Below are 57,671 nucleotides of genomic sequence, written 5' to 3' on the forward strand. Positions count from 1 at the left end.
ACCGGTGACAATGCCCAGAATTTCGATGTTTTCATTGGTGATGTAAATCGGTTCCATTTCCGAGTTGGCCGGTTGCAAGCGAATGCCGTTTTTCTCGATGTAGAACTTTTTCATGGTGACTTCTTCATTATTGATGCGAACCACCACGGATTCACCGTTTTCAGCCGTGGAGCGGCGTTCGATGATGACGATGTCGCCGTCTTCGATGTTCTCCTCAATCATGGAACTCCCTTTGACGCGTAGGGCAAAGGTTTCCTTGCGCACCATGGATTGCGGCACGGCCACGGTGTCGTAGTCCATTTCCATTTGAATGGGCTCACCGGCTGAGGTCCAACCGAGTAACGGCACTTGTACGAAATCGATGTCGACGAGTTCGACTGGGTCGGCTTCCGCCAGTTGCAGTTTTTGATTACGTTTTGGAATCAGATAGGCCACATTCGACATGATTGCATCTCGCTGTCAGTTTCGGATACGTCCAATATTAACGTGAAACGGCGACTTATGGAAGTACCTTTTTGAACGGTTTGACTTCGACTTTTTCATAGACACCGGCGGCCAGATAAGGGTCGGCATTCGCCCAGGCCTGGGCGTCTTCCAGTGAATCGAACTGAGCCACAATCAAGCTGCCGCTGAAACCGGCGTCGCCGGGTTCTTCGGAATCGATGGCCGGGTTCGGGCCTGCCAGAATCAGGCGGCCTTGTTCCGCCATTTCTTTCAAACGCGCGATGTGCCCCGGACGGGCCTCGGCGCGCAAGGGCAAACTGTTTTCAACATCATAGGCAAAGATGGAATAAAGCATGGAATCCTCCGGGCGGATAAAACGAATAATCTATTTACTGTCGTCGGACGACTTGTTGCGCGACTTGGCCGGTGAAACCGAATCCAGTTCCGCATCGGCCAGGGTTTCGATGGACGCATCCATCACACGTTGTTCGGTTTCATCGAACTGTTTACCGGTTTCTTTGATGTAGCGACTGATGTAAATGCCCTGTACGATGATGAACACCAGTGTCAAGCCCATCAAACCGAAAAGTTTGAAGTTCACCCAAGTGTCGGTGTCGTATTGGTAGGCCACGTAAATGTTGGCGATGCCGGAGAAAATGAAAAACACAATCCACATATAGCTTAAGTTCAGCCAGACACGATCCGGCAAACTGATGGCCTGATCCATCATACGGCGGATAATCGGCTTCTGGCCGATGAAGTGGCTGCCCAAGAAAATCAGGGCGAAGCCCCAGTTAACGACCGTTGGTTTCCATTTGATGAAGGCTTCGTCTTGGAAAATCAGCGTGGCGCCCCCAAGAATGATAATCAGTGCCAAAGTAATGATGTGCATTTTTTCGACGCGCTTGTTCTTGGCGTAGACATAAGCCACTTGCAATATGGAGGCGACGATGGCGACGGCAGTGGCGACGTAGATGCCGTAGAGTTTGAAGGCGATGAAAAAGAGAATGACGGGGAATAAATCGAATAATAGTTTCATTGCAATACTTTTGGCTGTGTTTGGTAGAATAAAAAGAGCCGTTTCTTTTTACTGTTACAAAACCATCTGGGGAACACCAATGGTTTTCGCTGAATGACTCTGGAACCGCAATTTTATATGGGATTCCGCTGTAAAGAAACCCGCAAGCGGTTTTTTTACCGTTTTCGTCAGGATTGACGCCATCTCGACATCTTCAAACCAACGCAATTAGGAAATATCATGAAAGCCGATTTTCACTGCCACACCTCCGCATCGGACGGTTCTTTGTCCCCCAAAGAATTGATTGACCGAGCCCTGGAAAAGGAGCTTTCCGCCTTGGCGATTACCGACCACGATACCACCGCCGGTTACGAACAAATCCAAGATTATGCCCAAGAAAACGGTTTGGATTTGATTCCGGCATCGGAGATTTCCTGTCAATGGCAGGGCCATACCATTCATGTGGTCGGGCTGAATATTGATGTCGATAACGAGCGCCTGCAAGCCGGGTTGAAAGCGAACCGTATCAAACGCTGGACACGTGCATTTGAAATTGACGCCAAGTTTCAGAGTCGTCGCTTTCATGGTTTGCTGGAAAAAATCCTGCCGGCGGTGGGCGAAGGCATGATCGGCCGTAACCACTTCGCCCAAGCGCTGATTGAAGAAGGACATATCAAGAACCATCAACAAGCCTTTGATAAATTTTTGAAAAAGGGCAAGCCGATGTATGCGCCGGTCGAGTGGCCGGAGTTGACGGAAGTTGTGGATTGGATTCTCGATGCCCGCGGCATAGCGGTCATTGCGCACCCGCATATCTATAAAATCAGCTCCAATAAACTCAACAAAATGATTGAAGACTTTAAAGCGGCCGGTGGTCAGGCGCTTGAAGTGGTGAATCAACCTCGTCCTTGTGCCGAACAAATCGGCATGGCGCAACGGGCCGAACGCTATGAGCTTTACGCATCGCTGGGATCCGATTTTCACCGTCCGGAGCAGAGCTGGCGGGATTTGGGGTGGCTTGCGCCCATGCCGAAGGCCTGCCAACCGGTTTGGCAATTGTTTGAAGAATGCTTTTCCGGCACGGCAATCGAGAAAGGCGCTCAGTCTTCTTAGAGAGCTAAGCACTCGGACCATTGAATTAAACGAATGTAATCATTGGATTCCTAGCGCTTTTTTAAGGGTTTTGCAGTATAATTTTCGCGTTGTAAATCCCGGCCTTTACCTTAAGCGATGGCCAGCGAACCAATCAAACGGAAATCATTGTGCGAAGAGAGTGCCAGTATCTGTCGGTACACCCCGACAATCCTCAAGAACGAATTTTAAAGCAAGCGGTGGATATTTTGAACGCGGGCGGGGTTATTGCCTACCCGACGGAATCGGGTTACGCCTTGGGCTGTCTGCTTGATAACAAAGAAGGTGCCGACCGTATTCGTACCATCCGTCGCTTGGACGACAAACACTATTTCACACTGGTCTGCCCGGATTTAAGCCATTTGTCGGCCTACGCCAAAGTCGGAAACGTGCAGTTCCGTTATTTGAAATCGCATTTACCGGGGCCTTATACCTTCATTCTGCCGGCCAGCCGGGAAGTGCCACGCCGTTTGCAAACGCCGAAGCGGAAATTTATCGGGCTGCGCGTCACCCCCAATACGGTCACCAACGCGTTGCTGTCGTATTTCGACAAACCGTTGATTTCGGTGTCGCTGATTTTACCGGGTGAAGAATTGCCGATGACCGATGGTTGGACCATTCAGGAAACACTGGGCCACGCATTGGATGCCGTTCTGGACGGTGGTTTCTGCGGTTTTGAACCCACCACTGTCATCGACTTTACCGAAGACGTGCCGGTTTTGATTCGCCAGGGACAAGGCGAATTTAATGAATAGTCGAACGCGTTCGACGGATGAGAGGAAATCATGATTGAACTTTCGATAATGCAGAAAATCGCCATCTGGACCATTCCGGTGTTGCTGGCCATTACCTTGCATGAAGCGGCTCACGGTTGGGTGGCTTCCAAGCTCGGCGATAAAACCGCGGAAATGCTTGGACGCGTGACTTTGAATCCGTTAAAACACATCGATTTGGTCGGCACCATTATCGTGCCGATTGCGTTATTGGTGTTGGGCGGGTTTGTTTTTGGCTGGGCCAAAGCGGTGCCGGTCAATGCGCGCAATTTCAAGAACCCGGCACGGGATATGGCGTGGGTTGCTGTGGCTGGCCCGTTATCGAATTTGGTGATGGCCATCGGCTGGGCGGTTGTCGCCAAAATTGGTTACGACCTGTCGGCGGGCGGCACGTCGCCGGATAATATCGGTCAGTTCCTGGCCTATTCGGGGATGGCGGGCATTGCCATCAACTTGGTGCTGTTGGTGTTGAACATGATTCCGATTCCACCGTTGGACGGCAGTCGAGTGGTTTCGGCTTTCCTACCGTCCGGCTTGTCTTACACTTACAATCGTTTGGAGCCTTATGGGCTGTTTATTTTACTGGGCATGATGTTCCTGGGCGTACTGGGACCGATTATTTCCGGACCGTATCAAGCGCTACAAGGCTATCTGCTGCAATTGGTGGGGTTACATTGATATGACGGGCACAAAACACAATAAAACGGCCGCAAATCCGCAGGGTGAAAAACTCCAGAAAATTCTGGCGCGTGGCGGCTTCGGTTCGCGTCGTGAAGTGGAAAAACTGATTGCCGAAGGCTTGGTGAAGGTCAACGGAAAGGTCGCCACCTTGGGCGATCGTGCGTTGACGACCGACACCATCAAAGTGCGCGACCAACAGGTGCGCGAAACGCGCCTGGAAACGCAACCGACGCAAGTGATTTTGTACAACAAACCGGAAGGGCAGGTTTGCAGCCGAAAAGACGAAAAAGGCCGCGAAACCATTTTCAGTCATTTGCCGCGCATCATCAACAGCCGTTGGGTCAGCGTCGGACGCTTGGACATCAATACCTCCGGTTTGTTAGTGTTGACCAATAACGGCGAATTGGCCAACCGCATGATGCATCCGTCTTATGAGATGGAACGGGAATATTCGGTGCGGGTATTCGGTGAGGTGTCGGATGACATCATCAAACAGCTTAAAAAAGGCGTCAAGCTGGAAGACGGCTGGGCCAAATTCGACCGAGTCGATAAGATTCCGCAGCAAGAAGAAGATTCCATTAACCAGTGGTATCGGGTCGTCATCAAGGAAGGCCGCAACCGTGAAGTGCGCCGTATTTGGGAATCGCAAGGCGTGCAAGTCAGCCGCTTGGTGCGCACGCGTTACGGCAACTTTGATTTGCCTCGCAGTCTGCGTCGCGGCAAGACGCAGGAATTGACCTGGAAACAGATCAATCAGTTGCTGAAATCGGTCGGTTTGCCGGAAGAAGCCCGTCCGGATATTCGCAACCGCCTTGGCGGGGCGAGCAAGTCGGCCGCCGGTGGTAAACGCCCTGCGAAAACGTTTGATAAAAGCTCGAGTCACTCGCCCTATAAAGGCAAGCGAAATGGCCGTCACTGACTAAATCGATAGGAAAATGTTTGGAATGAATAAAAGCTTTCTCACCAATGCCATCAGTTTATTGATTCTTGCCGCCGGTTTGCTGCTGCCGAACAACTGGTTATTGATGGTCGGTTTGTTTGCCTTGTCGGGTGCCCTGACCAACTGGCTGGCGATTTATATGTTGTTTGAAAAAGTACCAGGCCTGGTCGGTTCCGGGGTGATTCCGGCGCGCTTTGAAGAGTTCAAGGCCGCGATTCGCGATTTGATGATGGAACAGTTTTTCACGCAAGAAAACATCGACCGTTTCGTCAGTCAAACCGCCAAGCCAAGTCTGCATCTGGCACCGGTGATTGAAAAGGTCGATTTAACCCCGGCTTTCGACCGTTTGGCCGATGTCATCATGGCCTCCAGCTTTGGCAGCATGTTGGGTATGTTTGGTGGTAAGGATGCATTGAATCCGCTAAAAGAACCCTTTGTGAGCAATATGAAAGCCGCGTTGATCGAAATGACGGAAAAAGAACAGTTCGTGGAACTGCTGCAGAATGAAATCGATCAGCCGGATGTGATGGCGGAAATCCGTCATAAAGTGGAAGAGATTATCGAAGCCCGTTTGGCCGAACTCACTCCGAAAATGGTCAAAACCATGGTGCAACAAATGATTGAACAGCACCTCGGTTGGCTGGTTGTGTGGGGCGGTGTCTTCGGTGGTTTGATCGGGTTGGTTTCCAATGCGTTATTGCAACTTTAAAATAGCCGCAACAATAGCTTAAAGAGTTAAGCTTAGTAAACTTTATCGGATAAACGCCAGCCCAGCGAAGGTTTTTTTGAAGCGTTCATTCAACCCGAACTAATTTGATCTGAACCAGACCGTTTCCTTGTACTAAGGTGTTTTCGTCCACGATTTTCCAGGCATCTTCAGTATTGTCTTTTTTGAAAATCAAGTATTTTTGCCCATCAGAATTGCGAACGAAAATCTTATCAAACAGTTCTCGTTGGCCATCCGACTCAATATAATCGGGACCGATGACAATGGTTTGTGAACCTAACGAGTTTGTAAACTGGTTGAGAAAGGCGTTGGGTGAGTCGGCTTTTGTCTGGAATTTTCCTTCAAAATCATGGCCGCTGCAACCGGCTAAAATGAACATCAGTGTGGATAGGGCGGCTAGTTTAAACCATTTGATTCGATTCATCTTAACTTCCTTAATTGTTTGAATGATTTATTATTTATTGGATTATATTTGTTCATAACGCCCAATAAAGCGATGGGGGCTTCGGCACTAATGTGTTGGTTTGGCCACCTGTGCCTGGTTGTTTTCAATTTGAGTAACAATGACCTTTTCACCGTCTTGAAAATCACCGTCTTCTGCATTCGCTACTTCATAGGTGGTGCCTTTATACATGACCCGAAACACGCCATTATGTAAAGTCAGTTTTCCTTTATCACCCGTCATTAAGGTTTCCAGCGTGGATGAGCTGGTATTGGGGCCAAAGCGTTTTGTCAGGTGTGGCTTAAAAACAAATGCAAGCACAAAGCTTATTACGGCCATTAAAAGCAGTTGTTCGGTGGCGTTATCAAAGGTCCAGAAAAATTGCCCTATGGCCGCGGTGAGCACCAACCCAATGCCAATAAAAACAAGAATAAACGTCAACGTCAGCATTTCCATGACGATTAGCACTAAGCCGGCGGCTAATAAAATCCAATTTGAAATGGGGGTCAAGTCCATTTTGACGCTTTCCTTTTAGGGTTGTTTATTATTTGTGTCGCGTAAAATTTGAGCCAGCGCGGTGAGTGAACCGACCATTTCAGAGGTTTCCACCGGCACCACCACTTTGTTGGCACTGTCGGAGGCGGCAATGCCTGAAAAAGCTTCAATACGCTCTTTGGCCAATAAAAACTCAGCCGCCGTTTGGTTTTCGGCCATGGCGAGATTAATGAGTTTCATCGCTTTTTTATCGCCTTCGGCCAACTGTTCTTTTTCAAAGCGCTGTGCTTCAGCGGTTCGCTCAAGGGCTTCCGCTTCGCGATACGCCTTTTGCTTTTCGCCTTCTGCAATGGTAATGGTGGCGTTTTTCTGTCCGTTGGCTTCAATTTCCACCGCGCGTTTTTTACGTTCCGCTTCCAGTTGCAGTTCCATCGCTTTCTGAACGTTTTCCGGCACAATAATGTCAGAGACTTCCACACGAGTAACCTTGGCTCCCCAAGTACCGGAAGCCTGGTCCAGAGCGGCCAGCAGAGCGGCATTCAGGTCGGAGCGACTGGAAAGGGTTTCATCCAGTTCCATTCGCCCAATTTCGGCACGCAAGGTGGTTTGCGCCAATTGCGCGATGGCGATTTTCAGGTCGAGAATTTCATAGGTGGCTTGCTTGGCATTGTTGATGCGAATAAACACAACCGCATCGATTAAAATCGAAACATTATCACGGGTAATGACCGATTGTTGAGGCACATCGATTAATTGCTCTTGTGTTACAAATTTTGAACGACGTTGGTCAATAATGGGGATGATAAAGTTTATACCGCCTTCCAGGGTTTTGTGATAGCGTCCCAAACGTTCAATCACCCATTGCTCGGCTTGAGGCACAATTTTGACGGCCATAAACAAATAAACGACTATCAGGGCGAGTGCCGCCAAAACAAAAATATCAAATCCCATAATAACGATGACTCCTGACCTTAATTTTGAGCGATAAGAAACCCGATTATAAAGGACTTTCAGTATAAATGCTCATTATGTTGCTGCTATCACATGGTAAATGGACGCAGTGGTGTGGGCGAGCCATAACGATTGGCTGGAGAGGGCGCTGAAATAAACGCCATGCAGAGGATTAATGGGGTCAGACTCGATTGCTTTTCTTTTTAAAATCAGCAGAGCTATGATCGCCGCCTCTTTTTCTTGGAGTAACCGGTCGCTTTAATTGCGCCTGTATCTTTTCTTTAAAATAATCACTTCCCAGAACCCAAGCTTTATTCGTCGCCTCTCTAATTTGATCTAGTGTTTGAGGGTTCATTGCGTTATCGAACAGTGCTCGATAAGCCTGACGTCTGGCTTCCTCGTTATGATCTAGTTGCAAATACATAAGATGCGGTGTAATCAAGTCACACGTCTCGCCAAGCGCATTACAACGATAACTCGACCAAGGATATTCAGCGGGATGGCTGACCATATCGGCCCGGACAGGATTAAACTCAATATAGCGATAACAGCTCAACGCATAAGCCTCACTATCAATCAAAGTCGCCTTATAGCGTCCTTCCCACAAAGTTCCGGTGCGCTTGTAAGAATGGTTAAAATACTGAACATAATAACGTCCAATCATTTGCATCGTTTTCGAAATGCCGTTATCCGTATTGGGTGTAATCAAAAGATGAACATGATTTGTCATCAGAACATAAGCATGTAAATCGCAATTATGTTTCTCACAAGCTTGTTGGAGTTTTTCAAGATAGAAAAGGTAATCTGCATCCGAATAGAAAATCGGTTCACGATTATTACCACGCACAATTACATGCTGTGGTTGACCGGGAAGGGTGAAACGGGGAAGACGAGCCATAACGTCACCTCTTTTAAAGTGATTATGGCAATTTTACGCTTTAGAACTCAAAAAGCAATCGAGTCTGACCCCATTGGTTCCAGCCAACGTGCCCAGCCCCAGCCTTTGGTGTCTTTCCATTTTTCGGCATCCTTGAACATGAACTCAGCGTGAATGAATTCGCCTGGAACTGTGGCGGCTTTCCAGTGGTCGTCCTGACGGTCTTTCCAAACCAGTTTGCCCAGTGCGGCACCGTCCGGCCAAGGGTTGGTTTGTCCGGCTTCAATAGCTTTTACGGCGACATCGTTACCGATAATGGCGCGCACGCTTTTGTGATCTTCGCGGTGGGAAACCGCAACGATGTCCCAGTCCTGATAATTGACCGGGAAATCAATGCCGTTGGCCGTCGGCGGTGGGATTTTATAACGTGGCTGTTCAGCCGAGGTATCGCTCATGGCATAAGCCAATCCGCTGGTGAATAATGCAAATACGCTGGCGTAAGTGAGTAGCGCTTTCATGGTGGTTCTCCTTTGGTGAGGTTTGATTGCTTGCAGAAGCATTATTGAAAAATCCCGGCCGGGAATCCTCACAAAAGGTTCACAATTCGCTCACAAATTGAAATAAGGGTTTTGACTAATCCTGGCGGCAGAAAGACTATGTTTTGCCGTAAAGCTTGCGTAGCTCCTGTTTGACGTCTTCTAAAATAGCGGCTTGCGCCGGAGCTAGGTTTTTCCCAGCACGGTTGATATAGAAAACCAACATCGACATGGCCGATTGAAAGGGCGTTGTTTTGCGGTGACGGCTTGAGTCAGCCGACTTTTTAAGTGACTCGGCAATTCTTTTCGGGTCGTCCCAAATGAAAACACCTTCCTCTAAATTCAACGCATGACTGTGTTCGGTGACTTCTTGAGACCATTTCGAAGTGGTGGGGGACTTTTGTTTTTTTTGGATTCTTTGCCATAAAAGACGATTCCGAGCACGTGTGTTGATAAGGAGTTTGCTTTAATCGGAGACAAGAGCAGAACAAGCTGTTTTGGCGTATTAACAAGAATTTGTACTAAGAGAAAAGATCTTTACGAAAAGGATACCGTTGATAGAACATTTTCAAATACTTCAATATCGCGATTTAAGTCCTTTTCTAAGGAAGTGAGTGTAAAATACCAGATAGATTTAGTCTTAAAGTTAGGGATGATAACTTGTGTTTGAATAAGATTTTCATGTTGAGACGTTATTTTATACTGTTGCCAGCCTCCTTTTAAACCACTTAATGAATAAGGCTTTCTTATAACATTTCCTATAACACCTATTTCTGAAATGATTTTTTCGCTTTGATCGACAACGTGTTTTATTATCTCTGTTTCACTTTTATTTTGGACTAGCTCATTATTCATAAATTCATGTACGATGTTTATATTTGATCTTTTATCATCAATTTTTATAGTACCTATCACCTTAATATCAAAGATTGATTCAATTTTATAATTTTTTGGAAACCCAAAACTAATTCCATAGTCTTCTGAAATGAATGATAGGTAGTCCGTTGGCAAGTTTAAAACGGGGTATTTCTTTTGTTTACTAAGCTTTTGAAAAGATCTCTCCAGCATATAGAAAACACCAATAAACCCCGCCAATGCGCCCTCGAATTCACCAATTGGAAGTTTTAGATTAGCGGAATTTTCAAGCCAATTAAAAAGTATGATAGATGAGGTTAAACTCATTAGGAAAATGAGAAATACGATTAATATAGGGTTTTTATTCATGTTCGAACGATTCAATTAAACGACAATGTGAAATTATAAAACGTTACCGACCAGCACTTTATACTTACCTTATATAGTATATTCTGGAGCATCTTTAAATTTAATTGCTACAGGCTTCCATGTACTATTAATCAGTCTTATTAAAGATGAATGCCACATCTCAAGTTCATTTATTTCAAATAGTCTTACTTCCCTGAACTTCCATCCTGAACTCTTCGTTTTTTGCAAATAAAAATGATCAACTTCCCACCGGTTGTGTAGGCCAAGATTTCGGACTAGAGACATTTCATTTAAATAATCTTTGGTCTGGAGGTCAATGTCAATGTTTTCATTGATGACTTTGCTAAGGATTTTAATTTGATGAGTAATTTCTTTAAAACCAATTCTGAGAAGGTCTTTTTGTTTGTTACTGCTAAGTTCCTTATCAAAAACATATAGGTAATTATCATTTATAAACTTTCCAAGATGGGATATATACCAATCCCACTGGCTTCTCAGAGTAATCAAAACAGATTGTCGTGCACTTTTAGTAAAGATTTCTTGATATTTTTGAAGGTATTTCCAGCTTTCTTCCCAGGTGGATTTATCCATGCCTTCTTGAAGTAATTCTTGCTCTATTTCATCTATGGCATTACGCTGCCTAACACGTTGCCCTGATGCAGTATCAGAAAGTATTTGATGAAAGATTGATCCTTGCATAAACTCCATTGTTTGGAAGGCTATTTGAATTGGGAATTTGTGAGCTTTAGCTCTTGGAAGCGTTTCCATATTTGTAAGTTCAATTTTCACTATTATCGTTCCCTAAGCAATTACTTGTTAATTAACAAACACTTTATTTTTTTATAACATTCTTAACTAGCTGGTTGTTTCATTTGCCTAATAGTAACGTATATTTAGTGGTAAGGGTTGTGACACTTCAAAAATCCTAAAGCCAAGTCGTTTTATTGGTATTTCAGGCATGAACCTGTTTAAATGAGCTCACTTGATTCAATGCAGGATTAAACGATATGGCGGTGTTTTCGATTCATCTTTTCCCGGTTTGGGTGCTGATTTTTTCGGTGTATGCGTTTTTTTCGCCGACGTTTTTCGTGGACTTGAAAAGCGCGATTGTGCCGTTGTTGATGCTGGTGATGTTCGGCATGGGGATGACGTTACGTTGGCAGGATTTCCGCCAGGTGATGCAGAATAAGGCGGCGGTATTATTGGGCGTGAGCGTGCAGTTTATTGCGATGCCGCTGGCGGCCTTGGGTTTGGCGAAGCTGTTTCATTTGTCGCCGGAGCTGACGGTCGGTTTGATGCTCGTCGGTGCGACGGCGGGCGGTACGGCTTCGAATGTAATGGCGTATCTGGCGAAGGGCGATGTAGCCTTGTCGGTGAGCATGACATTGGTTTCGACCTTGTGCGCCATTGTCTTGTTGCCGTTTTTGACATGGTTTTATCTGAACGAAACCGTTTCCGTGCCGGTGTGGGACATGCTGGTGAGTTTGTTGCAGTTGATTCTGTTGCCGGTGTTGTTGGGTGTGGTGTTGAATCAGTTCTTTCCAAAACCGTTGGAGTTGATTCAACCGGTGTTGCCGGTTTTTTCGATGTTTGCGATTGTGATTATTGTGGCGATTGTCGTGGCGTTGAATACCTCGCAATTGCATTCCTTGGCGTGGAGTTTGGCTTTGGTGATTGTATTGCATAATGCGATTGGGCTGGTGTCGGGCTATGGTTTGTCGCGTTTATTCGGGTTCGACAAGCGGGTGGCGAAAACGGTGGCGATTGAAGTGGGGATGCAGAATTCTGGCTTGAGCGTGGCGCTGGCGTTGAAGTATTTCGGCGCGGTGAGTGCCTTGCCGGGCGCGTTGTTCAGTGTGTGGCACAATATTTCCGGGTCGATGCTGGCGGCGTATTGGCAGCGTAAAGAAGCCAAAGAAAACGTGACGTCGTCTTAGCCCGAATATTTCACAAATTTGCACTGACCTTGCTTGTCCCTTGATTCCACAAGAAATATTTTCTCAGTCGGTCGTAATCGTGGATACGACACTTCTTCGAAAATTTCCTTGTGAAAACAAGGTCCTGCGCAATTTCAGCACACATTCATGAAACATTCGGGTTAGAAACGCAAAAACCACCAGGCCTGATTAATGTAAGAAGTAGCCAGGCCTGGTGGTTTTTATGATTTGAGTTCGCGCTGGAATTAAAACCCGAAAGCGGATTTGGCTTTTTCCATGTCCACGGAATCTTTGGCTTTGCCTTTATCGACGGATTCGTAGGCTTTTTGATAATCCACGCCGTCTTTGGCTGACAGGGCTTCTTTGGCTTTTTCCTGATCCACCGATTCCACGGCTTTCTGTTTATCGACCGATTCGGCCAGTTTGCCGTAATCGACGGCGTAAACCTCGGCACTGGCAGTTAAGGTCAGTAGGGCGCTGAAGAGTAGTGATTTTGTTTTCATATTGTTTTCCTGTTTCAGTAGTGCGGTGGCGGGACTTCTTCGCTGGGTAATTTGATGTCGCTGCCGATTTCGTATTTAAGTTGTTTGATATAGTCGGACAATACTTTCACCTGCGTTTGCAGAAGCTGTATTTCCTGATGTTGTTTACCCAGTGTTTTATTGAGATGCTCGATGACATCTTCCTGGTAAGCCGAGCTGACTTCCAGGTGATGTATTTTATCGGTTAAATCAATCAGTTGTTGATTTATTTGCTCATCCATTCTAAGGCCTCGTCCGGTTTTTTCAACGCCGGTTCCAATAATACCCTGTCGCAGGGTGGTTCGTACAGATGTATGACGGTTTCATGCAGTTCGTCGCGGCGGAAATAGTGGCAGGGGATGTCGTCTCCGATGTCCTGGCGCGCCAGATAACTTTCCAGTGCCTGAACAGAGGCCATTTTAAAACCGCTTAGGGCGATGATTTCGTCACCGGCGGCCAAGCCGGCTTGCCCGGCGGATTGTTCGTTCCAGACATGGGTGAGTTTGACGGTTTGATGTTCGGTATTCGCCAGATTGGCGCCCAACTGTGGCGGGAAGCTTTTTTGCTCGGTTTTGCCGCCGGTGTCTTTGGCGTTGGTGGCCGGGCGCAAGGTGAAGTCGATGCCGAATTTGGCGAACAGGCTTTCAAACGGCAGGTCTTCGGTGCCGAACAGATACCGTTGGAAAAAGTCTTTTAAATCCAAGCCGGAAGCTCGCTCACAAACGGATTCGATTTCACCTTCCTGCAAGCCTTTTCCGGTGGCGCCATATTCGCGCCACAAGGTCAGCAACACGTCGTCCAGCGATTTGGCGTTTTGGGTTTCGGCGCGGATGGTCAAATCCAGCCCGAGCGCAATCAAACTGCCTTTGGTGTAATAACTGACAATCGCATTGGGGGCGTTTTCATCCTGCTGGTAGAACTTGGTCCAGGTCAAAAAGCTGGATTCCGCCACGGACTGTTTGAAACGGCCCGGCATGCGATACACGCGGGTCATCTCTTTGGCGAGCTGATTCAAGTAACTGTCGTGATCGAGAATGCCGGCGCGGTGCAGAATCTGGGCATCATAGAAAGAGGTGATGCCTTCAAACCACCAAAGTTGGTTGGTGTAAACCGGTTCTTTCAATGAGGCGGTTTGATAGATTTCCGGCTGAATGCGTTTGACGTTCCAGGTATGGAAATATTCGTGCGAGCAGAGTTCCAGAAACTGAATGTAACCGTCGCTGCGTTTTTCGTCGTTCAAGTACGGCAGGTCGCTGCGCGCACAGATGAGTGCGGTGGAATCGCGGTGTTCCAAGCCGCCGTAGTCTTTTTCGGTGACGGTGACCTGGAAAAGATAGCGTTCAATCGGGTAGGGTTGGCCGAACAGTTCCAGCTCGGTTTCGCAAATGCGGGTTAAATCGTTCAGCAGTTGTTTTTTGTCGATGCAATGGAATTCGATTTTGCCGGTGAAGGCGATTTGATGCGGAATGCCGCAGGCTTCGAATTCCAGCAAATGGAAACACCCCATTTCCACTGGATAATCGATCAGTGTTAAATAATCGTCGGCTCGGTACAACCCGAAACCATGTTCGTTAACGTTTTCCGGTGGCAAGGTGGTGGCGACACGCCAGTTTTCCGCTTCTGAATAAGGCGACGGAACGATTTCCACCGAGCAGGCCTGGTCACGTTGGCCATCCACCGCCAGAAACACAGAAGTGCCGTTGAAAAAAGCGTGGGTTTGGTCGAAATGTGCGCCACGGACGGATAAATCCCAGGCGTATACATCGTATTGCACTTTGATTGGCCCGTTATGCGGCGCGACTTGCCAGTGGGATTTCTCCACCGGCGTGATGGGCAAAGGTTCGCCGCTTGCCGTTTCAGCTTGCAGGTCGATCAGGTGTTTGGAAAAGTCTCGAATCAAATAACTGCCGGGAATCCAGTTCGGCAAGCTGAGAGATTGCCCGTTGGTATCCGGTTGGTCGATTTCCAGTTCGACGTGGAATAAATGGGCATTGGGGTTGGCGGGAGCGATTCGATAACGTATGTCCGGCATAGAGACGATTTTCCTTGGTTTGTTTTGAAGGGTGTTTTCAGATGACACCATTGTATTACAAAAACCATAAAGAAAAAGGGCTTGGGCCGAGTCTTGGCCGCTGAACGGGGTGTTAAAAGTAAAAAAGGGCTTTAAAAGAGCTTTAAAAGCCCTTTTAAAACGCTTTGTGCTGGATTGGTTACTGCGTTATGCAGAAGGCTTTACCATTGATGCGGGTTTGCCGCATGCCACTCCGGCAAAAGATTGGCGGGCACCGTGTCTTCGCTCAACAAACACCCTTTTTCCAACGGCGGGAAAATCTCTTGATAGCTTTTGACTTGCGTTTCGCTCACGCGGCGCATGATTTGGCTGGGTGAAATGTCATTGGGGCGTTTCAGGCCCGCCGCCGCGGACAAGTGCATCAGGTTGTGAATCACCGATTCATGATAACGCGCCGCACGCTGGCTTTTATCGTCGATGTCCAAATGCTTGTAGCGCGTCGGGTCTTGGGTCGCAACACCGGTCGGGCAGGTATTGTTGTGACAGCTTCTGGACTGCACGCAACCGATCGAGAACATCATGCCGCGTGCCGAATTGACCATATCGGCGCCCAAGGCTAACAAGCCTAACAAATGCGCGGCGGAAAAGGATTTGCCCGAGGCGATGATTTTGATGTCGTCTCGCAAGCCGAAGCCGACCAGCGTGGTGTTCACCAAATGCAGGGCTTCGCGCAGCGGCGTGCCCACCGAGTTGGTGAATTCAATGGGGGCCGCACCGGTGCCGCCTTCGGCGCCGTCCACGGTGATGAAGTCCGGTGTCAGGCCGGTTTCAATCATGGCCTTGCAGATGGCGATGAACTCGCAAGGTTCCCCGATACACAGCTTGAAGCCCACCGGCTTGCCGCCGGACAATTGGCGCAGTTCCGCGACGAACTGCAATAACCCGACCGGTGTGGTGAAGGCGGTGTGTGTCGGTGGTGAAATAACGTCTTTTCCAGGTTCGACGATTCGGATTTTGGCAATCTCCGCCGTGACTTTATCGGCGGGAAGCACGCCGCCGTGCGCCGGTTTCGCGCCTTGCGACAGTTTGATTTCAATCATTTTGACTTGGTCGATTTTGGATTTTTCGGCGAAGATGTCGCGATCAAACTGCCCATCAGGCGTTCGGCAGGAAAAATAACCGGTGCCGATCTGCCAGACCAAATCGCCGCCTTCCTGAAGGTGGTAGTCGGTCAAGCCGCCTTCACCGGTGTTGTGATAGAAGTTGCCCATTTTGGCGGCCCGGTTCAGTGCGATAATGGCGTGTTTGCTCAAGGCACCGAAACTCATGGCGGAAATATTGAGGTGCGAAGCGGCGTAGGGTTTGGTGCAGTTCTTTTCGCCGACCAGCTCGCGTTTTTGCTCTTCCGGAACGCTTTGCGGTTTGAGGGAATGTTTGATCCATTCATAGCCGACACGATAGGTGTCGAAAATGGTGCCGAAGGGGCGGGTGTCGATCACGCCTTTGGCGCGTTGGTAAATCAGTGAACGGAACTCTCGTGGCACCGGTTTGCCGTTGGTGTCGCTTTCAACGAAGTATTGCTGGATTTCCGGGCGAATCGATTCAAATATATAACGTATGTGGCCGAGAATGGGGTAGAGCCTGAGCAGAGTGTGCTTTTTCTGGCTCATATCGTAAACGCCGAGCAAAATGAACGGGCCGACCAGCAGCCATAAATACGCGGCGCTCGGCCAAACGGTTGTGGCGGCAATGACGCCCGCCGCCAGCACGGCAGATGTTCCCATAAACAGGTTTCGTGTTGTTCTCATGTATCCTCCAGGCCTGGTCGAAATCGACTTTGATGTTCTCGTTATATGAGTGTTGGCTGGCGTTAGTATAATGTCTTAGTCTATTCATTGAAACAACCGACTTGGATTTTCGGAAAGCGGTTATCGCATGATTAAAGGGGTGTCTTTTGGTGGGTTCACTGAAATTCGTTCTCCAATCGCATCGGCATTCCCTTTATAATAAGTCGGCACTAAATAACGCATTTGAATTTTGGCAAAGCCAGACTTTTCTCAACAAGGCAGAAGTTATTATGCTATCCGGATAACATGATAGCTTTTAACGAAGTTGAGGTAAGTCTGGCGAAGCCCCTTCGGGTGGCTGTTTAAGCAGGCATCCTCGTTGTTGTGAATTTTGATAAAGGAATAACCTTTATCTGCAATTCACGCCTAGAGGCTATCTACTTAAACGTCCCACAAAATTTTAAATGCGTTATTTAGTGCCGACTTATAAGCCTACATTTTTGAACCGCTGTCTTTACGACGAAGTTAACTTAAAAAATACCCGTCAAAGACGATCGAATGACTTTAGGAGATTTTCGTGATCAAAACTCGTTTTGCCCCCAGCCCGACCGGTTATCTACACATTGGCGGCGTTCGCACGGCCTTGTTTTCCTGGTTGTATGCCAGACAGAATAACGGTCAGTTCATTCTGCGCATCGAAGATACCGACTTGGAACGCTCCACGCAGGAATCCGTTCAAGCGATTTTAGACGGCATGGAATGGCTGGGGCTGGATTACGACGAAGGGCCGATTTACCAAACCCAACGTTTCGATCGTTATAAAGAGGTCATCCAGGATTTGCTGGATCGTGACCTGGCGTATTATTGCTATGCATCGCCGGAAGAATTGGATGAAATGCGTGAGCAACAAAAAGCCCGTGGTGAAAAGCCACGTTACGATGGCCGTTATCGTTGTTTCACCGGCACACCACCGGAAGGCGTTAAGCCGGTGGTCCGGTTCAAGAACCCAACCGACGGGGAAGTGGTCATTGACGATTTGGTCAAAGGCAAAATTGTCGTGTCCAATAAAGAGCTGGACGATTTGATTATCGCTCGTTCCGATGGCACACCGACTTATAACCTGACTGTGGTAGTGGATGACTGGGATATGGGCATGACGCACGTGATTCGCGGTGACGACCACGTTAACAACACCCCCAGACAAATCAACCTTTATAAAGCCTTGGGTGCGGAAGTGCCGAAGTTCGCGCATATTCCGATGGTGTTGGGTGAAGACGGCAGTCGCTTGTCCAAACGTCACGGTGCGGTGTCGGTTTTGCAATATAAGGAAGAAGGCTTTTTGCCGGAAGCCTTGTTGAACTATCTGGTGCGTCTGGGTTGGTCTTATAAAGATCAGGAAATCTTCACCGTTCCGCAGATGGTGGAATTGTTTGATCTGGAAAGCGTGAACTCTTCGCCGTCGACTTTCAACACCGAAAAACTGCTTTGGATTAACCAACAGCACATCCAAACCACCGACATCGACCATTTGGTGACGCATTTGACGCCGTTTATGGAAGCCAAAGGCTTGGACGTATCGCAAGGCCCTGCGCTGTCGAAAGTGGCCGATTTGCTACGTGAGCGTGCCCGTACCTTAATTGAGATGGCAGATGGCGCGACCTATTTCTATCAGGACTTCACCGAATTCGATGCCGATGCGGCCAAAAAACATCTTCGCCCGGTGGCGGAAGAACCGTTGCGTTTGGTGCAACAGAAGTTTGCGGCGCTGTCCGAATGGAAAGCGGAAGCGATTCACACCGCCATTCAGGAAGCCGCCTCCGACTTGGATGTGGGCATGGGCAAAGTGGGGATGCCATTGCGTGTCGCCATTACTGGTGGCGGTCAATCGCCGTCGATTGATGCCACTGCGGAATTGATCGGGCAGGAAAAATGTATTGCCCGTATAGACTTAGCGTTACAGGCCATTGAAATCCGGAAGCAGAACGCTTAAACAGCGGGGTGGGCGCGGTACTTACGGGCAAAATTAATATGGCATTTTTGTTAAAAAAGTCTTGACCGTCCCGATAAGTTCTATATAATACGCGCTCATCAGCTTGAGGGGCTATAGCTCAGCTGGGAGAGCGCAACACTGGCAGTGTTGAGGTCAGCGGTTCGATCCCGCTTAGCTCCACCAATTCTGATACTTTTCTGGAATCTTTTAAGACCACTAGGCCGGACTTAAACGATGGGATTTTGGAAGAGATAACTGGAGAAATCCAGGCACAGATTAACTTGGTTAATCACATTGTGTCCCGTTCGTCTAGAGGCCTAGGACACGGCCCTTTCACGGCTGTAACAGGGGTTCGACTCCCCTACGGGACGCCACTACGCGGGAATAGCTCAGCGGTAGAGCACAACCTTGCCAAGGTTGGGGTCGCGAGTTCGATCCTCGTTTCCCGCTCCAAATTTAAATTGATTGAAAAGGTCTGCCTCTAGGTCGGTAGAATTGAAACCGGTTCAATTGATTGCTTGTTGAAATACAAGCCGGATGACAATCCACATTGTCCCGTTCGTCTAGAGGCCTAGGACACGGCCCTTTCACGGCTGTAACAGGGGTTCGACTCCCCTACGGGACGCCACTTTCAAAAGCCCGCTTGAGTTTTCAGGCGGGCTTTTTCATTTCCGGACATTTGTCTCACTTCATACTTCCTTTACTCGTTTTAACCAGGCCTGGTTCTGTGGTTCGTTTTTTGCTTGTTTTGACGTTGAACGTTTAAAATTTTTATAAATTCTTCTTAAAACTATCTTTTTAAGACGCCGGTTATTGATTAACATGGAGTCGTCTTGTTCAGCGTACATTTTGGAGTGATTATGTCTCAAGCGGATATCGGTTTAGTTGGTTTAGCGGTCATGGGTCAGAACCTGGTTTTGAACATGGCCGATCATGGGTTCCACGTCAGTGTTTACAATCGTTCGAAGCAGAAAACGGACGACTTTATTCAAAACCGTGTCGAAGACAAACCCATTACCGGCTACGATTCGCTTGAAGGACTGGTCAACAGCTTGAAAGCACCCCGTAAGGTGATGTTGATGGTCAAGGCTGGTGAGGTTGTGGACCACTTTATCGACCAATTGTTACCGCTGCTGGACAAGGGCGACATGATTATCGACGGCGGGAATTCCTTATACACCGACTCCACACGACGCACGCAAAGTTTGAAAGAAAAAGGCATTCTGTTTGTCGGTACCGGCGTGTCTGGCGGGGAAGAGGGGGCGCGTCACGGGCCATCCATTATGCCGGGTGGCGATCCGGCGGCCTGGCCGTCGGTAAAACCGATTTTTCAGGCCATTGCCGCACAATCGGATGGCGAACCTTGTTGTGACTGGGTTGGTCCAGAAGGGGCCGGACATTATGTCAAAATGGTGCATAACGGGATCGAATATGGTGATATGCAGCTCATTACCGAAGCCTATCAATTGATGCGAGAAGGCTTGGGCATGTCCGCCGACGAATGCCAAGCTGTGTTTGCGGAATGGAATAAAGGCGTTTTGGATTCTTATTTGATTGAAATCACCGCCGACATTCTCAGCTTTAAAGACAACGACGGCGAACCGCTGGTCGATAAGATTCTGGATGCGGCCGGTCAGAAGGGCACCGGAAAATGGACCGGCATCAGTTCGTTGGAGCTGGGCATGCCGCTGACATTGATTACCGAATCGGTTTACGCCCGCTGTTTATCCGCCCTGAAAAGCGAGCGGGTGGACGCGGCTAAATTGTATCCGCGTAGCGACAAGACGCTGGATGTCGATAAAGACGCGATGTTGACCGCGATTCACGATGCGCTCTACGCTTCAAAAATCATTTCCTATGCACAAGGCTATATGCTGATGTCCGAAGCGGCGAAAGAGTTCGACTGGGATTTGAATTACGGCGGCATCGCCCTGATGTGGCGTGGCGGCTGTATTATCCGCAGTACCTTCCTGGGCGAAATCAAGAAGGCCTATGATGCATCGCCGAACCTGTCCAACCTGCTGAAAGCGCCATTCTTTGAAGACGCGATTAAATCGGCGGAAGCCAATTGGCGTCAAGCGGTGATTTTCGGCATTCAAAGTCAAATTCCAACCCCGGCGCTGAGTTCGGCCCTGGCGTTCTTCGACGGCTATCGTAGCGAACGGGTGCCGGCCAACTTACTGCAGGCGCAGCGCGATTATTTCGGCGCACACACCTATGAACGTGTCGACGCCCCACGTGGTGAATATTTCCATACCGATTGGATTCATTCCGGCGGTAATGTCAGCTCCACAACGTACGAGGTGTAAGTCTTATGTCGGAAGCCTGTACTTATGTGGTGTTCGGGGCCACCGGAAACCTGTCGTTATCGAAACTCATGCCCAGCTTTTATCATTTGGAACAAGTCGGCCGCTTGGACGATGACATGCGCATTCTCGCCATCGGGCGACGCGAATGGAGCCGAGACGACTGGATAAAAATTGTGAAAAAAGCGGTGGAACCCAAAGCGCGGGGCGGTTTGGATAAAAATCTGTTCAAACGTTTTTGCGAACGTTTAGATTATTTCCAAATGGATATTAATAAAGCCGAGTCGTATCAGGCGTTGGCGCGTTTGATTGCCTCCGACGCCTGGCCGAACAATGCCGTCTATTATTTATCGTTGGGACCGGATCACTTCGCCAGCACGGTGCGTCATTTGGGTGAAAGCGGTATGTTGGCCGAAACCGACGGCTGGAAACGCGTGGTGCTGGAAAAACCTTTCGGTTACGATTCCGACAGCGCCAAACAACTGCAAGCGCAACTCAATAAATACCTGGACGAAGACCAGACCTACCGAATCGACCATTATCTCGGCAAAGGCATGGTGCAGAACATTATGGTGTTCCGCTTCGCCAACCTGTTGATGGAGCCGCTTTGGAACCGCAATTACATCGACCATATTCAGATTACCCATGCCGAAGACCGACCCATCGGGACACGCGCGGGCTATTACGACACCAGTGGTGCGATGCGCGATATGATTCAAAGCCATTTGTTGCAACTGTTGGCACTGGTGACCATGGAGCCGCCGGCCTCAATGGATGCGGAAGATTTGCGCGACGAAAAAGTGAAACTGTTAAAGTCGATTCGAAGCATTTCCAAGAAAAACGTCTCGGCCCAAGCCTATCGGGCGCAGTATGCGGCCGGTGAAATTCACGGCAAGCAAGTGCCGGCTTATCTGGACGAGCCCGGCATGTCGCAAGACAGTGTCACTGAAACCTATGCGGCCTTGAAACTCTACATCGACAACTGGCGCTGGGCCGGTGTGCCGTTCTACATTCAAACCGGCAAGAACATGGCGAAAAACAAAATGCTGGTGTCGATTTGCTTCAAACATTCACCGAAGCAGTTCTTCCGCGATTCGCACGTTCAGAAAATGAAACCCAACTGGATTATTTTCGGCATTCAGCCGGACGAATCCATTAAGATCGAAATGATGGCGAAACAGCCAGGCCTGGAAATTAATACCGAACAAATCAGTCTGGATGCCTCCATGGGACGGGAAGGCGAAGAACCGAACGATGCCTATGAAGAATTGCTGCTGGATGTCATTAAAGGCGACCGCTCCCTGTTCCTGCGCTATGACGAAGTCAAAGCCGCTTGGAAAGTGGTGGACCCGGTCATTCAGGTTTGGGGTACGGAAACCGGTTATATCGATACCTACAAGTCGGGAAGCTGGGGGCCGGAAGGTGCCAATAAACTGTTTGATTCGCCGGAACAAAACTGGCGTTACCATATTCACCCGGAGTCTGAAAGATGACCGAAGTGAATGGCCTGCCGACGAATTGGCGTGTGTTCGACACGCCGGCAGACGTCGCCACCTATACGGTGGAACAGCTGCTGGCTCTGGCGGATCAAGCCATTCGTGCTCGTGGGCGTTTTACGTTGGTGACGGCGGGTGGCACCACGCCACAAAAATGTTATGAATTGCTGGCGGAACAACAAGCCGATTGGGCCAACTGGCATATTTACATGGGCGACGAGCGCTGTTTACCGAAGGAAGACAGCGAACGGAACAGTGTGAGTTTGCACCAGGCCTGGTTGTTTTTCGGTCATATTCCGGACAAGAATATCCATGTCATGCCCGCCGAACTGGGCCCTGAATTGGCAGTCAAATCCTACCAAGCCACCGTCGACGTGATTGATCGCTTTGATGTGGTTTTGCTTGGTATGGGGGAAGACGGCCACACCGCCAGTTTGTTTCCGGGGCATGCGTATCCGGAGGATATTTCCGTGGTGACCGAGTATCATTCCCCTAAACCGCCATCGGAACGCATCAGCCTGTCGTACGAACGTTTGGGCCGAAGCCGTCATGTATTCAAATTGATTACCGGTGCGGGAAAACGTGAGGCAGTGAAGCAGCTATTATTGGACAGGGACGGCACCGATTTACCGATTCAGCGTGTGCAGGGCGATGAGACGTTGGTGTTTATCGATTCCAGCGCGCTGTGATCTAAAGAAATTCATGTATCCAAAATAAAAAAACCGCCAATTTTGACGGTTTTGTTTGTTTTCTTTTTATATTTATTTTCAAACACTTAGTGCAGTGTTTGCGAAACCGATGAATGCTTTTCCTTGTTCAAGTTAATGGACGTCGACACCACGTTTTGAATCTGCTCGATTTGGTCTAGCAGTTCCCCGACATTGGTTTGGGGTTCCACTTCGATTTGCAGTGTCATGGACACGCTGCCGTCGGCTTTGTCGGTACGCGTGTCGGAATTGATGAGGTTGATGTCCCAATGGGTCAACATCGCCATAATGTCTCGTAACAAGCCTTTTCGGTCGAACGCCAAGATTTGCAATACCGCATCGTAAGCTTCCGGCTCCGGTTTGGCGCCGTGCCAGGCCACTTCGATCAGGCGTTTTTGTTCGTCGTAAGTCAGGTTGAGAATGTTCGGGCAATCTTTTTTGTGCACCGTAACACCGCGGCCACGGGTGACGTAACCGATAATCTGGTCGGATTCGTCCGGGTGGCAGCAGGGCGCCAAAGAGGTTTTCAGTTGCGGCACACCGACCACATACGCTTTGCCCGGTTCCAACGGCACATCGTGTTCCAACAAGTCACGGGAGCGCGGGCGCATGTGTTCTTCTTCCGGTTTGATGAGTTTCTGGATGGCGTTGGTCAACTGGCGTTCATTGATTTGGCCCTTACCGATGCCTTCGTACAATTCATCGACGGTTTCCAGCTTGAAACGCTCCAACAGCATTTCAGCACTGATGTCGTCGGCTTGCAGGCGACGGACTTCTTTATGGAACAGGCCTTCACCGGCTTCGATATTCGCGTCTTTATTCTGTTGGTTAAACCAGTGGCGCACCTTGGTACGCGAGCGGCTGCTGCCCAAGTAGTTCAAGTTCGGGTTTAGCCAGTTACGGTTCGGCGTGCCTTCTTTGACCGTCAGAATTTCCACCGAATCACCGGTTTTCAACTGATAGGTCAATGGCATGATTTTGCCGTTGATTTTGGCGCCACGACAACGGTGGCCCAGCTCGGTGTGAATCTGGTAAGCGAAATCCAGCGGCGTGCAGCCTTTGTTCATGGTGATGATTTCATTGGCGGGCGTCATCACGTAAATGTGTTCGCTCAACAGTTCGGTGCTGATTTCATTCAGTAAATCCGGATTGTCATTGTATTCAAGCATTTGGCGCACAAGGTTAATGCTTTGCTCCAGGCTTGGATCAATCGGTTTGCCGCCTTCTTTATAACGCCAGTGGGCGGCAATCCCGAATTCGGCATGACGGTGCATTTCGTGGGTACGAATCTGAATTTCGACGGTTTTGTTTTCCGCGCCGATGATAACGGTGTGAATCGATTGATAACCGTTTTCCTTGGGGCTGGCGATGTAATCGTCGAACTCGTCTTTGATGTAAGCCCAGCGGCTGTGAATCATCCCCAGCACTTCGTAACATTCCCGCACGGAATCCACGTAGATGCGCACCGCGCGCAGGTCATACAGCGCGTCAATCGGCAGGTTTTTGCGGGTCATTTTGCGCCAGATACTGTAGATGTGCTTCGGGCGACCGGAAATGTGGTATTCGATGCCCGAGTTTTTGAGCATCTCTTGCAGCTCTTGAATGATGCTGTTGATATAGGCTTCGCGGCCTAAGCGCTTGGCGTCCAATTGACGGGCGACTTCCTTGTAGATTCCCGGTTCCAGAAAACGGAAGGACAGATCTTCCAGTTCCCATTTCAATTGGGCAATCCCCAAACGGTTTGCCAGCGGGGCGAAAATTAGCTGGGTTTCCGAAGCGATTTGGCGGCGAACATCTTCATCTTCGTTTTTAAGGTTACGCAGGCGCACCACGCGATATGCGAGCTTGACGATCATGGTGCGGATGTCGGAAGTCATCGCCAACAGCATCTGCCGCAAGCGCTCGTTTTGAACCTCGTTAGAGGTATTGGCCGGCATGAAATCGCGAAATTGGTTTAGGCGACGAATGCCGTCCACCATTTTGGCAATGGATTGCCCGAAAACGTCGGTGATTTGCGCAATGGAATAGTGCGGTTCCAGGGTCATATCGCTGACCAGCGTGGCAATCAAGGTGTCGCGATCCAGTTTCAGGTTTGCCAGGACGGCAGCGACTTCGGCGCTGCGCACAATGCTTTGTTCGGGCAGGTCGTAAGCTTCCAGCGCCATTTCACAGGCCTTTATCCCCAGCGCATCATACTCTTCCGATTTGAAAACTTTTTGATAGAGAGTTTGAACCGAATCCATAACGCCTTTACACAACCTGAGCTTAACTTAAAAACACATTCACTAAAGCAGAACCAAGCATCATTTTAAGCGAAAACTACCGATAATTCTGTACTTATGAAGGAGTAATTCCAGCTTTATCTCTCTTGATGGGATTGAAAAACCAAATTTCATAAAATTTTTATTTATTTTCGGGTTCAAATCACTATAGTTACCCCGCTGTAACCAACGGAGGTAATTTATTCAATGACAATCAAGCAACGCATTATTTTCATTATTTCACTGCTCATCGGTTTTCTGATGGCAGCCATTGTCGCAGGCCTGGTGATTATGAAACAAAACAACCAATCTTTTCATCAAATCTATCTGGATCGCATTATTCCGCTGAAAGATTTGAAAATCATCGCCGATGAATACGCGGTCAATATCGTGGATACCAATCATAAGCTGCGTAATGGAAACCTGACGTTTGAACAAGCCAGCGGGAATATTCAGCAGGCGCAACAAGTCATTGAAGAAACCTGGAACAAATACATGGCCACCACCTTGACCGAACAGGAATCGGCCTTGGCGCAGAATGCACAAACGCTGATGAAAAAAGCCGATGAATCCATCGAAGGCTTGAAATCGGCGATTGCATCGCAGAATATGGCGGCGGTGGAAGGTTACAGCATCGAACAGCTGTATCCGGCAATCGATCCGATTTCGGATGCGATCACCCAGCTCATCGATTTGCAATTGGAAATTGCCGGGCAACTCAATGACGCCAATGAAGAAGCGTATCAAACGACCTTCACTTGGGCCATCGTCGTGGCGCTGTTGATGTTCTTGATTGCGGCGCTCTTGTCGTATCGAACCCTGAGAGCCATTTTGCGACCGATGAACGAGCTGATGGACGTTTCCCAGAATGTGGTCAAGAATGGCGATTTTTCCAAGCGGATTCACGTGTATCATCAAGATGAAATCGGCCGTGCGTCAATGGCCTTCAACCAATTACTGGACCAAACCAAAGCCACCTTTGATGGCGCCAATGCAACGGTCGCGGCGATTGCCGACGGCGATTTCAGCAAACGCATGGACGGCGATTTTGTCGGCGAAATGCTGGCGCTGAAAAACGGCATCAACGCTTCTGCGGAAAGCGTCGAATTCATGATGAACGAACTCGACAGCATTATGAATGCCCTGCAAAACGGCCATTTGGAAGCCAAAATGGACAAACGTGTTGCCGAAGCCTTCCGTAACAAGGTGGAAGGAGCTTTGTCCAACACCGGCAATATCATCAACCAAATCAACCGCGTGATGCACGCCGTCGCGTCCGGTGATTACTCGCACCGGGTGCAGGCGTCCGCCTCCGGCAGCTTCGACGAACTGAAACAAAGCATCAACAGCAGCGTCGATTCGCTGGGCACGGTGATGCAAGAAATTAGCCGTATTTTGACATTGATTGCCGATGGCGATTTGACCGAGAACATGTCCGGCAGCTATCCGGGGGAATTGGCGCACATTCAACAGAACCTGAACAATGCCATTAATAATCTGAACCGTATCGTAAACCAGGTCAATGGCGCGACGCACATTGTCTTGTCGGCATCGGAAGAAGTTTCCAAAGGCGCATTGGATTTAAGTCAACGCGTGCAACAACAAGCGGCGGCGGTCGAGCAAACCTCTGCGACCATGGAAGAGATGAATTCCACGGTTCAGAACAACACCAAAAACGCCATTGAGGCGTCGAATCTGTCGGAAAACGTGCAACAGAAAACGGAGCGTGGTGCCGAGGTGATGAAACAAACCATCGACGCGATGAACTCCATTGAAAACTCCAGTCAACGCATTAACGACATCGTGACGCTGATTGACAGCATTGCTTTTCAAACCAACCTGTTAGCGCTGAATGCAGCCGTGGAAGCGGCCCGTGCGGGCGATCACGGACGTGGTTTTGCGGTGGTTGCCGGTGAAGTTCGCGGCCTGGCGCAAAAATCCGCTGATGCGGCGCGCGACATCAAAAACCTGATCAATGAGAGTAATGAACTGGTTCAACAAGGTTCTCAATTGACGGGCGAGTCCGGTGAAATGCTGGCGGAAATTCGCGAATCCATCACTCATGTACATGAAATGATTGAGATGATTGCCCGTTCGTCGGAAGAGCAGGCCAAAGGCATCGAGCAAGTGCACACGGCCATCAGTGATATCGATGCCGCCACCCAGCAGAATGCCGCTTTGGTGGAAGAAACCTCCGCCGCTACGGAAAGCATGTCGGATCAGGCGCAAACGCTGTCGAGTGAAATGGCGTTCTTTAAAACCGGTTCGACGATGCTGACCAAACCGGTTCAAAAAACCGCACAACCCAAAGGTTTGGCCGCGCCAAGTGCAGCCAAAGATGCATCCGATCATGATTGGAGCGATTTCTAAACCGTACGTTGGCCAATAATTGACCAGGCCTGGCCGAATCTACGGAAAGGCCGGCCCATCTGTAAAAAACACCATGCCGCTGATATTCACGCGGCTTTCACTTATAATACGCTTCTTTGTTGATTCGCAATAAGGAAGCGTTTTGCTCAACCACTCCCTTCAAAAAACCACCGGTCAACCGACCTGCAGTGCCCAACACTTCTCTGTGGCGCCGATGTTGGACTGGACCGACCGTCATTGTCGTGTTTTTCATCGTCAGCTAACCCGCCAGGCCTGGCTGTATTCGGAAATGGTCACCACCGGCGCGATTATTTACGGCGATAACCTGGAACGGTTTCTCGGGCATTCCGAAGACGATGTCCCGGTGGTCTTGCAATTAGGCGGTTCCGGGCCGGAGGATTTGGCCAAATGCGCCGTTTTGGGCGAGGAATGGGGCTATTCGGAAATCAACCTTAATGTCGGCTGCCCATCCGACCGGGTTCAAAATAATATGATTGGCGCGTGCTTGATGGGGCATCCCGGTTTGGTGGCGGAAGGGGTGGCGGCCATGAAAGCCGCCGTATCGAAAATTCCGGTGACGGTGAAATCTCGGATTGGTATCGACGACCAGGAAGATTTCGAAACGCTGGTGGACTTTGTCACTCAAGTGCACGACGCCGGTGCCGACGGCATGATTATCCATGCCCGTAAAGCCTGGCTGCAAGGTTTGTCGCCCAAGGAAAACCGCGAAGTGCCCCCATTGAAATACGACTGGGTTCGACGCATTAAACAGTTATTCCCGGAGTTTCCGATTGCCATTAATGGTGGAATCGCGTCGCCGCAAGACGGTTTGGCGTTTTTACAACCCGACGGTGATTTGCCAGCGGTGGACGGCGTCATGCTCGGCCGCGCGGTGTATGAAAAACCGTATTTATTGACGGAAGTTGATCGGCTTTATTATGATGATGTGTCTGAACCATTGAATCGGGAAGCCGTTTTGGAAGCCATGTACCCTTATATCGAACGTCATTTGTCGTCTGGCGGCAAGCTGAACCAGGTGAGCCGCCATATGCTTGGCCTGTTTGCCGGCTTGCCGGGCGGGCGTATGTGGCGCCGTTACATTTCCGAAAATGCGTTCCAACCGGGGGCCGGGATTGAAGTGTTACAGGAAGCTTACCGCCGTGTGGCCCAGGAAATCCAACGCATGGAAGAGCAAAACCGATGATTTTACTGGAAGTGCCCTTCGCCGAAAAAGACGCCGCCAAGTCATTAGGGGCTCGTTGGAACCCCATGGAGAAAAAATGGTATGTGCCTGAAAACCTGGCGGACGACTTAGCACCGTTCGAACGCTGGTTGCCCAATCAGCCAACCTTGTCGATTGTCGATTCACCCTTGTCGCCGGACGCCGTGCCCGCAAATGAAAAGGAAAAGGGCGTTACGCTAGGGCAGTTGATGTTCCAGGTTCAATCGGCTTTGCGTCAATCCTTTCCCGGTGCCGTATGGGTCAAAGCGGAAATCGCCAACCTGAATGAACGCCGAGGGCACGTTTATCTGGAACTGACAGAAACGGCTGAAACCGGCGGGGCGGTTGCCACCTGCCGAGCCATGATTTGGCAAAGCCAAGTCACTCGTATTTTAGAGACTTTTGCCAAAGAAACCGGTTCCGAATTAAAACCAGGCCAAAAGGTGTTGTTGCTGGCCGAAGTGAATTTTCATGAAAAATTCGGTTTCTCTTTGGTGATTCAGGACATCGATCCGAGCTTTACACTGGGAGAACTGGAAGCCAATTTAAATAAGATTCGCCAACAGTTGGTGGCGGAACAGCTTTATGAGCGCAACAAACAATTTGCCATGCCAACGGATTTTTTCCGTGTCGCGGTCATTGCACCGCCAAATGCCGCGGGGCTCGGAGATTTCCGCGCCGACGCCGACTTGCTGCAACAAGCCGAACTCTGCGAATTCAAATATTTCTACTCCGCTTTTCAAGGCCAGCAGGTCGAGTCGGAGATGCTCACGGCCTTCGATGCCTTTGAAGCACTGCATCAAGCCAATCCGTTTGATGCCTTGATTATCATCCGTGGCGGCGGGGCCAAATTGGATTTAACGCCATTGAATGTCTATAGCCTTGCTAAGGCGATTGCGATGGCGCCGATTCCGGTTTTGACTGGTATTGGCCACGAGCGCGATAACACCCTGCTGGACGAAGTCGCGGCGGTTCGATTCGACACGCCGAGTAAAGTCATTGCAGGTGTTCGCCAGGCGATTTTTGAAGGCGCGCAAAAGGCACAACGGCATTGGCTTACCATCGAACAATCCAGCCAGTTGTACGTGCAAAAACAAAAACAAACCCTGGCCGACATGGAAAAAACCGTGCAACGGCAAAGCTTGAGTATTACCGAACGACTCAAACGGTTATTGACGCCACTGCATTACCAAATTCAGCGACAGAGCCTGGGGCTGGCTCAAGCCCAGAAACACACTTTATTACAGTTGAATCAAGAGCTTAAACATCAGGTTTCGAGTCAGTTAAAACTTCAGAAACATCAATTGGCTCAATACCAAACCACCGTCGCCAGCGCGCCGTTTCAACATTTGGAAAAAGCACGCGTCCGCAATAAACAGTGGATTCGTTTCGTTTTGAGTTCCGGACCGAAGACCCAATTGAACCGCGGGTTTGCGATCGTTAAGGACAAAAAGGGCGGCACACCGATTAAGTCCGCCGAGGTGGCGAAACGTCAGTCACAAATTGAAATCACCTTTAAGGATGGCGCCATACAAGCCATTCCCGTTGAAGAATAACCACTGCTAAAGGAACCCGTTATGGCCGACAGCACCAACGAAAGTTATCAAAAAAACTACGCGAAACTGCAAGAAATCGCACAGAAACTATCGAACTCCGAAGAAATCGACATCGATGAACTGGTGCCGATGGTGGATGAAGCCACACGCGCTTATCAAGTGTGTCAGTCCCGCATTGAAGCTGTTGAAGCGGCTTTAAACAAGCGAATCGCCAGTGATAACGACTCGTCAGACAACGACGAATAACCGAAATAAGTGAACGTCAAATGAAACACGCCATCATTTACCACAACCCACGTTGTTCCAAAAGTCGTCAAACACGTGCATTATTAGAAGAAAACGGTTTTGAGATTGAGGAAGTACGGTATCTGGACACGCCACCCAGTGTTGAAACATTGGATGAATTGTGCCGTTTATTGAATGTCGAACCCACCGAAATCATTCGTACCGGCGAAGCCGAATTCAAAGCACTGGGATTATCCTTGAAAGACAATGCAACAAACCGCCAGGCCTGGCTGGAAATCCTACATCAACATCCTAAACTGATCCAACGACCGATTGTTCGCATCGGTGACAAAGCCGTTATCGGGCGTCCGCCGGAAAACGTTCTCAGCTTGTTCTGAATTAAAAGCTTTAGAATTTCAACAGAAGAGGTGCGCCTGATCGGCGCACTTTTTTACGTTATACTTAATTTAACATAATATACATTATGCGAATATATAATAACGACGAACACGAAGGGTATTCCACTTGTTTTTATTTAAAATCAACCTGTTATCTTGATTTGATTTTGATTTTGATTGCGAAATTCTTTGATGGTTGTTTGCTGAAATTGCACTGATTTGCAAATAACAGAAACAAAATAACAGAAACAAAAAACGCCCAGGCCTGGGCGTTTCTTTGGTGAGATTCGTTTGAACGTAAAACTATTTAAAGTAATCGACGTGTTCACTCAAAACCATAATCATTGGTGCCATGGACACAATGGCCATCAAAATCGGCACCCAAGCTCTTGGTTGATGATGTTTCACACCAATCGCACCGGCCACCACCGCAATCGGCGCGGCCAACCAGGTAATTGGCGGGAATACGAAGGCGAAGAAAATGGCGACAATCCCAGCCACCATGCCCAGTGTGGCGGCATTTCCCGGGTTGTAAGAGCGGGTGTCTCGCATGTCGTCCGGACGTGAGCTGGACGATTCCAGACGGCCCATAATGGTTGAAATTTCCGCTTCGGACAGGTCTTTTTGAGTCAACTCGAGATCAGTCATTCCCAAGGTGATTTTTTGATTGCGATACAGACTTTTGACCAGCTCGTTCCAATCTGCATCATCCGGCAGTGCATCAACGATTTCATGCGCTTGTTGTTTGATTGACACCTTGTCGCTCCTCTCGTCTTTTTTGTATTATTGAGTTAAAAATAAAAATTGGCATGTTTTTTAAATCTCTATGCCAAGATAATACCGTTTTGGCGAATTTTCGATTATTATATAACCATTACTGAGATACTCAACCATTAATCATTTCGGGCACCAAGGAGAGATTCTCTATGGCGTTAATGCCGGGCTTACAAATCAATATCGGTCAACAGCTCAAACTGACACCGCAGTTGCAACAATCCATCAAAATCCTGCAATACTCCGCGTTGGAAGTTCAGCAAACCATCTCCACCACGCTTGAAACCAACTTCATGCTGGAACTGGATGAAGACCGCCCGGAAGACGCCGAAGAGTTCGCTTCGGAAGAAGATGCCGCCGAAGTCTCGGATGCCAGTGAAAACGAGATTGACATCGAAGCATCCGACACCCTGTCCGACGATTTACAAATCGACTGTGAATGGGAAGAGGTGTATACCGACATCTCCCCTGTTTCCAGTTCAATCAAATCCGACAACGATGATTACACCTCTCCGGAAAACTATACTTCGTCCGAAGTGACCTTGAGTGAAAAGCTGTATTGGCAATCGGATATTTATTCCTGGACCGAAACGCAAGAACTCATTGCGTCTTATATCATTGACGACATCAACGATGAAGGTTACTTGAAAACGCCATTGGAAAACATTCTGGCCGATATTCAGGAAAAAGAACCCGACCTGCTGATTCACCTGTCGGACATCGAAGGCGTTTTATCGGTCATCCAGCAGTTTGAGCCGACCGGCGTCGGCGCGCGTGACTTATCGGAATGCTTGATTCTGCAACTGAAAGCCTTGCACCAGAACCCATATGTCGTCACTGCCATCAAAATCATCGAAGAAAACTTCGATTTGCTGAGTGTTCGTGACTATAAACGCATCAAAAAGATTTACCTTTTGAATGACGATGAACTGACCGAAGTGATTCAGGTGATCCAATCGCTCAGCCCGAGACCCGGTCGAGAGTATTCGTCGACCCAGGGTGAAATCGTGATTCCGGATTTAAAGCTGTATCGCACCAAAGACGGCTTTATGGTGGAACTCAATCAGGATGCGTTCCCGCGCCTGACTATCAATTCGGCATACATCAATATGGCGGGCGACTTAGGCTCCAGTAGCCAGGAAGCCAAACAAATCAAAGAACAACTGACTGAAGCGAAAGGTTTGATTAAAAGCATCCAAAGCCGAGGGGAAACCCTGCTGCGTGTCGGCAAATACATTGTCGAGAAACAAGCTCGCTTCTTCGATGAAGGCGAACAAGCTATGCAGCCGATGGTGTTGCGCGACGTGGCCGAATCGCTTGAATTGCACGAATCCACCATTTCCCGTGCCACCAACCAGAAATACATGCAGACGCCACGCGGCACCTTTGAACTGAAATACTTCTTCTCCACCGGCGTGTCGCAATACGGCAGCGAGGATCAATCCGCCATCGCCATCAAATCGCACATCAAGCAATTGATTGACGATGAAGATCCAAACAAACCGCTCAGTGACAATAAACTCATGGCGTTGCTGGAAGAAAAAGAAATCAATGTTGCGCGCCGCACCATTGCCAAATATCGCGAGGCGATGCACATTCCATCGTCCAGCGAGCGCAAAAAACTCAATAAATTTAAATAAGTTTTAGCTGACTTCTTGGTCGACACAGACAAGTCGTCTTCATATATTGTTACGAAAAAGTAACAATCTGTTAAAATATTTTTCTTTCCATCGCTGGATAGTGAAATATTTCAAACAGTTATGCAAAACTTACTCATCTTATTATCATTCGCTCTTTTCACATTTGGTTCTTACGCTTATTTTAATAAACCACTTGAAGAGCCATCCTGGCCAACCACAATTCCCGGTTTTGCATTTTCCCCATATCATTACGATCAAAGCCCTTTCTCCGGAATTTACCCAACCACAGAATCAATTGAAGAAGACCTGGAAATCTTATCCGGAATGGTTCACGCTATTCGCACATATTCGGCGACAGGCGTATTTGGTGAGATCCCCGAACTCGCTGCAAAACATAACATTAACCTTGCGCTTGGCGCCTGGATTGATGGTGACTTCGAAACAAATGAACAAGAACTGAAAGCTCTGGAAGAGATTGTTCATCGTCCGCCATACAATGTTGTGCGCGCCATTGTCGGAAATGAGGCGGTACTGAGAAAAGAAATCAGCGTTGATCAAATGTCCGCTTACCTTGAAAGAATGCAAAAGGCGCTGGATGTTCCTGTGAGTACCGCCGAGCCATGGCATGTTTGGATGAAATACCCGGAGTTGGCCGAGCATGCAGATTATCTCGCCGTCCATATGCTGCCCTTCTGGGAAGGTGTTCCGGTAGAAAGTGCGGTTGATTATATTGTCGATAAAATGGCTTTGCTGAGCGAAAACTTTCCCAACAAACCGATTGTCATTGCCGAGGTAGGCTGGCCCAGTAATGGACGCAGCATCAAAGAAGCTTCTGCTTCAAATGCCAACGAAGCCATTTTTTTAAGACGCTTCCTCGATAAAGCCCGAACAGAAGGTTACGTTTACTACGTCATGGAAGCTTTTGATCAACCTTGGAAAGCCGATCTGGAAGGTGCTGTCGGGGCTTACTGGGGTGTTTATGATGTAAACCGTCAGCCCAAATTCGAATTTTATAAACCCATCATTCCGATTAAAGAATGGCGAATTCTTGCCATTGCATCCATTTTATTAGCGGTATTTTTAGTGCTTTTCTTACTGATGGATAGCCGTAATTTGAAAAAACGCGGACGAACCTTCTTGGTTGCCATTGCGTTCTTCGCTTCCTCCGTTATTATTTGGGTTGTTTATCAGCACACCCTGCTTTATCAAGACTGGATCAGCCGAATGGTTGGCCTCTTACTGATGCTTGGGGTCATGGGTGTTTGGCTGGTTATATTGGTTGAAGCGCACGAATGGGCCGAAGCCCTTTGGTTACGGAAACATCGCCGGCTTTTACTACCCTCTTCTTTTCCAGAAACGACTTCAACCTCTCGAGATTGGCCGTTTATTTCCGTTCACGTACCGGCTTATAATGAACCACCGGACATGATGATCGAGACCCTCGATGCGCTTTCTCGCCTGGATTATCCGAGTTTCGAAGTACTGGTCATTGATAATAACACTCAAAATGAAAATGTCTGGCGACCGGTTCAGCAACATTGCAAAAAATTGGGCGCAAAATTTCGTTTTTTTCATGTTTCGCCGCTGGAAGGATTCAAAGCCGGGGCCCTGAATTTCGCATTAAAACATACGCATACGGAGGCCGAAGCCATTGCTGTGATCGACAGTGATTATCAGGTTGAATCGGATTGGTTAAAACGCTTGGTCGTGCATTTTGACGAACCGGAAGTGGCAATTGTGCAAGCCCCGCAAGACTATCGTGATTTCAATGAAAATGCCTTTAAGGCCATGTGCTACGCCGAATATAAAGGCTTTTTCCATATCGGCATGGTGACCCGCAACGAACGCAATGCCATCATCCAGCATGGCACCATGACATTGGTTCGACGAAAGGTTCTGCAAGAAGTCGGTGGTTGGGGTGAAACGACCATTACCGAAGACGCCGAACTCGGCCTTAAAATTTTCGAACACGGCTATCAAGCCACTTATGAATCCACCAGCTATGGCCGAGGCGTCATGCCGGATACCTTTATGGATTACAAAAAACAACGTTATCGCTGGGCTTATGGTGCCATGCAGATTATGCGTGAACATGCCGGCGCCCTTTTCCTCAACCAAACACACTTAAACCTCGGGCAACGTTATCACTTCATCGCCGGCTGGTTGCCTTGGATTGCCGATGGTTTCAATTTTATTTTCACGCTATTGGCCATCATCTGGTCATTATTAATGATCAGCAACCCGGTTCACTTTAATGCGCCGAATATTATGATTTCACTGGTGCCGATTTTATTCTTTGGTTTCAAACTGTTGAAGATGCTGGCCCTTTATCGGACTCGAATGCATGCCAGTTTTGTTACGGCTACGGGCGCGGCCGTGGCCGGGCTGGCATTGTCACACACCATTGCAAAAGCCGTATTGTCTGGTTTGTTTATCGGTCGAAAAGTGCCCTTTTTACGAACCCCAAAAGGGCGCCAGTCGGCGGCGATTTTGCAAGCACTGAAAGACGCCGGCCAAGAAACCGCACTGGTCACGATTTTAGCATCATTAGTGCTGGTCATTTACTGGCGAGTGGGCTTCGAATCACTTGAAACATTGTTTTGGTGCATCGTGCTGGGTGTGCAAATGATGCCTTATTTGGCAGCCGTAATCTTATCGACCATCAGTGCGTTTCCATCCGTTTCCGCTCGATGGCTGCGATTCAATTCAGTGACAACCGGCTAATTTTTGGAATTCGATAAAGCCATGCAGTAAAATGTTTGCTATAAACCATTTTGACCAGGCCTGGCCTTTTTGGGGGTTGGCCGCATAAAGACGACCATTCATTTATATAATTAGGAATATCGGGATGATCATACCAAAGCAAGCCGTTGAACAACGTCAAGAAGCTGCTCAGCAACAATGGGAAGCGCAAGCCGATTTTAAAGAGTACATGTCTGCCGTAAACCCGCCGATGCCGAAAATCGATGTTGTGGACTACCCTTCCAGTCTGCATGAGCAGGGCGACACACGCATTATTCCGTTTGATTTATCGAAAAGCCTGGATATTTCATACCCGGCGACCAGCCCGAACCTGATGGCGAACTTCATCAAAATCAACCCGAACGATACCCTGAAGACCCAGGCACAGGCGACATCGCAAATGTTTTTCGTCATTCGCGGTGCCGGTAAGACACAAATGTCTGAAGGAACCATTGAATGGAAAGAAGGTGATTTGTTCACCTTGCCAGCCGTTCCGGATGCCTTACACACTGCCACAAAAGACAGCGCCTTGTATTGGGTGCATGACGGCCCGTTGCTGAATTACCTCGGCGTCGCACCGAAAACCAAGCGCTTTTCACCGGTGCTTTACACCAAAGAACGCCTGACCAAAGAACTCAATGCGATTCGTGAAGAAGCCGCCGGCCGAAATCGCACCGGCGTCCTATTGGCAAACCCGCATTTTCCGCAAACCATGACGCTGACCCATACGCTTTGGTCGCTGTACAACGCCTTACCGGCTGGCGTGGTGCAAAAACCGCACCGCCATAACTCCATTGCATTGGATTATTGCGTGGATGCCGGGCCCGACACTTACACCATGATCGCCAAGGAAATCGATGCCGACGGCAACCTGATCAATCCGGTCAAGGCTATGTGGACGCCAGGTTCAGTTTTCGTCACCCCGCCGGGTTGGTGGCACTCGCACCACAACCATTCCGACCAGGATGCCATTGTGCTGCCGATTCAAGATGCTGGAATCATTATGAATATGCAAGTACTGGACTTCCAATACATCGCGTAAGCGGCATAGAATAAAGCGATTAGGGAATAACCCGTATTGTGGAGAAAACACGGCTATGTTAAACACCGATTATACCATCACCATTATCGAAGACGATCCGCTTCAGTTGGAAAACCTCGAAACCGCTTTGACCGAACAAGGCTTCCAAGTCAAAGCCTTTACCGAGCGTAAACCCGCTGAAGCCAGCTTTGATGAAGCGTTACCAGACCTGGTCATTTCCGACATCATTCTCGGTAATGAAATCGACGGCGGTTTTGAACTGGCCAAGCACCTGTTGTCTTACGAAAGAGCCATTCCGGTGATTTTCCTGTCGGAGCGCCAATCCGAATTCGATATTTATACCGGCCATGCCTTAGGCGCTATCGACTATTTACCCAAGCCCATCAGCTTGAGCGTTCTAACCGCCAAAGTCAAAAACCTGCTACGTATTACCGGCACGGCGCCGACGGCGGACAAGGTCGAAAAATCGATTATTGACGGTTTGCGCTTGGCCAACGAAGAGTTCAAGGCTTACTGGCAGGATAAAGCGCTGGACTTGACCGCCACCGAATTTGAAATGTTGAAGCAGTTCGCTTTGACCGGTGAGCGCGGTGTCGTTACCTACGACACACTGCAGGAATCCACTCAAGGCGTGGTTGAACGTAACACCATCAATACCCATATTTGTCGTATCCGTTCTGCGTTCAAGAAAATCGATCCGGAGTTCAACTTGATTCACAACGAATATGGACGCGGCTACAGCTGGTATGAAAAATAGCCAGGCCTGGCTCATTCCGGAGAATCGCACTTAAGGAGCCATATGCAAAACAAGCCCCCTTTTCAATTGCGACTCTCCATTCGAACAAGGTTTTTTATCTTATTGTTATTGCTAACAATATTGCCTTTTCTCGCCTATAAGTTTGCGGTGGACCTTCACCGCCTGCTCTTGAAAAACCAAGCCATTATCCAGCAACAAACCGTTGTCAACTTATCTTATATTCTGGAAAACCGTACCGATCTCTGGGCATTGCAGATTCAAGCCGGTAACCCCACCAGTCAATTGGCCCACCTCAACCTGGAAAAATCCGTGCTGTGGATTGTCAATGAATTCGGGCAGGCCACGTATGTCGTCGGCCGCTTACCCAATTACGACGAAAGCGCACAAAAAAACCGCGATCCCTTCAGTTTATTGGGCCACTTTTTGATTAAGACGTTTTCAACGATCATCCCCTACACCTTGCCCTACCCGTATCCGCAAAGCAAGACCCCGGAAATTGCCCTGATTCGCCAAGCCATCAATGGCCGGACCTTTCAGCAATACCGAATGAACCGCGACAATCAGCCGATTTCGTTGATGTCGGCGACACCTTTACGTTTGCAAAACAAAATCATCGGCGCGGCGGTTTTGGAACAAACCATGGACAGCCTGTTATCCGAATCGTTGAACTATTTTTATCGATTAATCGGTATCGGTGGCGTGGTGTTTCTACTGGTGATTTTGGGCGCGATTTTTTACACCGCCTCCCTCTCCAATCGCATTGTCCGCCTGGATAAGGACGTTAGCAACACCTTCGATAACTACGGAAAGGTCAACCAGCTTTCCTTCCCGGATACACGCATTCGCGGGTATCATGACGAACTGTCCGATCTGCGCCACCACATTTACGAAATGCTCACGCAATTGTCATCCTATGAACGTTATCTGAAGCAGTTACCGCGCACCTTGCGGCATGAAATCCATAATCCGTTAAACCGTCTATCGATGTCGCTGTCGCTGTTGGAAAAAGACGTGGAGCACAAACAGGTCCAATACTCCAAGCATGCCCTGGAACAGCTCAAACAAATCATCGCCTCCCTGTCCGAAGCCTCAAGCATCGAAGACAGTTTGCACTCTCAAACACCGGAAGCCTTTGACGTCGGCGAGATGCTCCAACATTATCTGGACAGCATTCGGGAAACCAACGACGCCAGTGAAATCGAAGTCGATTACCGCTTGAAAAATAATACCTTATTACTGGGTGATGGCTTCATGATTGAACAACTGATGGATAAGCTCATCAGCAATGCCAAAGACTTTAACGATCATCGTTCGCCCATTAAGGTTTCCGCCCACCAAACCGACAAAGATGTGGTGATCTCGGTCCAGAACTCCGGACCGGCCCTACCAAACGGTTATGAAAAACAAATATTCGACGGCATGATGTCGATTCGGGAAGTGAATGCCGACGATCAAACCCACTTAGGGCTAGGGCTGTTCATCGTTAAGCTAATCACGGATTTTCACAAAGGCAATGTCGAAGCCTATAACCTGTTTAACGCGGACGGCGAAGCTTACGGTGTGGAATTTCGGCTGGAGCTGCCGATTTATAAGGCTTAAATCGACAGCTTTAAAATCAGATAAAAACTTATCGAATGGAATCGTTGATGGATTTCAACACGGCCACCGGATCCGCCGCTTGAGTAATCGGTCGACCGACCACCAAATAACTCGAACCGGCTTCCATCGCCTGTGCCGGCGTCATGATACGGCGTTGGTCATCGCCGGCACTGTTGGCCGGGCGGATGCCGGGCGTCACCAAGCAAAAGTCGTCACCCAACTGGCTACGAATGGCGCTGGCTTCTTGTGCGGAACAGACCACACCATCCAAACCGGACGATTTGGCCAGGCCTGCCAATCGCAAGACATTTTCTTTCGGTGTGCCGGGCAGCCCGATTTCCGCCAAGTCGGATTGCTCCATACTGGTCAGAACCGTCACGCCAATCAATAAAGGCGGCTGTTCACACTGCATCACCGCTTCCTTGGCGGCCTCCATCATGCGACGACCACCCAAAGCATGCACGTTCAGCATCCAAACGCCCAGCTCAGCCGCCGCTTTACAAGCCATCGCCACGGTGTTGGGAATGTCATGGTATTTCAAATCCAAGAATACATCAAAGCCTTTGCCGACCAGTTTTTCCACCAACTGAGGTCCGCCGATGGCAAACAGTTCTTTTCCTACCTTCAACCGACACAGGTTCGGTTCCAATTGTTCAACAAATGAAAGCGCTAAGGATTCTTTTGGAAAATCCAACGCCACCACGACCTTGGGGTCGGAAGAAATCATATCAGTCATAAATTACTCGTAAATCAAAATAACGTAAAGGCTAGAAGACGGGCTTTTTTCAAGGTTTGGAAAGCATTTCAAGTGAGGTTGACGCATCGGCGCTTTCCGGTTGTTTTTTCTGCAAATCGAGAATGTCTTTTTTCAAACGGATGATTTCATCCATTTGTTTTTTATTGTTTTTTTCGGAACGTCTCAGTTCCCACTTTAACTTAATCAATTGTGAAAAGGCGTAAAAGCCCGCCAACAGCATACCGATAACCACGGCAATGGCCAATAACAATGAAAGCGGAATTTCGATTTGCGTCCAAAAAACATCGAATGGAACGATGGCTGGGTTAAGAACCCCTAAAATCAGACCGGCAGACAGGAATAACAGCGTGATGATCAGTGAAAGAATTCGAGACATAAAAAAAGGCCACAATATTTTTTCAATATTGTAACCTTTTCATAATTGAGTTGAAATGATATTAACCGATAATATCGGTAAAATCCTTTGACTCATCCACACGATCCCGCAAGGATTTCCCTGGCTTGAAGTGCGGCACACGTTTTGCAGTTAACTGGACTTTCTCTCCCGTTTTCGGGTTTCGGCCCATGCGTGCTTTTCGGTGATGGAGACTGAAACTTCCAAAGCCACGAATTTCAATTCTGTCGCCTTCTGATAAAGTGTCTATCATCGAGTCTAAGATTTGGTTGATCGCCAGTTCCACATCCTTTTGACTAAACTGAGTCTGCTTTCGGGCTATCAATTCAATTAATTCTGACTTCGTCATTGTAATTTGTCTCTTTCTTCATTCATTAAAAATGAATCGTTGTCCGGCCGAAGTACATAGACATAGGGCCGGATTGAAAAGGCCGATTCAGGTGCAGAGCACCCGAATCTCACAACAATTACTCTTCAGAAGAAAGTTGACCTTTTAGCAAATCACCCAGAGTGTTTTGGGCTTGAGGTTGGTTTGCAGAATAGTCCTTGACGGCATTCGCTTCTTCTTGAGCCGCTTTGGCTTTAACAGAAAGCGATACGCTGCGGTTCTTACGATCCACATTCGTGATTTTCGCTTCAACGGAATCACCAACTTTCAAGACAGAGCTGGCATCACGTGTATCTTCTTCCAGCTCGGAAGCACGAAGATAACCTTCCACTTCTTCTGCCAAGTCGACAACCGCACCTTTCTCGTCAACGGATTTAACCGTACCGGTTACGATGCTGTTTTTACCGTTTTCAGCGACAAATTCACCGAATGGGTCTTGCTCAAGTTGTTTCAAACCAAGAGAGATACGCTCACGCTCAGGGTCGATAGACAAGATAACCGTTTCAAGCTCGTCGCCTTTTTTGAATTCGCGAACCGCTTCTTCACCAGACTGAGACCAAGAAATATCCGTTAAGTGAACCAAACCGTCGATGTTGCCATCCAAACCGATGAAAATACCGAAATCGGTGATCGATTTGATGCTGCCAGTGATTTTGTCACCTTTGGCGTGGGTTGCAGAGAACGCTTCCCAAGGGTTGACGGTACATTGCTTGATGGACAAGGAGATACGACGACGTTCTTGATCAACGTCCAAAATCTTAACTTTAACTTCCTGACCCAAGTGAACCACTTTGGATGGGTGGATGTTACGGTTAGTCCAATCCAGTTCAGATGTGTGAACCAAACCTTCGATACCGTCTTCGATCTCAATGAACGCACCGTAGTCGGTGATGTTCGCCACTTTACCCATGATTTCAGAACCAATCGGGTAACGCGCAACCATATCGGTCCATGGATCTTCTTGCAATTGTTTCATGCCTAGAGATACACGGTTCTTCTCACGGTCGAACTTCAATACCTTCACTTCAATCTCATCACCCACTTGGATGACTTCAGAAGGATGGTTTACACGACGCCAAGCCATGTCAGTGATGTGCAATAGACCATCGATACCACCAAGGTCGATGAACGCACCGTAGTCGGTCAAGTTCTTAACGATACCGCTCAATACTGAACCTTCTTCCATATTGGCCAGAAGCGCTTCACGCTCAACAGAGTTTTCAGCTTCAATAACGGCGCGACGAGAAACGACAACGTTGTTACGTTTACGGTCAAGTTTGACCAGTTTCAATTCAACTTCTTTACCTTCCAAGAAGCCGAAGTCGCGAATTGGGCGGACATCCACAAGTGAACCCGGAAGGAATCCTCGGACACCTTCAACATCAACTGTTAGACCACCTTTAACTTTACCGGTTACCATACCGGTAACGGTTTCGCCATCTTCAAGAGCCGCTTCCAAACGATCCCAAGTCTTAGCGCGTTTCGCTTTTTCGCGAGAAAGACGCGTTTCACCGAAACCATCTTCCAAAGTCTCAAGATAGACTTCAACGTCATCACCAACAGCCACTTCCAACTCACCGTTGGCATTTTCAAATTGGCTCTTAGGAATCGCTGACTCGGATTTCATACCGGCGTCAACCAGAACGGTTTCTTTATCGATACCAACAACTTTACCGATAATCAAAGAACCGGTTTGGAATTTGTCTTCTTGCAAAGACTGCTCAAATAATTCAGCGAAAGATAATTCACTCATGGATAATTTACCAAATTTTCTTAGCCGCTCACTTCTGTCGTATTGGGGTTTCCAGAAAGTTAACGGGTCCGTTATTAATATTGCCGACATCCCAACAAGTCAACAAATCGTCAAAAAACAAAATCCCCATTCGTCAACCGAACGAGGATTTTAATAAAATCTTTTAATTCAATAAGTTAGATTATTTTAATGCTAACTTACTTGATTAACCCATGTTTCCATAATTGATCCATCGCCAATTTGCAGACCTCATCGATGCTTAAATCGGTTGTATCGATTTCCAACGCATCGTCTGCCGGAACCAATGGAGAGGTCTTCCGAGTGCGGTCGCGCTCGTCCCTTTCCATAATGTCTTGAGTTATTTGGCGAATATTAACATCAACCCCTTGATTTTTCAACTGTTTAACTCGCCTTTTTGCCCTTTCTTCCGCCGAGGCCGTCAAAAACAGCTTAACCGGCGCATTCGGGAAGACCACTGTACCCATATCTCGCCCGTCCGCAATCAAGCCAGGCGGTTGCGCATAGTCTTTTTGGCGTTTCAATAAGGCGGCGCGCACTTCCGGAATCGCTGCCACTTTAGACGCCATGGCCGCCACTTCTTCGGTGCGCACTTTGGCGGTAATGTCCTGGCCTTGGTACAGGATGCTGGTTTCGATAAACTCCACCGGCAGGTTTTCAGCCAATTCCACCAGGCCTGGCAGATTGTCCAACGCCAAGTCTTGGTCGAGCACACCGTACGCCAAGCTTCGATAAATGGCGCCGCTATCCAGTAAGTGGAAGCCGGTTTTGCAACACAGGTATTGCGCCAAGGTGCCCTTTCCGACACCGCTTGGCCCATCCACCGTGACGATTGCTTCGGTTGTTTCCATATTAAGCCTCCTCGGCGACAACATGCATGCCGACCTGATTAATCAATTCAATGAACGTTGGAAAGGATGTATTGACATTGGCGCAATCGTCCACGATCACATCCGACGCGGCGCGTAATCCGGCAACGGTCGCCGCCATGGAAATTCGGTGGTCATGGTGACTTAGAATCGGTGCGGATTGCGGTGCTTGTTGTCCCCCTTCGATAATCATGCCATCTTCGGTTGGCGTGGCTTGAATGCCAAGCGCATTCAAAGCATCCGCCATTACTTGAATGCGGTCGGACTCCTTGACACGTAGCTCTTCGGCACCGGTCAACACGGTGCGCCCTTCAGCTGCGGAAGCCGCAACAAACAACACAGGGAATTCATCAATTGCCAAAGGGACCAAATGCGGTGGAATGTCGATCCCCTTCAATTTCGACGAACGGATTCGGATATCCGCCACCGGTTCGCCACCAACCGTCGCTTCGTTCTCAAGCGTAATATCGGCGCCCATCAGTTTGAGAATATCCAATACTCCGGTACGAGTCGGATTGATGCCGACATGCTCAATCATCAAATCGGCTTCTTCGGCAATCGCCGCCGCCACCATAAAGAAAGCCGCCGAAGAAATATCCGACGGAACATCGATATCGGACGCCGCCAAGGACTGACCGCCGGTGAGCGATACACGCGTTCGCATATCGTCCAGTTTTTCGGACACCACATCATAACCGAAACCGCGCAACATGCGTTCAGTATGATCTCGTGTCGGTGCCGGTTCCTCAACCGCGGTCTGCCCTTCCGCATAAAGTCCTGCCAACAGAACACAAGACTTCACCTGCGCACTCGCCATCGGTAACACATAATCAATCGCTTTCAACGGACCGCCGCGCTTGATTTTCAACGGTGGCGTCCCGCCGGCTTCGGTTTCGATTTCAGCGCCCATTTCCGCAAGCGGATCGGTCACCCGCTTCATCGGCCGTTTGGATAAGGAAGCATCGCCAACCAGTTCACATTCGAAATCCTGGCCCGCCAAAATCCCGGCCATCAAACGCATGGCCGTCCCGGAGTTCCCCATGTCCAACGGGTGAGTCGGTGCTTTCAAACCTTTCAGGCCTACACCGTGCACGGTGACACGGCCATTATCCGGGCCTTCAATCTCCACGCCCATGGCCTGAAACGCCTTCAAGGTCGCCAAGCTGTCTTCCCCTTCCAAAAAGCCGGTGATGTGAGTGGTGCCGTCGGCAATGGCGCCGAGCATAATACTGCGGTGCGAAACCGATTTATCGCCCGGTACACGGATGCGCCCGTGAATTTTCCCGCCCGGACGGACTTTGAATTGAATGTTTTCTGACATAATCAACTTTCCTGAGGTTTACAAGCCCGCCGGTAAGACTTCCGGCGACTCGAACAATCTTAATTCCTTTTACGTTTTACGGCTTTGCCTGCGAGCCGTCTTTTATTTCGTTCGGCTTGACGATGTGTTCGTCCCGTGCCTGCTTGGCCTGCGCAAAATAATCATGAAGGCGTTGCCCGTCGCCGGAGCCGACCAATTCGGTCAAGGCTTGAATTTCGGCTTGATAATGATTCAACCACTTGACGATGGCGTCGCGGTTCGTCAAAGCGATGTCCCGCCACATGACCGCGTCGCTGGAAGCAATGCGAGTAAAATCCCGGAAGCCACCCGCGGTGTACTGAAACACATTGCCCAATTCTTCATGCTCGTTCAGCAGATTGACCAACCCGAACGCCAACAAATGCGGTAAATGGCTGGTGGCGGCAAACACCTCATCATGAAATTCCGGTGTCATTTCCGACACGCAGGCTCCCGTGGCCTGCCAAAGTTCGGTCAGCTCGGCCAAAGCATCCTTATCGGTATCCTCCGTCGGCGTCAAAATCACACGATGGTCGACAAACAGATTCTCACAAGCGGCTTCGACTCCGCTTTTTTCTTTACCGGCGATCGGATGCCCTGCCACAAAACGTTTGGGGATTCGCCCAAACGCCGCTTTCACGGCGTTTAAGACCGAGGTTTTCGCACTGCCGACATCGGTCAGAAGTGTCTCTTCCGACAAGAACGGTTGCATCTCTTTCAAGACCGCTTCCATCGCGCCCAGCGGTACGGCTAAAACCACCACATCCGCCCCCTGAACCGCCTCTTGCAATGACAAGGTATATTGGTCGACGACGCCTAACTGCTGGGATTTTTGCAGGCTTTCTTCACGTGTTCCATAACCCGTGACGTTTTTGACTAGGCCTGCTTTCTTAAGCGCCTTGGCCAAGGAGCCGCCAATCAGCCCCACTCCAATAATCGTTATATTATTCCATTGTTTCATTTCATTTTTATCCGTTGCCGTTCCAACCGTCTATTGTGTATTAGGCCGAACGACTTAAAATCTTTCGCAAAGCATCCATGAAATGGCTGTTTTCTTTTTGCAGCCCAATCGACACCCGCAAGAATTCAGCGAAAGTACCTTGTTTGGCGACGGGGCGGACAATCACGCCTTCCGCCAACAAGGCTTGATTGACCTGTAGTGCGCTTTCACCCAATCGGACACAAATGAAATTACCTTGGGATGGGATATATTCCAAATCCATATCGTCGAAAAAGCGCATCAGACTGACCATGCCCTGCTGATTCAGTTCCACCGTTTTCTTGACGAAAGCTTGGTCGGTTAAGGCCGTTTGTGCGGCCACCTGCGCGAGATGGTTGATGTTGAATGGCTCACGAATCCGGTTAATGTAGCCAATCACTTCCGGGTGACCGACCATGTAACCGACCCGCAATGCGGCCAAACCATAGGCTTTTGAAAAGGTTCGCGAAACCAACAGGTTCGGATATGCATCCAGATAGTCAAGTCCATCTGCATAGTCCGGATCGGTCACGTATTCGGTATAGGCTTCATCCAGCACAACAATGACGTGCTTCGGTACTTTCTGGATAAAGTCTTCCCATTCGGTTTTTCCGAAAAAGGTGCCGGTCGGATTATTCGGGTTGGCTAAATAAACCAGTTTGGTTCGCTCGGTAATCGCATCGGCCATGGCGGCCAAATCATGCCCCCAATCCTTCGCGGGGACTTCGACACCCGTCGCGCCGACCACCTGAGCGCTAATGGCATAGACGGCAAAACCGTACTGCGAATACACGATTTCATCACCCGAACCCGCAAACGCCCGAGCGGCCATTTCCAACAACTCATTCGAACCGTTGCCCAGCGCAATCTGCGACACATCACGCTGCAGAAAATCCGCCAGAGCTTGTTTCAGATAATAATTATTGCCGTCCGGATAACGTCCCAGATTCATCAGTTCCGACTGAATGGCTTTCACCACTTTCGGGCTACTGCCCAGTGGGTTTTCATTGGACGCCAATTTGGAGATGCGAAACAGGTTATGCTCGCGCTGCAATTCAGAAATCGGTTTCCCCGGCTGGTAAACTTCGATACGGTTGACGTGTGACAGGACCTGGTCGGAAAACAAAGGGTTGGACATATCGTAATCGCTTCAATTAGTTCAACGGGGAGACGGGAAAAGAGCCCAAGATTTTACAAAAGCTGGTTTTTTGTTGAACCTCTTGAATCGCTTCCGCGAGATTGGTGTCTTTTTGATGACCATCGACATCGATGAAAAACAAATAATCCCATTTGGTTTCCGTTGATGGAATCGACACGATGCGCGTCATACTGATATTGCGCGTGGCGAAACTCGATAACACATCCAACAAGGAGCCGGCCTTGTTGGGCATGGCCAACACCATAGCGGTTTTATCTTCACCGCTCGGTTCGGTCGCTTCGGAGCCGATGACCCAAAACTTGGTCGTATTATCCTTGCGGTCTTCGATGTGGGTTTCCAACACGTTCAAAGAATACAATTGGGCCGCGGCTTCTGAAGCTATGGCGCCCAAACTGTCATCCTGCTGTGCCATTTGTGCGGCCAGCGCATTGGAGTCCACCGGTTCCAACGCAATACGAGGGGCATTGTTTTTCAACCACTGTTCACACTGTCCCAGCGCCTGTGGGTGGGCGACGATTTTTTCAATACCGTCCAACGAACTTTGTTGTGACAGCAGACAATGATGGATTTCCAAACCGACTTCACCGGAAATCTTTAACGGCGTGGTCACCAACTCGTTTTGGGTTTGCTTCACCACGCCTTCCGTGGAATTTTCAACCGGCACCAAACCATAATTGGCGTCGCCCTTTTCAACGATTTCAAAGACTTCCTCAATCGACGAAACCGCCAATGGATGCACCGACGAACCGAACTGTTTTATCACGCCGGCATGTGTAAAGCTGCCTTCCGGCCCAAGGTACGCGACCTTGATCGGTTGTTCCAACGCCAAACAAACCGACATGATTTCACGAAACAACCGCGCCATTTCATCATCCGGAATCAAGCTCTTATTACGCGCTTTGACCGCACGCAAAACCTGTGCTTCCCGTTCCGGGCGGTAAAATACCGCTTCCACCTGGCCGCCTTTGGTTTTGATGTCCGCCACTTTCTGGGCACAGTCTGCACGGCGCGAAATCAATGCCTGAATCTCGGCATCAATTTGGTCGATTTCTTCTCGAATCTCGTTGAGTTGCTGTTTTTCTGTTTCGTCAATCATAAAGTCTTGTCGTTTTACTCAGGGCTGGCTGTTATCAGGCGTATTTCGCTTCAAAGTTTTTCATGAACTGCACCAATGCATCCACGCCTTCTTCCGGCATGGCGTTATAGATACTGGCACGCATACCACCATAGGCTTTATGGCCTTTCAAACTCAACAGACCGGCGGCTTTCGACTCTTCCAGGAACGCCGCGTCCAAATCCGCATTTTTCAACTTGAAGGTCACATTCATCCAAGAGCGCACAGACGGGTCGACTTCGTTGTAGAAGAAATCCGAAGCGTCAATCAAGTCATACAGTTTTTTCGATTTACGCTGATTGATTTCCCCCACGGCGTCAACTCCGCCCTGCTCTTTAATCCAGTCGAAGACCAGACCGGCCAAATACCAAGAGAAGGTCGCCGGTGTATTGAACATGGATTCGTTATCGTTGTAGGTTTGCCAATTCATCAGATTCGGAGTATCGGAACGCGCCTGTCCGATCAGGTCCTCGCGCACCACAACAATCGCCAGGCCTGCCGGGCCGATATTCTTTTGCGCTCCGGCATAGATAACACCGTAGTCGGAGACATTGATCGGACGGGAAAGAACTGTAGATGAAAAGTCGGAAATGATGGGCTTGTCGCTGATGGGAGCGGATTGATATTCCACACCGGTGATGGTTTCGTTCTGGCAAATATGCAAGTATTTGGCTTCAGGTGACAGTCGCCACGTTTCCGGAGCCGGAATGCTGTTCTCGGCTTTTGCGACTTCGTTCACATTGACATAACGAGAGGCTTCTTTAATGGCTTTTTGAGACCAAACACCGGTGTTGACGTAATCCACCACATCATCGGCTTCGGTTAGGTTCATCGGCACACCGGCAAACTGCAAAGAGGCGCCGCCATGCACGAACAACACCTTATAATTGCTAGGAATGCCCATGATTTCACGTAAGGTGGCTTCCATATGGTGCGCCACTTCCATAAATTCCTTGCTACGGTGACTCATTTCCATCACCGACATGCCTGTATTATTCCAGTTTAAAAACTCCGCCTGCGCTTTACGCATCACAGCTTCCGGCAACATCGCAGGGCCGGCACTAAAATTAAATGCTCTCATTGTGTCTCTTTATTACATTGAACTTGGAATTGGGCCGATGAACCCGGCCCGATTTGATTGAACATTATTCCGTTGCAGTGTCTTCTCCAGCGTCCGATTCAGGCGCAGCATTCTCGACAGTTGTCTCATCCGCCGCCTCGTCGATGGCCTCCAACAGCTCTTCGTCCTGAACATCGACGACAGCCAAACCGACCACGACTTCACCTTTGCCGACGTTGATCAATTTCACACCCTGGGTATTACGTCCCACCACGGAAATTTCGGAAACGCGCGTACGCACCAAAGTCCCTTTATTGGTAATCAGCACCACTTCCTGTTCCGGTGTCACCGCGACCGACGACACCACATTACCGTTACGGTCGGAGGTTTTAATGGAAATGACCCCTTGTCCGCCACGATTGATGGTGGAGTAGTCGTCCACCGGCGTACATTTACCGTAACCGTGCTCGGTCGCGGTCAGAATCAATGTGTCTTGACGCGCCACCTGCATGCTGATAATTGACATATCGTCTTTCAGTTTCATGCCACGCACACCACGTGCTTGGCGCCCCATGACACGGACGTCGTTTTCGTCGAAACGAATCGCCTTACCGATATTACTGAACAGCATGATATCCTGTTCGCCATCGGTAATGGCCGTTCCGACCAGCTCGTCATCGTCCAACAAGTCGACGGCGATGATACCGTTGGCTCTTGGACGTGAAAAGTCCGCCAACGCTACACGTTTCACGGTCGATTTTTTGGTCGCCATAAAGACATAATAACCGTCGGAGAATTCCGTCACCGGCAAGATGGAAGTGATGTACTCACCATCTTCCAATGGCAGGACGTTCACAATTGGTTTCCCTTTCGAACCTCGGCTCGCCAAAGGTAACTGCCAAGTCTTCTGCCAATAAAGCTTGCCGCGGTTAGAGAAGCACAGCAACATATCGTGTGTACTGGCCACCAAAATCTTACCAACCTGATCGTCTTCTTTCATTTGCGTCGCCGATTTGCCACGACCGCCCCGACGTTGTGCCTGGTAATCGGACAACGGCTGCGTTTTGATGTAACCGTCTTGCGACAAGGTGACGATACGGTCTTCGACCGCAATCAAATCTTCAGCGTCGATTTCTTGATACGAGTGGTCGATTTCAGTACGACGATCATCACCGAAGTTTTCGACAACTTCCAGCAATTCTTCACGTACCACTTCAGTTAAACGGTCCGGGTTACGGAGAATCTCCAGGAACTCGGCGATTTTTTCGATCAACTCGCGGTATTCGTTTAGGATTTTATCCTGTTCCAAACCGGTCAAGCGGTGCAGGCGCATTTCCAGAATGGCTTGCGCCTGAACCGGTGACAACTTGTAGATGTCGCCATCGGCACCAAAGCCAGCTGGCAGATCTTCCGGACGCACATCATCCATTTCGACGCGATCCAGTAGTTGTCCGACATTGCCGATTGGCCAGTCGCGCTCCAACATACGCTCTTTCGCGACCGATGGGCTTGGAGACGATTTAATCAACTCGATCATTTCGTCGATATTGTTCAACGCCAGCGCCAAGCCTTCCAAGATATGCGCTTTTTCACGCGCTTTGCGCAGGTCGAAAATCGTGCGACGCGTCACCACTTCACGGCGGTGGCGAATAAAGGCTTCCAACACGTCCTTCAGGTTCAGCAATTTTGGCTGGCCGTCCATCAAGGCCACCATATTGATGCCGAAAACGGTTTGCAACGCGGTCTGTTTATAGAGATTGTTAATCAGAACCTCCGGGACTTCACCACGACGTACCTCAATCACGATACGCATACCGTCCTTGTCGGACTCGTCTCGCAGGGCGGTGATGCCGTCAATTTTTTTCTCTTTGACTAGTTCGGCAATACGCTCGATCAGTTTGGCTTTATTGACCTGATACGGGATTTCATGAACGATGATGGAAGCTTTGCCACTCTTATCGGTTTCGACACTGGTTTTGGCGCGCATTTGCACACGACCGCGACCGGTTTCATAGGCTTCTCGGATTCCCTTGGTGCCATTGATAATCCCGTAAGTCGGGAAATCTGGTCCCGGTAAATACTCCATCAGCCCAGGAATATCCAACTCAGGATTGTCAATCAGGGCCACGCAGGCATTGACGGTTTCGTTTAGGTTGTGCGGCGGGATATTGGTTGCCATCCCTACCGCAATCCCGGAAGAACCGTTGACCAGCAAATTCGGAACTCGTGTCGGCAAAACGTCCGGTTCAGTCTCGGAACCGTCGTAGTTCGGAGTGAAGTCGACGGTTTCTTTTTCCAGATCCGCCAATAATTCATGTGCGATTTTGGCCATTCGAACTTCGGTATAACGCATCGCGGCCGGCGCGTCCCCGTCGATTGAGCCGAAATTCCCCTGTCCATCCACCAGCATGTAACGCAACGAGAAAGGTTGCGCCATACGCACAATGGTGTCGTACACCGCCGTATCGCCATGCGGATGGTATTTACCAATCACATCCCCGACGATACGTGCCGATTTCTTGTAAGGCTTATTCCAGGAGTTCCCCAATTCGTTCATCGCATAAAGCACGCGACGGTGAACCGGTTTCAGACCGTCTCGAACATCCGGCAAGGCTCGCCCTACAATAACGCTCATCGCATAGCTGAGATAAGATTGTTTCATCTCATCTTCTAATGAGATCGGAAGAATTTCTCTTGCAAAATCAGACATAGAATCACAGTTTTCTTTTTAGTTGACATTAGCTAAGCATTATAACCCAAAAAAAGGCCTTTCCTCTAGGTTTTATGCGTCCTGTCGGCAATCGATGCGCAATTGACCTTTCCCAGCCATTCATCAGGGTTTATGCGATTTTTCATTCACCAATTTATCGGGGGATTCAAATTTTCAATCACGAAAGCTACGGCTTGGATTAAGTCACATAAAAACCCGAGTAGTTGCTATAATCACTAGCACTTTACCAATTGCCAAAAAGTTCCGAGGAAGTTTTGTTTTTATGTCAACGTCCAAAACGCCACACATCAACGCCGACCAAGCCGAACTGAACAATTTCAATCAGCTCGCCAACACCTGGTGGGACGAGTCGGGCGAATTCGGCGCACTGCATAAAATCAACCCTTTCCGATTAACGTTCATGGAGCAGTTTTTGCCCATTGAAGGTCACACCATCCTCGACATCGGTTGCGGCGGCGGGATTCTATCGGAAGCCATGGCCAAGGCCGGCGGCCAAGTCACCGGCATCGACTTGGCCGAAGAAGTTTTGACTGTCGCCAAACTGCATGGCTTGGACTCAGGTGTCAAGGTTGATTACCGTTTGGAAGTGGCGGAAGACCACGCCGCTGAACACTCAGAACATTACGACATCGTCACCTGTATGGAAATGCTGGAACACGTGCCACAACCAGCGGCCATCATCGAAGCGGCTGCTAAAGCCGTAAAACCCGGCGGCTGGGTGTTCTTTTCCACCCTGAACCGCAATTACAAATCCTACCTATTGGCGATTTTCGCGGCGGAGCAATTGCTGGATTTGGTTCCCAAAGGCACTCATACGCACGAAAAATTCATCCAACCTTCCGAGTTGGATGCCATGGCAAGACAAGCCGGACTGCTACTCAAAGACGGCGCCGGCATCGAGTTCAACCCGCTCTTAAAGCGTTATGGTTTGAGCGAGAAACTCGATGTCAATTACCTGATGGCTTATCAAAAACCCGCTTAACCGCAATGACTGACCGAATTGAAAGAGACAACCCTATGACCATTCGATGTGTGCTTTTTGACTTGGACGGCACCCTGCTCGACACTTCCTACGATTTTGCCTACGCGCTGAACCACACCTGCCGGCATTACGGCCAAAAACCGTTGCACTATCAGGACATTCGCAAAACCGTTTCTCAAGGCGGCTTGGCGATGACACAACTGGCGTTTCCCGGCTTGGAAGGCGAGGAATTGGAAAGCAAACGTCAGTTTTTCTTGGATGTGTATTTCAAACACATCGACATGCATACGCGCCTTTTCCCGGGGCTGGAAGCCGGCCTGGCGGAAATTGCCGAACGCAATATTCCTTGGGGCATCGTCACCAACAAACCCACCTGGCTGACGGAAAAATTATTGGAAAATATTCAATTCCCATCCGAACCGGCCAGTATCATTTGCGGCGACACCTTAAGCGTGCGTAAGCCGCATCCGGAACCCTTGTTGTTGGCCGCACAACAATGCGGCGTCACCGCAGACCAATGTATTTACCTCGGCGACCACCCGAGAGACATTGAAGCCGGCATCAACGCCGGGATGCAAACCGGGGCCGCCATGTTCGGTTATTTGCCGGAAGCCGCCTCGGAAACCGCTTGGCCGGCCGATTATTTCTTTGAAACCCCGATTGAAATCACCCACTTCATCCAAGAGAGATTATGAGCACTTATTTAATTACCGGTGCTGCGGAAGGCTTGGGGCGCAGCCTCGCAATGGCCTTAGCATACGACAACAACCAACTGATTTTATTGGATAAAAACCTAAAAGGCTTGAATCACCTTTATGACACCATTGTCGACTCCGATGACTACCAAGCGGAACCGGCTTTGTTTCCAATGGATTTGCTCGGCGCCAACATCGAACATTACGGGCAACTGAGAACCACATTGGAAAATGAATACGGCCATCTTGATGGGGTGTTTTTGAATGCCGCGACCCTACCGGCCTTTACGCCGGTTGAGTATTTCGATTACACCCAATGGTACGAAGTGCTGCACACCAATTTGAATGCCAACTTCCATCTCATTCAGCAAACACTGCCTTTATTACGCGCTGCACACGCCGGGCAGTTGGTTGCGACATTGGATGGAAACCTGGAAAGCAATCCGGCTTACTACGGCGCTTACGGAGTGGCCAAAGCCGGGCTGGAACAGCTTATGAAAACGGTGGCGCTCGAAAACCAGAAAATCCCCGTGCGCTTTTACACCGCCAAACTCGGTGCCTTTCAGTCCAACACACGTAGTCGCCAATTCCCGAGTGAGAACCCCGAGACCATTCCGACCAGCCAGACTATTGCCGCCGAGCTCCTGAAAGCTTTGCAAGACGATTCCGCGGCCGATTTTCTGCAAAAACTCTAAAACTGAAAAACGCCCAGGCCTGGGCGTTTTTGCAATTCAATTCATTTAGTTGTCGTTTCGCCTTTTCAAAAGGCATTTTCAGCGATTATGCCGGCGGCGTTTTACGCGCGCCATGGCATCACCCACATTTGATATAAGGACGTGAACAACATAATCGTCGCGGCAATGCTGTAACCAAAGCCACCGATAATCACAAACCAGGCAAACTGTGGGTTCATTTTCGTCAGCCACCAGGACGCAATGTCCACCACCAGAAACGCAAACGGAATAAAGATAATCACCGCCTTCACCCAGCGATTGAAGCCAACCGCCATCGAAAAAATATAACCGACAAAGAAGAAAATAAACGAGATGCCGAACAAATGGATGTGTGAAACGCGTGTTAAAGAAGTAATGTCCGCACCCTCATCCACTTTGGCGATGCCTTTCATGGTATCGAATTGCGTGACATTCGGCAGAGACTTGATGTGCGCATGACACATGGCGCATTTTTGCATCACGATCGGCTGAACAATCGGCTCCCATTCCGATTCCTTCGCCCCGTCACGCGCCCACTTAATCAATGTCATCCGTTCTTCCGGCGTGGCTTTGTCTTTCATCGACCCGTTCAGTTTCGACTCCAGCTTGGAGCCGGTTCGATTCCCGTAATAACTGTACACAATATCATCGACCGAAACCCCGAATTTACCGTCCGCCATACCGTGCGTCAGCAGTATTTGTCCGCCGGCCATCAACAGCCCTAGCCCCACCACCATAATGTAGCCGGTGAACAGGGCTTTTAACGGAATACTGAGCTCGGGTAGCGACCAGTTTCGGGTAGCATTCATGATCAAATCTCCTCATTATCGGGTTACAATCGGTCTGGAAACTTATGCTGTGCAAACGGCCGGATGTGTTTTTATTTGGGTTTGAATACGCCTGGGAAGGGCGTATGATGTTACACAGCATTAACACCTTACAAACTATACAACTTTTTAGCCGAATGTTTCATGAATTTGTGCTGAGATTGCGCAGAGCATTGGTTTCACAAGGAAATTTTCGAAGAAGCGTCGTATCGGTGATTACGGCCGACTGAGAAAATATTTCTTGTGGAATCAAGGAACAAGCAAAATCGGTGCAAATTTGTGAAATATTCGGGTTAGGAGAACATCATGGCAAAGCGGCGTTATATTCGTTTTTTTGATGAGATTGGAATTGATGATATTCCATTGGTGGGTGGCAAAAACGCCTCCCTGGGAGAAATGTTTCAAGCCCTGACCCCAGTCGGCGTTCCGGTACCAAACGGTTTTGCCGTCACCGCCGAGGCTTATCGAGCCGTGTTAACGGAAAATGACTTGTGGGACAAGCTTCATGACATTCTTGACCCGCTCGACGAATCCAGCGTAACCGATTTAGCCGAACGCGGTCAGGCCGCACGGCAATTGGTTTACCATGCCGATCTGCCACAAGCGTTGATCGACGAAATTCTCGACGCTTATCACGTTTTAAGCGACTGTTTCACCACGCCGATTACCATGGCCATTCGCAGCTCGGCAACGGCGGAAGACCTGCCCACCGCCAGTTTCGCCGGGCAACAGGACACCTACCTCAACATCAGCGGTGAGACCGCCCTGCTCGATGCCTGTAAACGCTGCTTTGCCAGCTTGTTCACCGACCGCGCCATCCATTACCGAATCGACCAAGGGTTCAATCACTTTGATGTCGGACTGTCGATAGGTATCCAAAAAATGGTGCGTTCCGATTTATCCGCCTCCGGGGTGATGTTCTCGATCGACACCGAAACCGGTTTTAAAGATGCGGTGTTCATTACCGGTGCTTACGGTCTGGGCGAAAACGTCGTTCAAGGCGCCGTCGACCCGGACGAATTCTATGTCCATAAACCAACCTTTGAACAAGGTTACCGAACGGTACTGCGTCGCCACCTTGGCGCCAAGAAAATCAAAATGATTTATGCAGCGGACGCCCATAAATCGCCGGTGCGCAACATCAGCACCTCCCTCGCCGAACGCCAGGCTTACTGCATCACCGACGAGGAAGTCTTAAAACTGGCCGATTACGCCATCCGCATTGAAAAACATTACAGTGACAAAATCGGTGCTCAACGCCCGATGGACATTGAATGGGCCAAAGACGGCGATGATGGACAACTTTACATCGTCCAGGCGCGCCCGGAAACCGTTGCGTCCCAGAAGGTCGGCACCCAGTTGAAAACCTATCAAATCACTCCGGAACCGGATGCGCAAATTCTGGTGGAAGGCCGTGCCGTCGGCAGCAAAGTCGCTCACGGCCAGGCCCACGTGATTCAGGACGTGGCCTACATCGACCAATTCAAAGCCGGTGAAATCCTCGTCACCGACATCACCACCCCGGATTGGGAACCGGTGATGAAAATCGCGTCGGCCATTATCACCAATCGCGGTGGCCGGACCTGCCACGCCGCCATCATTGCCCGCGAACTCGGTATTCCCGCCATTGTCGGCTGTCCGCACGCTACCAAGGAGCTGGAATCCAACCCGGAAGTCACCGTTTCCTGCGCCGAGGGCGACACCGGCAAAGTCTATCTTGGCAAGCAACCGTTTGAAATCCATGAAACCGACCTGTCCGATTTGGATATGCCGAAAACCGACATCATGCTCAATCTCGGCAATCCGGCACTGGCGTTTCAAAGCAGCTTCATCCCGAACCAAGGCGTCGGACTGGCGAGAATGGAGTTCATCATCAACGAGTCGGTCAAGGCCCATCCGCTTGCCCTACTGCGACCGGAAAAAGTCACCGCCAAAACCGTTCGCGAACAACTCGAAGAACTCATTAACGGTTACGATAACGGCGAAGCCTTTTTCATCGACAAACTCGCCAGCGGGATTGGTACCATTGCCGCCGCCTTCTATCCGAAACCGGTTGTGGTCCGCCTGTCGGACTTTAAATCCAACGAATACGCCAGCCTGCTGGGCGGAAAATATTTCGAACCCGACGAAGAAAACCCGATGTTGGGCTATCGAGGCGCATCGCGTTATATTTCCGAGGCGTTTGAGCCGGCCTTTGCTCTGGAGTGCCAAGCCATCAAACACGTGCGCGAAGAAATGGGCTTCAGCAATGTCATCGTGATGATTCCGTTTGTGCGGCGTGTGGTCGAAGCGCAAAAAGTGATCGAAACCATG

At 49.2% G+C, this 57,671-nt stretch carries 53 protein-coding genes and 4 tRNA genes (2 of these 57 cut by a window edge); 28 read left to right on the plus strand and 29 right to left on the minus strand.

The features are described from left to right. The 3 genes in view from lexA to AYJ59_RS07100 are tightly spaced (at most 55 nt apart) and all read right to left on the minus strand, a layout consistent with a single transcriptional unit that may run on beyond the window. On the minus strand, positions 1 to 444 hold the 5' portion of the coding sequence (gene lexA / locus AYJ59_RS07090; protein ID WP_029938144.1) for a transcriptional repressor LexA. It extends 21 nt beyond the left edge of the window; the window shows 444 of its 465 coding nt (coding positions 1-444); it begins with the start codon at positions 442 to 444; the stop codon falls past the left edge of the window. A 55-nt stretch (positions 445 to 499) separates the two neighbouring features. Beyond that, positions 500 to 799 carry a YciI family protein gene (locus AYJ59_RS07095; RefSeq protein WP_029938143.1) on the minus strand — a complete coding sequence of 100 codons (300 nt, stop codon included), beginning with the start codon at positions 797 to 799 and terminating at the stop codon, positions 500 to 502. A gap of 30 nt (positions 800 to 829) precedes the next feature. Further along, on the minus strand, positions 830 to 1,483 hold the full coding sequence (locus AYJ59_RS07100; RefSeq protein ID WP_127119706.1) for a septation protein A: 654 nt from the start codon (positions 1,481 to 1,483) through the stop codon (positions 830 to 832). 219 nt (positions 1,484 to 1,702) lie between these two features. Between AYJ59_RS07100 and AYJ59_RS07105 the strand changes: the two genes are divergently transcribed. The 5 genes from AYJ59_RS07105 to AYJ59_RS07125 all read left to right on the plus strand — a co-directional run bounded on the left by AYJ59_RS07105 (position 1,703) and on the right by AYJ59_RS07125 (position 5,696). Next, the gene (locus AYJ59_RS07105; protein ID WP_029938141.1) at positions 1,703 to 2,575 is read left to right on the plus strand and encodes a PHP domain-containing protein; all 873 of its coding nucleotides are present in this window, start codon (positions 1,703 to 1,705) and stop codon (positions 2,573 to 2,575) included. Positions 2,576 to 2,724: 149 nt separating this feature from the next. Continuing rightward, the gene (locus tag AYJ59_RS07110) at positions 2,725 to 3,348 is read left to right on the plus strand and encodes an L-threonylcarbamoyladenylate synthase (protein ID WP_029938140.1); all 624 of its coding nucleotides are present in this window, start codon (positions 2,725 to 2,727) and stop codon (positions 3,346 to 3,348) included. A gap of 30 nt (positions 3,349 to 3,378) precedes the next feature. Beyond that, positions 3,379 to 4,044, plus strand: a complete 666-nt coding sequence (locus AYJ59_RS07115; protein ID WP_029938139.1) for a site-2 protease family protein — start codon at positions 3,379 to 3,381, stop codon at positions 4,042 to 4,044. Position 4,045: 1 nt separating this feature from the next. After that, positions 4,046 to 4,966, plus strand: coding sequence for a 23S rRNA pseudouridine(2605) synthase RluB (gene rluB, locus AYJ59_RS07120; RefSeq protein ID WP_051673363.1), 921 nt, complete (start codon positions 4,046 to 4,048; stop codon positions 4,964 to 4,966). Between the two features lie 25 nt (positions 4,967 to 4,991). Continuing rightward, positions 4,992 to 5,696 carry a hypothetical protein gene (locus AYJ59_RS07125; RefSeq protein WP_029938137.1) on the plus strand — a complete coding sequence of 235 codons (705 nt, stop codon included), beginning with the start codon at positions 4,992 to 4,994 and terminating at the stop codon, positions 5,694 to 5,696. 85 nt (positions 5,697 to 5,781) lie between these two features. On the opposite strand, the gene AYJ59_RS07130 is transcribed toward AYJ59_RS07125, so the two are convergent. From AYJ59_RS07130 to AYJ59_RS07165, 8 genes are all read right to left on the minus strand, one after another. Beyond that, entirely contained in the window at positions 5,782 to 6,138 is a 357-nt protein-coding gene (locus AYJ59_RS07130; protein ID WP_206197853.1) for a hypothetical protein, read from the minus strand. Positions 6,139 to 6,225: 87 nt separating this feature from the next. Continuing rightward, a complete protein-coding gene (locus AYJ59_RS07135) occupies positions 6,226 to 6,672 on the minus strand; it encodes an NfeD family protein (RefSeq protein WP_029938135.1) in 447 nt (148 codons plus the stop codon). A 15-nt stretch (positions 6,673 to 6,687) separates the two neighbouring features. Continuing rightward, entirely contained in the window at positions 6,688 to 7,602 is a 915-nt protein-coding gene (locus AYJ59_RS07140) for an SPFH domain-containing protein (protein WP_051673362.1), read from the minus strand. 181 nt (positions 7,603 to 7,783) lie between these two features. Then, positions 7,784 to 8,500: an REP-associated tyrosine transposase gene (locus tag AYJ59_RS07145; protein WP_127119707.1), complete on the minus strand. Its 717-nt coding sequence runs from the start codon at positions 8,498 to 8,500 to the stop codon at positions 7,784 to 7,786. A gap of 47 nt (positions 8,501 to 8,547) precedes the next feature. Next, the gene (locus tag AYJ59_RS07150) at positions 8,548 to 8,997 is read right to left on the minus strand and encodes a cytochrome P460 family protein (protein WP_051673361.1); all 450 of its coding nucleotides are present in this window, start codon (positions 8,995 to 8,997) and stop codon (positions 8,548 to 8,550) included. A gap of 136 nt (positions 8,998 to 9,133) precedes the next feature. After that, positions 9,134 to 9,469: a DUF3175 domain-containing protein gene (locus AYJ59_RS07155; RefSeq protein WP_335930358.1), complete on the minus strand. Its 336-nt coding sequence runs from the start codon at positions 9,467 to 9,469 to the stop codon at positions 9,134 to 9,136. 83 nt (positions 9,470 to 9,552) lie between these two features. Further along, the gene (locus AYJ59_RS07160; RefSeq protein WP_029938130.1) at positions 9,553 to 10,239 is read right to left on the minus strand and encodes a hypothetical protein; all 687 of its coding nucleotides are present in this window, start codon (positions 10,237 to 10,239) and stop codon (positions 9,553 to 9,555) included. 69 nt (positions 10,240 to 10,308) lie between these two features. Then, positions 10,309 to 11,028 carry a hypothetical protein gene (locus tag AYJ59_RS07165; RefSeq protein ID WP_127119708.1) on the minus strand — a complete coding sequence of 240 codons (720 nt, stop codon included), beginning with the start codon at positions 11,026 to 11,028 and terminating at the stop codon, positions 10,309 to 10,311. A 218-nt stretch (positions 11,029 to 11,246) separates the two neighbouring features. Here AYJ59_RS07165 and AYJ59_RS07170 point away from each other — a divergent pair, with 218 nt between their 5' ends. Beyond that, positions 11,247 to 12,176 carry a bile acid:sodium symporter family protein gene (locus tag AYJ59_RS07170; protein ID WP_127119709.1) on the plus strand — a complete coding sequence of 310 codons (930 nt, stop codon included), beginning with the start codon at positions 11,247 to 11,249 and terminating at the stop codon, positions 12,174 to 12,176. A gap of 245 nt (positions 12,177 to 12,421) precedes the next feature. On the opposite strand, the gene AYJ59_RS07175 is transcribed toward AYJ59_RS07170, so the two are convergent. From AYJ59_RS07175 to AYJ59_RS07190, 4 genes are all read right to left on the minus strand, one after another. Next, on the minus strand, positions 12,422 to 12,679 hold the full coding sequence (locus AYJ59_RS07175) for a hypothetical protein (RefSeq protein ID WP_127119710.1): 258 nt from the start codon (positions 12,677 to 12,679) through the stop codon (positions 12,422 to 12,424). A gap of 14 nt (positions 12,680 to 12,693) precedes the next feature. Then, positions 12,694 to 12,939 carry a SlyX family protein gene (locus tag AYJ59_RS07180; RefSeq protein WP_029938126.1) on the minus strand — a complete coding sequence of 82 codons (246 nt, stop codon included), beginning with the start codon at positions 12,937 to 12,939 and terminating at the stop codon, positions 12,694 to 12,696. Then, positions 12,924 to 14,729 carry a M61 family metallopeptidase gene (locus AYJ59_RS07185; RefSeq protein WP_127119711.1) on the minus strand — a complete coding sequence of 602 codons (1,806 nt, stop codon included), beginning with the start codon at positions 14,727 to 14,729 and terminating at the stop codon, positions 12,924 to 12,926. The genes AYJ59_RS07180 and AYJ59_RS07185 overlap by 16 nt, the downstream gene beginning before the upstream one ends. A gap of 200 nt (positions 14,730 to 14,929) precedes the next feature. Then, positions 14,930 to 16,516 (minus strand): FMN-binding glutamate synthase family protein, encoded by a 1,587-nt coding sequence (locus tag AYJ59_RS07190; protein ID WP_127119712.1) that lies wholly within the window; start codon positions 16,514 to 16,516, stop codon positions 14,930 to 14,932. Between the two features lie 556 nt (positions 16,517 to 17,072). On the opposite strand from AYJ59_RS07190, the gene gltX reads away from it, so the two are divergent. From gltX to pgl, 8 genes are all read left to right on the plus strand, one after another. After that, complete coding sequence (gltX, locus tag AYJ59_RS07195) at positions 17,073 to 18,485, plus strand: glutamate--tRNA ligase (RefSeq protein WP_127119713.1); 1,413 nt, start codon at positions 17,073 to 17,075, stop codon at positions 18,483 to 18,485. Between the two features lie 107 nt (positions 18,486 to 18,592). Continuing rightward, positions 18,593 to 18,668 (plus strand) — tRNA-Ala (locus AYJ59_RS07200). A 115-nt stretch (positions 18,669 to 18,783) separates the two neighbouring features. Beyond that, positions 18,784 to 18,859 (plus strand) — tRNA-Glu (locus AYJ59_RS07205). Between the two features lie 4 nt (positions 18,860 to 18,863). Then, a tRNA-Gly gene (locus tag AYJ59_RS07210) sits at positions 18,864 to 18,938 on the plus strand. A gap of 99 nt (positions 18,939 to 19,037) precedes the next feature. After that, positions 19,038 to 19,113 (plus strand) — tRNA-Glu (locus AYJ59_RS07215). A 232-nt stretch (positions 19,114 to 19,345) separates the two neighbouring features. Beyond that, positions 19,346 to 20,794, plus strand: a complete 1,449-nt coding sequence (gnd, locus tag AYJ59_RS07220) for a decarboxylating NADP(+)-dependent phosphogluconate dehydrogenase (protein WP_127119714.1) — start codon at positions 19,346 to 19,348, stop codon at positions 20,792 to 20,794. Positions 20,795 to 20,799: 5 nt separating this feature from the next. Beyond that, positions 20,800 to 22,284, plus strand: a complete 1,485-nt coding sequence (gene zwf, locus AYJ59_RS07225; protein WP_127119715.1) for a glucose-6-phosphate dehydrogenase — start codon at positions 20,800 to 20,802, stop codon at positions 22,282 to 22,284. Then, the gene (gene pgl, locus AYJ59_RS07230) at positions 22,281 to 22,976 is read left to right on the plus strand and encodes a 6-phosphogluconolactonase (protein ID WP_237260287.1); all 696 of its coding nucleotides are present in this window, start codon (positions 22,281 to 22,283) and stop codon (positions 22,974 to 22,976) included. Before zwf ends, pgl begins: the two co-directional genes overlap by 4 nt. 86 nt (positions 22,977 to 23,062) lie before the next feature. On the opposite strand, the gene AYJ59_RS07235 is transcribed toward pgl, so the two are convergent. Continuing rightward, entirely contained in the window at positions 23,063 to 25,237 is a 2,175-nt protein-coding gene (locus AYJ59_RS07235; RefSeq protein WP_127119716.1) for a RelA/SpoT family protein, read from the minus strand. Between the two features lie 225 nt (positions 25,238 to 25,462). Here AYJ59_RS07235 and AYJ59_RS07240 point away from each other — a divergent pair, with 225 nt between their 5' ends. The 5 genes from AYJ59_RS07240 (at position 25,463) to arsC (ending at position 31,026) form a co-directional block, all read left to right on the plus strand. Beyond that, entirely contained in the window at positions 25,463 to 27,625 is a 2,163-nt protein-coding gene (locus AYJ59_RS07240) for a HAMP domain-containing methyl-accepting chemotaxis protein (RefSeq protein WP_029938118.1), read from the plus strand. Positions 27,626 to 27,767: 142 nt separating this feature from the next. After that, the gene (gene dusA, locus AYJ59_RS07245) at positions 27,768 to 28,829 is read left to right on the plus strand and encodes a tRNA dihydrouridine(20/20a) synthase DusA (RefSeq protein WP_081836802.1); all 1,062 of its coding nucleotides are present in this window, start codon (positions 27,768 to 27,770) and stop codon (positions 28,827 to 28,829) included. Next, the gene (gene xseA / locus AYJ59_RS07250; RefSeq protein ID WP_127119717.1) at positions 28,826 to 30,403 is read left to right on the plus strand and encodes an exodeoxyribonuclease VII large subunit; all 1,578 of its coding nucleotides are present in this window, start codon (positions 28,826 to 28,828) and stop codon (positions 30,401 to 30,403) included. Before dusA ends, xseA begins: the two co-directional genes overlap by 4 nt. Before the next feature lie 21 nt (positions 30,404 to 30,424). Then, a complete protein-coding gene (gene xseB, locus AYJ59_RS07255; RefSeq protein ID WP_029938115.1) occupies positions 30,425 to 30,649 on the plus strand; it encodes an exodeoxyribonuclease VII small subunit in 225 nt (74 codons plus the stop codon). A 20-nt stretch (positions 30,650 to 30,669) separates the two neighbouring features. Continuing rightward, positions 30,670 to 31,026, plus strand: coding sequence for an arsenate reductase (glutaredoxin) (gene arsC / locus AYJ59_RS07260; RefSeq protein ID WP_127119718.1), 357 nt, complete (start codon positions 30,670 to 30,672; stop codon positions 31,024 to 31,026). 303 nt (positions 31,027 to 31,329) lie between these two features. Here the strand turns inward: arsC and AYJ59_RS07265 are convergent, their stop codons facing one another. Next, positions 31,330 to 31,782: a hypothetical protein gene (locus AYJ59_RS07265; protein ID WP_127119719.1), complete on the minus strand. Its 453-nt coding sequence runs from the start codon at positions 31,780 to 31,782 to the stop codon at positions 31,330 to 31,332. 170 nt (positions 31,783 to 31,952) lie between these two features. Between AYJ59_RS07265 and AYJ59_RS07270 the strand changes: the two genes are divergently transcribed. The 5 genes from AYJ59_RS07270 to AYJ59_RS07290 all read left to right on the plus strand — a co-directional run bounded on the left by AYJ59_RS07270 (position 31,953) and on the right by AYJ59_RS07290 (position 39,580). Beyond that, positions 31,953 to 33,440 carry an RNA polymerase factor sigma-54 gene (locus AYJ59_RS07270; RefSeq protein WP_127119720.1) on the plus strand — a complete coding sequence of 496 codons (1,488 nt, stop codon included), beginning with the start codon at positions 31,953 to 31,955 and terminating at the stop codon, positions 33,438 to 33,440. Between the two features lie 120 nt (positions 33,441 to 33,560). Beyond that, positions 33,561 to 36,164 carry a glycosyltransferase family 2 protein gene (locus tag AYJ59_RS07275; RefSeq protein WP_127119721.1) on the plus strand — a complete coding sequence of 868 codons (2,604 nt, stop codon included), beginning with the start codon at positions 33,561 to 33,563 and terminating at the stop codon, positions 36,162 to 36,164. 124 nt (positions 36,165 to 36,288) lie between these two features. Further along, the gene (locus tag AYJ59_RS07280) at positions 36,289 to 37,224 is read left to right on the plus strand and encodes a hypothetical protein (protein ID WP_225972268.1); all 936 of its coding nucleotides are present in this window, start codon (positions 36,289 to 36,291) and stop codon (positions 37,222 to 37,224) included. A 55-nt stretch (positions 37,225 to 37,279) separates the two neighbouring features. Further along, the gene (locus tag AYJ59_RS07285) at positions 37,280 to 37,981 is read left to right on the plus strand and encodes a response regulator transcription factor (RefSeq protein WP_029938110.1); all 702 of its coding nucleotides are present in this window, start codon (positions 37,280 to 37,282) and stop codon (positions 37,979 to 37,981) included. Between the two features lie 102 nt (positions 37,982 to 38,083). Further along, on the plus strand, positions 38,084 to 39,580 hold the full coding sequence (locus tag AYJ59_RS07290) for an ATP-binding protein (RefSeq protein WP_237260288.1): 1,497 nt from the start codon (positions 38,084 to 38,086) through the stop codon (positions 39,578 to 39,580). A gap of 28 nt (positions 39,581 to 39,608) precedes the next feature. Here AYJ59_RS07290 and pyrF read toward each other — a convergent pair whose 3' ends face one another. The 11 genes from pyrF to gyrA all read right to left on the minus strand — a co-directional run bounded on the left by pyrF (position 39,609) and on the right by gyrA (position 52,120). After that, positions 39,609 to 40,316: an orotidine-5'-phosphate decarboxylase gene (gene pyrF / locus AYJ59_RS07295; protein WP_127119723.1), complete on the minus strand. Its 708-nt coding sequence runs from the start codon at positions 40,314 to 40,316 to the stop codon at positions 39,609 to 39,611. Positions 40,317 to 40,365: 49 nt separating this feature from the next. Further along, on the minus strand, positions 40,366 to 40,713 hold the full coding sequence (locus AYJ59_RS07300) for a LapA family protein (RefSeq protein WP_051673360.1): 348 nt from the start codon (positions 40,711 to 40,713) through the stop codon (positions 40,366 to 40,368). 61 nt (positions 40,714 to 40,774) lie between these two features. Further along, positions 40,775 to 41,080: an integration host factor subunit beta gene (locus AYJ59_RS07305; RefSeq protein ID WP_029938106.1), complete on the minus strand. Its 306-nt coding sequence runs from the start codon at positions 41,078 to 41,080 to the stop codon at positions 40,775 to 40,777. Positions 41,081 to 41,198: 118 nt separating this feature from the next. Next, complete coding sequence (gene rpsA, locus AYJ59_RS07310) at positions 41,199 to 42,872, minus strand: 30S ribosomal protein S1 (RefSeq protein ID WP_029938105.1); 1,674 nt, start codon at positions 42,870 to 42,872, stop codon at positions 41,199 to 41,201. Positions 42,873 to 43,069: 197 nt separating this feature from the next. After that, a complete protein-coding gene (cmk, locus tag AYJ59_RS07315; protein ID WP_029938104.1) occupies positions 43,070 to 43,741 on the minus strand; it encodes a (d)CMP kinase in 672 nt (223 codons plus the stop codon). 1 nt (position 43,742) lies between these two features. Next, the gene (gene aroA / locus AYJ59_RS07320; RefSeq protein ID WP_029938103.1) at positions 43,743 to 45,080 is read right to left on the minus strand and encodes a 3-phosphoshikimate 1-carboxyvinyltransferase; all 1,338 of its coding nucleotides are present in this window, start codon (positions 45,078 to 45,080) and stop codon (positions 43,743 to 43,745) included. A gap of 76 nt (positions 45,081 to 45,156) precedes the next feature. Further along, positions 45,157 to 46,059 carry a prephenate dehydrogenase gene (locus tag AYJ59_RS07325; protein ID WP_127119724.1) on the minus strand — a complete coding sequence of 301 codons (903 nt, stop codon included), beginning with the start codon at positions 46,057 to 46,059 and terminating at the stop codon, positions 45,157 to 45,159. 40 nt (positions 46,060 to 46,099) lie between these two features. Beyond that, entirely contained in the window at positions 46,100 to 47,215 is a 1,116-nt protein-coding gene (gene hisC / locus AYJ59_RS07330; RefSeq protein ID WP_127119725.1) for a histidinol-phosphate transaminase, read from the minus strand. Between the two features lie 16 nt (positions 47,216 to 47,231). Beyond that, complete coding sequence (pheA, locus tag AYJ59_RS07335) at positions 47,232 to 48,332, minus strand: prephenate dehydratase (protein ID WP_127119726.1); 1,101 nt, start codon at positions 48,330 to 48,332, stop codon at positions 47,232 to 47,234. 34 nt (positions 48,333 to 48,366) lie between these two features. Beyond that, positions 48,367 to 49,431 (minus strand): 3-phosphoserine/phosphohydroxythreonine transaminase, encoded by a 1,065-nt coding sequence (gene serC, locus AYJ59_RS07340; protein ID WP_127119727.1) that lies wholly within the window; start codon positions 49,429 to 49,431, stop codon positions 48,367 to 48,369. 64 nt (positions 49,432 to 49,495) lie between these two features. Continuing rightward, on the minus strand, positions 49,496 to 52,120 hold the full coding sequence (gene gyrA, locus AYJ59_RS07345; RefSeq protein ID WP_029938098.1) for a DNA gyrase subunit A: 2,625 nt from the start codon (positions 52,118 to 52,120) through the stop codon (positions 49,496 to 49,498). 283 nt (positions 52,121 to 52,403) lie between these two features. Here gyrA and ubiG point away from each other — a divergent pair, with 283 nt between their 5' ends. From ubiG to AYJ59_RS07360, 3 genes are read left to right on the plus strand one after another with little or no spacing between them, the layout of a single operon-like run. Next, positions 52,404 to 53,123, plus strand: coding sequence for a bifunctional 2-polyprenyl-6-hydroxyphenol methylase/3-demethylubiquinol 3-O-methyltransferase UbiG (gene ubiG, locus AYJ59_RS07350; RefSeq protein ID WP_127119728.1), 720 nt, complete (start codon positions 52,404 to 52,406; stop codon positions 53,121 to 53,123). Between the two features lie 35 nt (positions 53,124 to 53,158). Then, positions 53,159 to 53,818 (plus strand): HAD family hydrolase, encoded by a 660-nt coding sequence (locus tag AYJ59_RS07355; protein WP_127119729.1) that lies wholly within the window; start codon positions 53,159 to 53,161, stop codon positions 53,816 to 53,818. Next, the gene (locus AYJ59_RS07360; RefSeq protein WP_127119730.1) at positions 53,815 to 54,513 is read left to right on the plus strand and encodes an SDR family NAD(P)-dependent oxidoreductase; all 699 of its coding nucleotides are present in this window, start codon (positions 53,815 to 53,817) and stop codon (positions 54,511 to 54,513) included. The genes AYJ59_RS07355 and AYJ59_RS07360 overlap by 4 nt, the downstream gene beginning before the upstream one ends. Positions 54,514 to 54,614: 101 nt before the next feature. Here the strand turns inward: AYJ59_RS07360 and AYJ59_RS07365 are convergent, their stop codons facing one another. After that, positions 54,615 to 55,340, minus strand: a complete 726-nt coding sequence (locus AYJ59_RS07365; protein WP_127119731.1) for an elongation factor-1 alpha — start codon at positions 55,338 to 55,340, stop codon at positions 54,615 to 54,617. A gap of 324 nt (positions 55,341 to 55,664) precedes the next feature. Between AYJ59_RS07365 and ppsA the strand changes: the two genes are divergently transcribed. Further along, a protein-coding gene (ppsA, locus tag AYJ59_RS07370; RefSeq protein WP_127119732.1) for a phosphoenolpyruvate synthase crosses the window boundary here: on the plus strand, positions 55,665 to 57,671 show its 5' portion. The gene runs 408 nt beyond the window's last position; only the first 2,007 of its 2,415 coding nucleotides appear in the window; its start codon is at positions 55,665 to 55,667; its stop codon lies beyond the right edge, outside the window.

This window comes from Thiomicrospira sp. S5 (genome assembly GCF_003991075.1).
Classification (GTDB): Bacteria; Pseudomonadota; Gammaproteobacteria; order Thiomicrospirales; family Thiomicrospiraceae; genus Hydrogenovibrio; species Hydrogenovibrio thermophilus.

Excerpts from the sequence above, each read along its gene's own strand:
- hisC (WP_127119725.1), bottom strand. The coding sequence starts at position 47,215 with ATGTCCAACCCTTTGTTTTCCGACCAGGTCCTGTCACACGTCAACCGT.
- AYJ59_RS07105 (WP_029938141.1), top strand. The coding sequence starts at position 1,703 with ATGAAAGCCGATTTTCACTGCCACACCTCCGCATCGGACGGTTCTTTG.
- AYJ59_RS07185 (WP_127119711.1), bottom strand. The coding sequence starts at position 14,729 with ATGCCGGACATACGTTATCGAATCGCTCCCGCCAACCCCAATGCCCAT.
- AYJ59_RS07240 (WP_029938118.1), top strand. The coding sequence starts at position 25,463 with ATGACAATCAAGCAACGCATTATTTTCATTATTTCACTGCTCATCGGT.
- aroA (WP_029938103.1), bottom strand. The coding sequence starts at position 45,080 with ATGTCAGAAAACATTCAATTCAAAGTCCGTCCGGGCGGGAAAATTCAC.
- AYJ59_RS07280 (WP_225972268.1), top strand. The coding sequence starts at position 36,289 with ATGATCATACCAAAGCAAGCCGTTGAACAACGTCAAGAAGCTGCTCAG.
- ubiG (WP_127119728.1), top strand. The coding sequence starts at position 52,404 with ATGTCAACGTCCAAAACGCCACACATCAACGCCGACCAAGCCGAACTG.
- AYJ59_RS07305 (WP_029938106.1), bottom strand. The coding sequence starts at position 41,080 with ATGACGAAGTCAGAATTAATTGAATTGATAGCCCGAAAGCAGACTCAG.
- rpsA (WP_029938105.1), bottom strand. The coding sequence starts at position 42,872 with ATGAGTGAATTATCTTTCGCTGAATTATTTGAGCAGTCTTTGCAAGAA.
- AYJ59_RS07130 (WP_206197853.1), bottom strand. The coding sequence starts at position 6,138 with ATGAATCGAATCAAATGGTTTAAACTAGCCGCCCTATCCACACTGATG.
- AYJ59_RS07150 (WP_051673361.1), bottom strand. The coding sequence starts at position 8,997 with ATGAAAGCGCTACTCACTTACGCCAGCGTATTTGCATTATTCACCAGC.
- pheA (WP_127119726.1), bottom strand. The coding sequence starts at position 48,332 with ATGATTGACGAAACAGAAAAACAGCAACTCAACGAGATTCGAGAAGAA.
- rluB (WP_051673363.1), top strand. The coding sequence starts at position 4,046 with ATGACGGGCACAAAACACAATAAAACGGCCGCAAATCCGCAGGGTGAA.
- AYJ59_RS07360 (WP_127119730.1), top strand. The coding sequence starts at position 53,815 with ATGAGCACTTATTTAATTACCGGTGCTGCGGAAGGCTTGGGGCGCAGC.
- zwf (WP_127119715.1), top strand. The coding sequence starts at position 20,800 with ATGTCGGAAGCCTGTACTTATGTGGTGTTCGGGGCCACCGGAAACCTG.
- AYJ59_RS07100 (WP_127119706.1), bottom strand. The coding sequence starts at position 1,483 with ATGAAACTATTATTCGATTTATTCCCCGTCATTCTCTTTTTCATCGCC.
- AYJ59_RS07355 (WP_127119729.1), top strand. The coding sequence starts at position 53,159 with ATGACCATTCGATGTGTGCTTTTTGACTTGGACGGCACCCTGCTCGAC.
- AYJ59_RS07125 (WP_029938137.1), top strand. The coding sequence starts at position 4,992 with ATGAATAAAAGCTTTCTCACCAATGCCATCAGTTTATTGATTCTTGCC.
- AYJ59_RS07140 (WP_051673362.1), bottom strand. The coding sequence starts at position 7,602 with ATGGGATTTGATATTTTTGTTTTGGCGGCACTCGCCCTGATAGTCGTT.
- AYJ59_RS07275 (WP_127119721.1), top strand. The coding sequence starts at position 33,561 with ATGCAAAACTTACTCATCTTATTATCATTCGCTCTTTTCACATTTGGT.
- AYJ59_RS07365 (WP_127119731.1), bottom strand. The coding sequence starts at position 55,340 with ATGAATGCTACCCGAAACTGGTCGCTACCCGAGCTCAGTATTCCGTTA.
- pgl (WP_237260287.1), top strand. The coding sequence starts at position 22,281 with ATGACCGAAGTGAATGGCCTGCCGACGAATTGGCGTGTGTTCGACACG.
- AYJ59_RS07190 (WP_127119712.1), bottom strand. The coding sequence starts at position 16,516 with ATGAGAACAACACGAAACCTGTTTATGGGAACATCTGCCGTGCTGGCG.
- serC (WP_127119727.1), bottom strand. The coding sequence starts at position 49,431 with ATGAGAGCATTTAATTTTAGTGCCGGCCCTGCGATGTTGCCGGAAGCT.
- xseB (WP_029938115.1), top strand. The coding sequence starts at position 30,425 with ATGGCCGACAGCACCAACGAAAGTTATCAAAAAAACTACGCGAAACTG.
- gyrA (WP_029938098.1), bottom strand. The coding sequence starts at position 52,120 with ATGTCTGATTTTGCAAGAGAAATTCTTCCGATCTCATTAGAAGATGAG.
- AYJ59_RS07095 (WP_029938143.1), bottom strand. The coding sequence starts at position 799 with ATGCTTTATTCCATCTTTGCCTATGATGTTGAAAACAGTTTGCCCTTG.
- AYJ59_RS07180 (WP_029938126.1), bottom strand. The coding sequence starts at position 12,939 with ATGGATGAGCAAATAAATCAACAACTGATTGATTTAACCGATAAAATA.
- AYJ59_RS07235 (WP_127119716.1), bottom strand. The coding sequence starts at position 25,237 with ATGGATTCGGTTCAAACTCTCTATCAAAAAGTTTTCAAATCGGAAGAG.
- AYJ59_RS07175 (WP_127119710.1), bottom strand. The coding sequence starts at position 12,679 with ATGAAAACAAAATCACTACTCTTCAGCGCCCTACTGACCTTAACTGCC.
- AYJ59_RS07300 (WP_051673360.1), bottom strand. The coding sequence starts at position 40,713 with ATGTCTCGAATTCTTTCACTGATCATCACGCTGTTATTCCTGTCTGCC.
- AYJ59_RS07115 (WP_029938139.1), top strand. The coding sequence starts at position 3,379 with ATGATTGAACTTTCGATAATGCAGAAAATCGCCATCTGGACCATTCCG.
- pyrF (WP_127119723.1), bottom strand. The coding sequence starts at position 40,316 with ATGACTGATATGATTTCTTCCGACCCCAAGGTCGTGGTGGCGTTGGAT.
- gnd (WP_127119714.1), top strand. The coding sequence starts at position 19,346 with ATGTCTCAAGCGGATATCGGTTTAGTTGGTTTAGCGGTCATGGGTCAG.
- AYJ59_RS07145 (WP_127119707.1), bottom strand. The coding sequence starts at position 8,500 with ATGGCTCGTCTTCCCCGTTTCACCCTTCCCGGTCAACCACAGCATGTA.
- arsC (WP_127119718.1), top strand. The coding sequence starts at position 30,670 with ATGAAACACGCCATCATTTACCACAACCCACGTTGTTCCAAAAGTCGT.
- AYJ59_RS07135 (WP_029938135.1), bottom strand. The coding sequence starts at position 6,672 with ATGGACTTGACCCCCATTTCAAATTGGATTTTATTAGCCGCCGGCTTA.
- AYJ59_RS07285 (WP_029938110.1), top strand. The coding sequence starts at position 37,280 with ATGTTAAACACCGATTATACCATCACCATTATCGAAGACGATCCGCTT.
- AYJ59_RS07325 (WP_127119724.1), bottom strand. The coding sequence starts at position 46,059 with ATGAAACAATGGAATAATATAACGATTATTGGAGTGGGGCTGATTGGC.
- AYJ59_RS07160 (WP_029938130.1), bottom strand. The coding sequence starts at position 10,239 with ATGAATAAAAACCCTATATTAATCGTATTTCTCATTTTCCTAATGAGT.
- xseA (WP_127119717.1), top strand. The coding sequence starts at position 28,826 with ATGATTTTACTGGAAGTGCCCTTCGCCGAAAAAGACGCCGCCAAGTCA.
- cmk (WP_029938104.1), bottom strand. The coding sequence starts at position 43,741 with ATGGAAACAACCGAAGCAATCGTCACGGTGGATGGGCCAAGCGGTGTC.
- AYJ59_RS07170 (WP_127119709.1), top strand. The coding sequence starts at position 11,247 with ATGGCGGTGTTTTCGATTCATCTTTTCCCGGTTTGGGTGCTGATTTTT.
- AYJ59_RS07270 (WP_127119720.1), top strand. The coding sequence starts at position 31,953 with ATGGCGTTAATGCCGGGCTTACAAATCAATATCGGTCAACAGCTCAAA.